At 65.5% G+C, this 55,167-nt stretch carries 54 protein-coding genes, 1 tRNA gene and 1 pseudogene (2 of these 56 cut by a window edge); 27 read left to right on the top strand and 29 right to left on the bottom strand.

Annotation, left to right across the window (positions count from 1 at the left end; translation table 11 throughout):
- Positions 1–1,594, top strand: partial view of an alpha/beta hydrolase family protein gene (locus EKL94_RS02800; protein ID WP_126927894.1) — the 3' portion only. The gene continues 485 nt to the left of window position 1, outside the view; the window shows 1,594 of its 2,079 coding nt (coding positions 486–2,079); its start codon lies off the left edge, out of view; it ends in the stop codon at positions 1,592–1,594.
- Positions 1,595–1,735: 141 nt separating this feature from the next.
- Positions 1,736–2,965, top strand: a complete 1,230-nt coding sequence (locus tag EKL94_RS02805) for a DUF819 family protein (RefSeq protein ID WP_126927895.1) — start codon at positions 1,736–1,738, stop codon at positions 2,963–2,965.
- A 70-nt stretch (positions 2,966–3,035) separates the two neighbouring features.
- Here EKL94_RS02805 and EKL94_RS02810 read toward each other — a convergent pair whose 3' ends face one another.
- From EKL94_RS02810 to EKL94_RS02830, 5 genes are read right to left on the bottom strand one after another with little or no spacing between them, the layout of a single operon-like run.
- Complete coding sequence (locus tag EKL94_RS02810) at positions 3,036–3,515, bottom strand: hypothetical protein (RefSeq protein ID WP_049422782.1); 480 nt, start codon at positions 3,513–3,515, stop codon at positions 3,036–3,038.
- A 46-nt stretch (positions 3,516–3,561) separates the two neighbouring features.
- Positions 3,562–3,822, bottom strand: coding sequence for a cell division topological specificity factor MinE (gene minE / locus EKL94_RS02815; protein ID WP_004148073.1), 261 nt, complete (start codon positions 3,820–3,822; stop codon positions 3,562–3,564).
- A gap of 2 nt (positions 3,823–3,824) precedes the next feature.
- Complete coding sequence (gene minD, locus EKL94_RS02820; protein ID WP_010483375.1) at positions 3,825–4,634, bottom strand: septum site-determining protein MinD; 810 nt, start codon at positions 4,632–4,634, stop codon at positions 3,825–3,827.
- 35 nt (positions 4,635–4,669) lie between these two features.
- On the bottom strand, positions 4,670–5,515 hold the full coding sequence (gene minC / locus EKL94_RS02825; protein WP_126927896.1) for a septum site-determining protein MinC: 846 nt from the start codon (positions 5,513–5,515) through the stop codon (positions 4,670–4,672).
- Complete coding sequence (locus tag EKL94_RS02830; RefSeq protein ID WP_126927897.1) at positions 5,461–6,057, bottom strand: GNAT family N-acetyltransferase; 597 nt, start codon at positions 6,055–6,057, stop codon at positions 5,461–5,463. Before EKL94_RS02830 ends, minC begins: the two co-directional genes overlap by 55 nt.
- Positions 6,058–6,210: 153 nt before the next feature.
- Here EKL94_RS02830 and EKL94_RS02835 point away from each other — a divergent pair, with 153 nt between their 5' ends.
- From EKL94_RS02835 to EKL94_RS02850, 4 genes are all read left to right on the top strand, one after another.
- The gene (locus EKL94_RS02835; protein ID WP_126927898.1) at positions 6,211–7,413 is read left to right on the top strand and encodes a sensor histidine kinase; all 1,203 of its coding nucleotides are present in this window, start codon (positions 6,211–6,213) and stop codon (positions 7,411–7,413) included.
- On the top strand, positions 7,413–8,054 hold the full coding sequence (locus EKL94_RS02840) for a response regulator (RefSeq protein WP_006424175.1): 642 nt from the start codon (positions 7,413–7,415) through the stop codon (positions 8,052–8,054). The genes EKL94_RS02835 and EKL94_RS02840 overlap by 1 nt, the downstream gene beginning before the upstream one ends.
- Before the next feature lie 234 nt (positions 8,055–8,288).
- On the top strand, positions 8,289–9,362 hold the full coding sequence (locus EKL94_RS02845) for a polyketide cyclase (RefSeq protein WP_126927899.1): 1,074 nt from the start codon (positions 8,289–8,291) through the stop codon (positions 9,360–9,362).
- A 103-nt stretch (positions 9,363–9,465) separates the two neighbouring features.
- Positions 9,466–9,837, top strand: a complete 372-nt coding sequence (locus EKL94_RS02850; protein ID WP_019659313.1) for a DUF423 domain-containing protein — start codon at positions 9,466–9,468, stop codon at positions 9,835–9,837.
- 368 nt (positions 9,838–10,205) lie between these two features.
- On the opposite strand, the gene EKL94_RS02855 is transcribed toward EKL94_RS02850, so the two are convergent.
- The 5 genes from EKL94_RS02855 to EKL94_RS02875 are packed head-to-tail and all read right to left on the bottom strand — an operon-like array spanning position 10,206 to position 12,904.
- Positions 10,206–11,015: a M15 family metallopeptidase gene (locus EKL94_RS02855; RefSeq protein ID WP_126927900.1), complete on the bottom strand. Its 810-nt coding sequence runs from the start codon at positions 11,013–11,015 to the stop codon at positions 10,206–10,208.
- 9 nt (positions 11,016–11,024) lie between these two features.
- Positions 11,025–11,618, bottom strand: a complete 594-nt coding sequence (locus tag EKL94_RS02860) for a PH domain-containing protein (RefSeq protein WP_126927901.1) — start codon at positions 11,616–11,618, stop codon at positions 11,025–11,027.
- A gap of 3 nt (positions 11,619–11,621) precedes the next feature.
- On the bottom strand, positions 11,622–11,801 hold the full coding sequence (locus EKL94_RS02865; protein ID WP_126927902.1) for a DUF4177 domain-containing protein: 180 nt from the start codon (positions 11,799–11,801) through the stop codon (positions 11,622–11,624).
- Positions 11,798–11,977, bottom strand: a complete 180-nt coding sequence (locus tag EKL94_RS02870) for a type II toxin-antitoxin system antitoxin (RefSeq protein WP_005415691.1) — start codon at positions 11,975–11,977, stop codon at positions 11,798–11,800. The genes EKL94_RS02865 and EKL94_RS02870 overlap by 4 nt, the downstream gene beginning before the upstream one ends.
- Before the next feature lie 45 nt (positions 11,978–12,022).
- A complete protein-coding gene (locus EKL94_RS02875) occupies positions 12,023–12,904 on the bottom strand; it encodes an SPFH domain-containing protein (RefSeq protein ID WP_024956284.1) in 882 nt (293 codons plus the stop codon).
- 137 nt (positions 12,905–13,041) lie between these two features.
- Here EKL94_RS02875 and purT point away from each other — a divergent pair, with 137 nt between their 5' ends.
- Positions 13,042–14,229: a formate-dependent phosphoribosylglycinamide formyltransferase gene (gene purT / locus EKL94_RS02880; protein ID WP_126927903.1), complete on the top strand. Its 1,188-nt coding sequence runs from the start codon at positions 13,042–13,044 to the stop codon at positions 14,227–14,229.
- 71 nt (positions 14,230–14,300) lie between these two features.
- Here purT and EKL94_RS02885 read toward each other — a convergent pair whose 3' ends face one another.
- Positions 14,301–15,515, bottom strand: coding sequence for an endonuclease/exonuclease/phosphatase family protein (locus tag EKL94_RS02885; RefSeq protein WP_126927904.1), 1,215 nt, complete (start codon positions 15,513–15,515; stop codon positions 14,301–14,303).
- 38 nt (positions 15,516–15,553) lie between these two features.
- A complete protein-coding gene (locus EKL94_RS02890) occupies positions 15,554–16,309 on the bottom strand; it encodes an arginyltransferase (RefSeq protein ID WP_111150364.1) in 756 nt (251 codons plus the stop codon).
- 156 nt (positions 16,310–16,465) lie between these two features.
- Between EKL94_RS02890 and EKL94_RS02895 the strand changes: the two genes are divergently transcribed.
- Entirely contained in the window at positions 16,466–17,026 is a 561-nt protein-coding gene (locus EKL94_RS02895) for an EF-hand domain-containing protein (protein WP_126927905.1), read from the top strand.
- 51 nt (positions 17,027–17,077) lie between these two features.
- Here EKL94_RS02895 and EKL94_RS02900 read toward each other — a convergent pair whose 3' ends face one another.
- From EKL94_RS02900 to EKL94_RS02915, 4 genes are all read right to left on the bottom strand, one after another.
- On the bottom strand, positions 17,078–18,295 hold the full coding sequence (locus tag EKL94_RS02900) for an RNA polymerase sigma factor (protein WP_126927906.1): 1,218 nt from the start codon (positions 18,293–18,295) through the stop codon (positions 17,078–17,080).
- Positions 18,296–18,401: 106 nt separating this feature from the next.
- Positions 18,402–18,911 (bottom strand): pathogenicity-like protein, encoded by a 510-nt coding sequence (locus EKL94_RS02905; RefSeq protein WP_126927907.1) that lies wholly within the window; start codon positions 18,909–18,911, stop codon positions 18,402–18,404.
- 4 nt (positions 18,912–18,915) lie between these two features.
- Complete coding sequence (gene tesB / locus EKL94_RS02910; protein ID WP_004148214.1) at positions 18,916–19,836, bottom strand: acyl-CoA thioesterase II; 921 nt, start codon at positions 19,834–19,836, stop codon at positions 18,916–18,918.
- 127 nt (positions 19,837–19,963) lie between these two features.
- Positions 19,964–20,740, bottom strand: a complete 777-nt coding sequence (locus EKL94_RS02915; RefSeq protein WP_049462328.1) for an enoyl-CoA hydratase/isomerase family protein — start codon at positions 20,738–20,740, stop codon at positions 19,964–19,966.
- A gap of 34 nt (positions 20,741–20,774) precedes the next feature.
- On the opposite strand from EKL94_RS02915, the gene EKL94_RS02920 reads away from it, so the two are divergent.
- Complete coding sequence (locus EKL94_RS02920; RefSeq protein WP_126927908.1) at positions 20,775–21,221, top strand: copper chaperone PCu(A)C; 447 nt, start codon at positions 20,775–20,777, stop codon at positions 21,219–21,221.
- Positions 21,222–21,263: 42 nt separating this feature from the next.
- Here EKL94_RS02920 and EKL94_RS02925 read toward each other — a convergent pair whose 3' ends face one another.
- The 4 genes from EKL94_RS02925 to uvrA form a co-directional block, all read right to left on the bottom strand.
- Positions 21,264–22,001 (bottom strand): enolase, encoded by a 738-nt coding sequence (locus EKL94_RS02925; protein ID WP_126927909.1) that lies wholly within the window; start codon positions 21,999–22,001, stop codon positions 21,264–21,266.
- Positions 22,002–22,011: 10 nt separating this feature from the next.
- Entirely contained in the window at positions 22,012–22,737 is a 726-nt protein-coding gene (locus tag EKL94_RS02930) for an enolase (RefSeq protein WP_126927910.1), read from the bottom strand.
- 97 nt (positions 22,738–22,834) lie between these two features.
- Entirely contained in the window at positions 22,835–23,242 is a 408-nt protein-coding gene (locus EKL94_RS02935) for an acyl-CoA thioesterase (protein WP_126927911.1), read from the bottom strand.
- Positions 23,242–26,244 carry an excinuclease ABC subunit UvrA gene (gene uvrA, locus EKL94_RS02940; RefSeq protein ID WP_126927912.1) on the bottom strand — a complete coding sequence of 1,001 codons (3,003 nt, stop codon included), beginning with the start codon at positions 26,242–26,244 and terminating at the stop codon, positions 23,242–23,244. Before uvrA ends, EKL94_RS02935 begins: the two co-directional genes overlap by 1 nt.
- Positions 26,245–26,583: 339 nt before the next feature.
- On the opposite strand from uvrA, the gene rplU reads away from it, so the two are divergent.
- The 3 genes from rplU to cgtA all read left to right on the top strand — a co-directional run bounded on the left by rplU (position 26,584) and on the right by cgtA (position 28,404).
- Positions 26,584–26,892, top strand: coding sequence for a 50S ribosomal protein L21 (gene rplU / locus EKL94_RS02945; RefSeq protein WP_005408557.1), 309 nt, complete (start codon positions 26,584–26,586; stop codon positions 26,890–26,892).
- A gap of 18 nt (positions 26,893–26,910) precedes the next feature.
- On the top strand, positions 26,911–27,174 hold the full coding sequence (rpmA, locus tag EKL94_RS02950; protein WP_005415704.1) for a 50S ribosomal protein L27: 264 nt from the start codon (positions 26,911–26,913) through the stop codon (positions 27,172–27,174).
- Positions 27,175–27,351: 177 nt separating this feature from the next.
- On the top strand, positions 27,352–28,404 hold the full coding sequence (gene cgtA / locus EKL94_RS02955) for an Obg family GTPase CgtA (protein WP_049434686.1): 1,053 nt from the start codon (positions 27,352–27,354) through the stop codon (positions 28,402–28,404).
- A 198-nt stretch (positions 28,405–28,602) separates the two neighbouring features.
- Here the strand turns inward: cgtA and rpsT are convergent, their stop codons facing one another.
- Positions 28,603–28,872 carry a 30S ribosomal protein S20 gene (gene rpsT / locus EKL94_RS02960; RefSeq protein ID WP_005408560.1) on the bottom strand — a complete coding sequence of 90 codons (270 nt, stop codon included), beginning with the start codon at positions 28,870–28,872 and terminating at the stop codon, positions 28,603–28,605.
- Positions 28,873–28,989: 117 nt separating this feature from the next.
- Here rpsT and murJ point away from each other — a divergent pair, with 117 nt between their 5' ends.
- The 7 genes from murJ (at position 28,990) to EKL94_RS02995 (ending at position 38,866) form a co-directional block, all read left to right on the top strand.
- A complete protein-coding gene (gene murJ, locus EKL94_RS02965; RefSeq protein WP_126927936.1) occupies positions 28,990–30,594 on the top strand; it encodes a murein biosynthesis integral membrane protein MurJ in 1,605 nt (534 codons plus the stop codon).
- Positions 30,595–30,669: 75 nt separating this feature from the next.
- Positions 30,670–31,617 carry a bifunctional riboflavin kinase/FAD synthetase gene (locus EKL94_RS02970; RefSeq protein WP_126927913.1) on the top strand — a complete coding sequence of 316 codons (948 nt, stop codon included), beginning with the start codon at positions 30,670–30,672 and terminating at the stop codon, positions 31,615–31,617.
- A complete protein-coding gene (ileS, locus tag EKL94_RS02975; RefSeq protein ID WP_126927914.1) occupies positions 31,614–34,445 on the top strand; it encodes an isoleucine--tRNA ligase in 2,832 nt (943 codons plus the stop codon). The genes EKL94_RS02970 and ileS overlap by 4 nt, the downstream gene beginning before the upstream one ends.
- The gene (lspA, locus tag EKL94_RS02980; RefSeq protein ID WP_010483311.1) at positions 34,445–34,969 is read left to right on the top strand and encodes a signal peptidase II; all 525 of its coding nucleotides are present in this window, start codon (positions 34,445–34,447) and stop codon (positions 34,967–34,969) included. Before ileS ends, lspA begins: the two co-directional genes overlap by 1 nt.
- Before the next feature lie 27 nt (positions 34,970–34,996).
- Complete coding sequence (ispH, locus tag EKL94_RS02985) at positions 34,997–35,947, top strand: 4-hydroxy-3-methylbut-2-enyl diphosphate reductase (protein ID WP_049428543.1); 951 nt, start codon at positions 34,997–34,999, stop codon at positions 35,945–35,947.
- A 364-nt stretch (positions 35,948–36,311) separates the two neighbouring features.
- Complete coding sequence (locus EKL94_RS02990; protein ID WP_126927915.1) at positions 36,312–38,204, top strand: M61 family metallopeptidase; 1,893 nt, start codon at positions 36,312–36,314, stop codon at positions 38,202–38,204.
- Positions 38,201–38,866 (top strand): lysoplasmalogenase, encoded by a 666-nt coding sequence (locus tag EKL94_RS02995; RefSeq protein WP_126927916.1) that lies wholly within the window; start codon positions 38,201–38,203, stop codon positions 38,864–38,866. Before EKL94_RS02990 ends, EKL94_RS02995 begins: the two co-directional genes overlap by 4 nt.
- An 82-nt stretch (positions 38,867–38,948) precedes the next feature.
- On the opposite strand, the gene EKL94_RS03000 is transcribed toward EKL94_RS02995, so the two are convergent.
- The 5 genes from EKL94_RS03000 to EKL94_RS03020 are packed head-to-tail and all read right to left on the bottom strand — an operon-like array spanning position 38,949 to position 44,952.
- Positions 38,949–39,668 carry a hypothetical protein gene (locus EKL94_RS03000; protein ID WP_126927917.1) on the bottom strand — a complete coding sequence of 240 codons (720 nt, stop codon included), beginning with the start codon at positions 39,666–39,668 and terminating at the stop codon, positions 38,949–38,951.
- A complete protein-coding gene (locus tag EKL94_RS03005) occupies positions 39,665–40,621 on the bottom strand; it encodes a hypothetical protein (protein WP_126927918.1) in 957 nt (318 codons plus the stop codon). Before EKL94_RS03005 ends, EKL94_RS03000 begins: the two co-directional genes overlap by 4 nt.
- 46 nt (positions 40,622–40,667) lie before the next feature.
- Entirely contained in the window at positions 40,668–43,466 is a 2,799-nt protein-coding gene (locus tag EKL94_RS03010; protein WP_126927919.1) for a TonB-dependent receptor plug domain-containing protein, read from the bottom strand.
- Positions 43,467–43,477: 11 nt separating this feature from the next.
- Positions 43,478–44,446, bottom strand: a complete 969-nt coding sequence (locus tag EKL94_RS03015; RefSeq protein WP_126927920.1) for a FecR family protein — start codon at positions 44,444–44,446, stop codon at positions 43,478–43,480.
- Positions 44,443–44,952, bottom strand: a complete 510-nt coding sequence (locus EKL94_RS03020) for an RNA polymerase sigma factor (protein WP_029379863.1) — start codon at positions 44,950–44,952, stop codon at positions 44,443–44,445. Before EKL94_RS03020 ends, EKL94_RS03015 begins: the two co-directional genes overlap by 4 nt.
- 256 nt (positions 44,953–45,208) lie before the next feature.
- Between EKL94_RS03020 and EKL94_RS03025 the strand changes: the two genes are divergently transcribed.
- From EKL94_RS03025 to EKL94_RS22600, 4 genes are all read left to right on the top strand, one after another.
- Complete coding sequence (locus EKL94_RS03025) at positions 45,209–48,082, top strand: autotransporter domain-containing protein (protein WP_126927921.1); 2,874 nt, start codon at positions 45,209–45,211, stop codon at positions 48,080–48,082.
- A gap of 98 nt (positions 48,083–48,180) precedes the next feature.
- A complete protein-coding gene (locus tag EKL94_RS03030; protein ID WP_126927922.1) occupies positions 48,181–49,185 on the top strand; it encodes a 2-hydroxyacid dehydrogenase in 1,005 nt (334 codons plus the stop codon).
- Between the two features lie 50 nt (positions 49,186–49,235).
- Positions 49,236–49,311, top strand: a tRNA-Thr gene (locus EKL94_RS03035).
- Positions 49,312–49,591: 280 nt separating this feature from the next.
- The gene (locus tag EKL94_RS22600; RefSeq protein WP_260473365.1) at positions 49,592–50,557 is read left to right on the top strand and encodes an RHS repeat-associated core domain-containing protein; all 966 of its coding nucleotides are present in this window, start codon (positions 49,592–49,594) and stop codon (positions 50,555–50,557) included.
- A gap of 208 nt (positions 50,558–50,765) precedes the next feature.
- Here EKL94_RS22600 and EKL94_RS03045 read toward each other — a convergent pair whose 3' ends face one another.
- Positions 50,766–51,050: a hypothetical protein gene (locus tag EKL94_RS03045; protein WP_126927923.1), complete on the bottom strand. Its 285-nt coding sequence runs from the start codon at positions 51,048–51,050 to the stop codon at positions 50,766–50,768.
- 91 nt (positions 51,051–51,141) lie between these two features.
- Between EKL94_RS03045 and EKL94_RS22805 the strand changes: the two are divergent.
- A pseudogene (locus EKL94_RS22805) lies at positions 51,142–51,363 on the top strand (Arm DNA-binding domain-containing protein); the annotation flags it as partial.
- A gap of 18 nt (positions 51,364–51,381) precedes the next feature.
- Positions 51,382–52,344, top strand: a complete 963-nt coding sequence (locus tag EKL94_RS03050; RefSeq protein ID WP_260473366.1) for a tyrosine-type recombinase/integrase — start codon at positions 51,382–51,384, stop codon at positions 52,342–52,344.
- A gap of 5 nt (positions 52,345–52,349) precedes the next feature.
- On the opposite strand, the gene EKL94_RS03055 is transcribed toward EKL94_RS03050, so the two are convergent.
- Entirely contained in the window at positions 52,350–52,691 is a 342-nt protein-coding gene (locus tag EKL94_RS03055; RefSeq protein WP_126927925.1) for a helix-turn-helix domain-containing protein, read from the bottom strand.
- A gap of 149 nt (positions 52,692–52,840) precedes the next feature.
- On the opposite strand from EKL94_RS03055, the gene EKL94_RS03060 reads away from it, so the two are divergent.
- Positions 52,841–53,374, top strand: a complete 534-nt coding sequence (locus tag EKL94_RS03060) for a hypothetical protein (protein ID WP_126927926.1) — start codon at positions 52,841–52,843, stop codon at positions 53,372–53,374.
- A 737-nt stretch (positions 53,375–54,111) separates the two neighbouring features.
- Here EKL94_RS03060 and EKL94_RS03065 read toward each other — a convergent pair.
- Positions 54,112–54,672, bottom strand: coding sequence for a MarR family winged helix-turn-helix transcriptional regulator (locus EKL94_RS03065; protein WP_126927927.1), 561 nt, complete (start codon positions 54,670–54,672; stop codon positions 54,112–54,114).
- Between the two features lie 115 nt (positions 54,673–54,787).
- Between EKL94_RS03065 and EKL94_RS03070 the strand changes: the two genes are divergently transcribed.
- Positions 54,788–55,167: the 5' portion of a hypothetical protein gene (locus EKL94_RS03070; RefSeq protein ID WP_126927928.1), read on the top strand. It continues 73 nt past the right edge of the window; 380 of the gene's 453 nt are visible here — the first part of the coding sequence; the start codon lies at positions 54,788–54,790; its stop codon lies beyond the right edge, outside the window.

Raw genomic sequence — 55,167 nt, forward strand, 5'->3', positions numbered from 1 at the left:
AAAGAAGCTCAAGGACGTGGCCGGCGCCAAGGCCAGCGGCAAGGTCTTCGATTCGCTGTTCGTGCGTCACTGGGATACCTGGAACGACGGCCGCCGCAACACCCTGTTCGTCGCTCCGCTGCCGGCAGCCAAGGCCGGCGCGGTCAAGGGCGCCTCGGCGCTGAGCGCGACCATCGATGGCGATGCACCGTCCAAGCCGTTCGGTGGCAATGACGATTTCGCGTGGTCGCCGGATGGCGCCAGCGTGGTGGCCAGCATCCGCGTGGCCGGCAAGCAGGAGCCGTGGTCGACCAACTTCGACCTGTACCGCTTCGACGCTGCGGGCAAGCAGGCGCCGGTCAACCTGACCGCCTCCAACCCGGCCTGGGATGCCGGCCCGGTGTTCAGTGCCGACGGCAAGACCCTGTTCTACCGTGCGATGAAGCGCCCGGGCTTCGAAGCCGATCGCTTCGGCCTGATGGCGATGGACCTCGCCAGCGGCAAGACCCGCGAGATTGCCCCGCAGTGGGATCGCTCGGCTGGCGGCATCACCCTGTCCGCCGACGGCGCCAGCATCTACACCACCGCCGATGACCTCGGCGAACATCCGCTGTTCCAGATCGACGTGGCCAGCGGCAAGGCCACCAAGCTGATCGGCGACGGCAGCGTGACCTCGGTGGATGTGGCCGGCACCAGCGTGGCGATCACCCGCAACAGCCTGAAGAGCAACGACCAGGTGCTGGTCGGCCTGCTGCCGGCCGCGGGCGAAGCCATCGGCGAACTGCGCGCGCTGACCCCGGCCGCCGGTGACGTGCTGAAGGACGTCAGTTTCGGCGACTACGAGCAGTTCGAATTCAAGGGTTGGAACAACGACACCGTGCATGGCTATGTGGTCAAGCCGCACAACTACCAGGAAGGCAAGTCCTACCCGGTCGCGTTCCTGATCCACGGTGGCCCGCAGGGCAGCTTCGGCAATGGCTGGAGCTACCGCTGGAATCCGCAGACCTACGCGGGCCAGGGCTACGCCGTGGTGATGATCGACTTCCACGGTTCCACCGGCTACGGCCAGGCCTTCACCGATGCGATCAGCCAGCACTGGGGCGACCGCCCGCTGGAAGACCTGCAGAAGGGCTGGGACGCGGCGCTGAAGAAGTATTCCTTCCTCAACGGTGACAAGGCCTGTGCGCTGGGCGCCAGCTACGGCGGCTTCATGGTCAACTGGATCGCCGGCAACTGGAACAGCCCGTTCAAGTGCCTGGTCAACCACGATGGCGTGTTCGACCAGCGCATGATGGGCTACGCCACCGAAGAACTGTGGTTCACCGAGTGGGAGCAGGGCGGTACGCCGTACCAGAAGGCCGCGAACTACGAGAAGTTCAACCCGGTCAACCACGTGGCGGACTGGAAGAAGCCGATCCTGGTCATCCACGGCCAGCAGGACTTCCGCATTCCGGTCGAGCAGGGCCTGGCCGCGTTCACCGCTGCCCAGCGCCAGGGCATCGAATCGAAGTTCCTGTACTTCCCGGATGAAAACCACTGGGTGCTGAAGCCGAACAACAGCATCCTGTGGCATGACACCGTCAATGCCTGGCTGAAGCAGCACATCGGCAACTGATGACTGCAGCGCCGCCCTTCGGGGCGGCGCTTTTGTTTCGCCATCTGCTTTACCGGTGGGTGCCGACCGTTGGTCGGCACACCTTCATGATCCGCCGCCAACAGCAGCCGGCCAGCGGCCGGCACTACCCAGAGCATCTGCATGATCCAGAACGACATCGTCGTCTTCGGTTTGATCGCCGCCACCCTGGGCGCCGTGTTCTGGACCGCCTCGCGCGAGCAGGGCCTGTGGAAGCGCTTCTACACCTTCGTGCCAGCGCTGCTGCTGTGCTACCTGATTCCCGGCATCTACAACACCGTCGGCCTGATCGATGGCCAGAACACCAAGCTCTACAACCCGATCGCACGCGACATCCTGCTGCCGGCAGCGCTGATCCTGCTGACCCTGGCGGTGGACATCAAGGGCATCCTGCGGCTGGGCCCGAAGCTGGTGCTGATGTACCTGGGTGCCTCGGCCAGCATCATGCTCGGTGCGGTGGTGGCGTTCCTGGTGATGCGCGCGCTGCATCCGGAAACCGTGGCCGGTGACACCTGGGCCGGCATGGCCGCGTTGGCGGGCAGCTGGATCGGCGGCGGTGCCAACATGCTGGCGATGCGCGAAGTATTCGACGTCAACGCCACCACGTTCGGCCAGTTCGCGGTGGTCGATGTCGGCGTGGGTTATGTATGGATGGCGGCACTGATCTTCCTGGCCGGGCGCGCAGCGAAGATCGATGCACGCAGCGGCGCTGACACTTCGGCCATCGATGAACTGAAGGAGCGCATCGCGCGCTTCCAGGCCGAGCACGAGCGCATTCCCAGCCTCACCGACCTGATGCTGATCGTGGCGGTGGCCTTCGGCGGCGTGGGCCTGTCGCACGCGATCGGTGCGCCGCTGGCGGCATGGTTCAAGGCCAATGTCAGCTGGGCCTCGCAGTTCAGCCTGGACGCGCCGTTCGTGTGGGTAGTGGTGTTGTCGACCACGCTGGGCCTAAGCCTGAGCTTCACCCGTGCACGCACGCTGGAAGGCGCGGGCGCCTCGCGGCTGGGCTCGCTGCTGCTGTACTTCCTGATTGCCTGCATCGGCATGCAGATGGATCTGCTGGCGCTGCTGGACCGCCCGTGGCTGTTCCTGCTCGGCCTGATCTGGATTGCCGTGCACATCGTGCTGTTGTGGTGCCTGGGCAAGCTGCTGAAGGTGCCGTTCTTCTATTTCGCGATCGGTTCGCAGTCGAACATCGGCGGCCCGGCCTCGGCGCCGGTGGTGGCGGCCGCGTTCCATCCGGCGTTGGCGCCGGTGGGCGTGCTGCTGGGTACGATGGGCTATGCCACCGGCACCTACCTGGCCTACATCGTTGGCATCACCCTGCGCGCGTTGGCCGGGCAGGGGTGATGGGGTAGTGCCGGCCGCTGGCCGGCAACCACGACAATCGTTTGCCGGCCAGCGGCCGGCACTACCGGCTTCACGCCACCGGCAATCCGCGTTCGATCAACCACGCCTTCGCGTCTTCGGCGTCCTGCTCGAACCACGCCTGTGTCGACCCCAGCCGATACGTATACCCCCAGGCATCCATGTCGGCCATCAACCGCGCACTGCCAACACCAGGCAGCTGCCCGGCCAGCACGATCTGCAGGTAGCAGGTGGCATCTTCCTCGGCCACCGAGTCGGTGGCGTCGGTATGCACCTGCGCACGCCGCTCCGGCGGCAGCACGATCAGGTGGCAGGCTTCGTGCAGCATCGAATGCACGGGGGTGTCATCGCGCACGTACACGTTGCTGGCGATGATGCCGGCCTCGGGCTCGCCCCAGTAGCTGCCGGGAATCGGTTCACCGGCCGCGACGTGGTGCAGTTGCAGGCCATGCGCGGCGAGCAGGCACTGCGCATCGGCGAAGGCGATGTCGCCCACGCAGGTGATGTCCACGGCGGTTGTCGTATCGGTCATGCGGGTCAGGCAGCCCCGCCCATGCAGGCACGGGCGGGGCAGGAGATCAGGGTTTGTCCGGGCCTTCAGGTAGCGCCACGGAGATGTCCAGCACGTCGTGCTGGCCATCCTTCACCAGGTCGACCTTCACCGCGTCGACGTCGATGTTCACGTACTTCTTGATCACTTCCAGCAGCTCGCGCTGCAACAGCGGCAGGTAGTCCGGGCCGCCGCGGTTGCTGCGTTCCTGCGCGATGATGATCTGCAGGCGGTTCTTGGCGGTTTCGGCGGTGGTCTTCTTCGCTTTGAGGAAATCAAACAGGCCCATGCTTACCCTCCGAACAGCTTGCTGAAGAAGCCCTTCTTCTCGACGTTGGTGAAGCGCATCGGGCGTTCTTCGCCGAGGATGCGCGCGACGGCGTCGTCGTAGGCCTGGCCGGCAGCGGACTCGACATCCAGGATGACCGGCTCGCCCTTGTTGGAGGCGTTGAGCACGTCACCCGACTCGGGGATCACGCCGATCGCCTTCAGGCCGAGCACCTCCTCGACGTCGGCGATGCTGAGCATCTCTCCACTTTCCACGCGCAGCGGGGTGTAGCGGGTCAGCAGCAGGAAGGCCGGCACGTCCTGGCCGGACTCGGCCTTGTGGGTCTTCGAATCGAGCAGGCCGATGATGCGGTCCGAGTCGCGCACCGACGACACTTCCGGGTTCACCACCACCACGGCGCGGTCGGCGAAGTACATCGCCAGGAAGGCGCCCTTCTCGATGCCGGCCGGGGAGTCGCAGATGATGTAATCGAAGCCGTCGGCGGCCAGGTCCTTCAGGACCTTGCCCACGCCTTCCTGGGTCAGTGCGTCCTTGTCGCGGGTCTGCGAGGCGGCCAGCACGTACAGGTTCTCGAAGCGCTTGTCCTTGATCAGGGCCTGCTTGAGGGTCGCTTCGCCGTGCACGACGTTGACGAAGTCGTACACCACGCGGCGTTCGCAGCCCATGATCAGGTCGAGGTTGCGCAGGCCGACGTCGAAGTCGATCACCGCCACCTTCTTGCCGCGCCGTGCCAGGCCGCAGGCCAGGCTCGCGCTGGAAGTGGTCTTGCCGACGCCGCCCTTGCCGGAGGTGACTACGATGATTTCAGCCAAAGGACTTCTCCTGATGATTCTGTTTGGGTGCTGCATCAGTCCAGCGCAGCGATCTTGATCTGGTCCTGTTCCAGCCACACCTGCACGGCCTTGCCGCGGAGGTTGTCCGGGACATCGTCCAGTACCTTGTAGTGGCCTGCAATGGCCACCAGTTCCGCATGGAAATCACGGCAGAAAATGCGTGCCGCGGTGTTGCCCTGGGCCCCTGCCAGCGCGCGGCCGCGCAGGGTGCCGTAGATATGGATGCTGCCGTCGGCGATGACTTCGGCGCCGGCGCCGACGGTGGCCATCACGGTCAGGTCGCAGTTTTCAGCGTACAGCTGCTGGCCCGAACGCACGTTGCCCAGCTGCATGCGGCCCGGCTGCGGTGCGGCAGCGTCGGCGACCTTGGCCACCGGCGTGGCTGGTGCCGGCTTCGGTTCGGCCCGGGCCGCGCGACGCGGTTCCGGCGCGGGCGGCGGCGGGGCCGGTTCGGCCTCGGCACGCTCGTACTGGGCGCGGAATTTGGCCAGCAGCGGGAGCCCGAGCTGCTGCGAGAGCAGGTCGACCGCGCTGGTGCCATAGGCCAGCGCCACCGGCAGCACGCCGGCGCTGCGCAGGCCATCGACCAGCGCCTGCGCGGTGGTCACGTCCGGCACCTGGGTCAGGCCGCCGAAGTCGAGGATCACCGCGGCGCGGCCGAACAGCTTCGGCGCACGGGTGACGCGTTCGCGCATTTCCTGCACGAGGCGTTCGACATCAAGGGTACGGATGCGCAGGTTGGCGATGCCCACCTGGCCGATCTTCAGTTCACCGGCCTGTTCGTAATCGAAATTCACCGCCACGCTCAGGTCCCCGTCGGCCGCTGTGCCTGCGCCGGCAGATGCCGGGCACGTGTCCATGCCACATCCGGCAGCTTGCCGCCGTAGGTCTCCAGGACCCACGGGTAGCTGCACAGTTCCTTGGCCAGCATGCTGGCGCGTACATCGACCTGCGGCATGGTGTTCTGGCCCAGCTCGCGGAAGCCGAAACTGCCGTGGAAGAGCAGGGCGGCATCGGCGCCATGGTCGAGGAAGACTTCGCAGGTCATCTGCGGGTAGCGCAGCTCGGCGAAGCTCTGCGCGTCGGCATAGAACGCACGGCCGACGCCACCGCCACGACGGCGGCTGGCGACCACGATGCGGTCGATATAGAAGAACGGGGTGTCCAGCTGCTGCTTGAACCAGGCGAAGTTGCTGCTGTCGTGCTGGCTGTCGCTGCCGAAGCCGATCAGGAAGCCGGCCAGGTTGCCGTCGCGCTCGGCGACGCGGAAATACTCAGCGGTTTCGTAGAACAGGCGCAGGCGGGCCGCATCCAGGGGAAGGATGGCCAGGCCAGCGTTGTTGTTCAAAGCCAGGACGGAATCGAGCTCGTGCTCGCGCACGTCGCGGATGACAATCGACATTGTGACTCCGTGGGGTAACGCGGTTGGTCCGTCAAATTGGACCCTGCGCACGATTATTGCATGCCCGGGGTGGGCTGCGGCATGAACAGGGGACCGCAGATGCATGACTTCCGTGGGAGTGCGCGACGCAGGCCGGGCCCGTAGAGTGCTGGCATGTTGGGAGTCCTCAGCCATACCCGCGTCCTCCGTCTGGCCGGCCTGTTTACCTGGGTCATGGTCGGGCTGCCACTGGCGTACTCGCAGTTCGAGAACCTGCACAGCCGCAGCGATATGGGCAGCTGGGCGATCCTGCTGTTCGTCGCCTACCTGTCCTTCGGCGCCGCGTACTACTGGCTGACCCGCCTGCTGCGCAGCGACAGCGACAGTCACACCACCTGGCTGGACCGCGGCCTGCTGCTGCTGCTGACGGTTTCGGCGCTGGGCGTCAGCTACCTCAGTGGTTCCGGCCTTGGCAGCATCCTGATGATGGTGGCTGCCGGCGTCATTCCGTGGATGCTGTCGGCGCGCCTGTGCGTGCTGTGGCTGCTGGTCAGCCAGTTGGCGGTGGCCCCGGTCTATTACATGCTGCTGAACTTCCCGCTGTTCGAAGCGGTGATGCAATCGCTGCTGTATGGCGGCTTTTCCATGTTCATCTTCGTGACCAGCCTTGTCGCGCGGCAGCAGACCCAGGCCCGCGACGAGCAGCGCAGGCTCAATTCGGAGCTGCGCGCCACCCGCGCCCTGCTGGCCGAAAGCGCCCGGGTCAATGAGCGAACCCGCATTTCGCGTGAACTGCATGATCTTCTGGGGCATCAGTTGACCGCGCTGACCCTGAACCTGGAAGTGGCCGGCCACCTGGCCGAGGGCCAGGCGCTGGACCATGTGAAGCGCTCGCACGCCTTGGCCAAGCTGCTGCTGGGCAACGTGCGCGAGGTGGTCAGCCAGTTGCGTGAGACCGGCGCCATCGATCTGGCCGCGGCGCTGCGCCCACTGACCGAGAATGTGCCTTCGCTGGACATCCAGCTGGACATCGAGGATCCGCTGAACGTGGAGGACCCGCAGCGGGCCCACGTGCTGCTGCGCTGTACCCAGGAGATCATCACCAACGCGGTGCGCCACGCCGGTGCCCGCCACCTGTGGATCAAGGTGTACCGTGAAGCCCCCGACCGGGTGGTGGTGGAGGCCCGCGACGACGGTGTCGGCGCGGATATGGTCAATGTGGGCAATGGCTTGCGCGGCATGCGCGAGCGCCTGCAACAATGTGGTGGCCAGCTGCAGGTCGAAACCCGTCCCGGTGAAGGCTTCCGGCTGCGGGCGACGGTGCCGGCAACGGTGCTGGTGGCCGCCCTTACCAAGGTTCCTGAAGGAGTGCGTTGATGATTCGCGTCTGCCTGGTCGACGACCAAACCCTGGTGCGGCAGGGAATCCGCTCCCTGCTGGCGCTCGACGACGGTATCGAGGTGGTGGCCGAGGCCGGCGATGGCCGGCAGGCGGTCGAGCTGATACCGCAGGTGCGCCCCGACGTGGTGCTGATGGACATGCGCATGCCGGTGATGTCCGGGCTGGAGGCGTTGCAGGTGCTGTCGCGCCAGGAGCAGCTGCCGCCGACCATCATCCTCACCACCTTTGATGACGACCAGCTGGTGCTGGCCGGGCTCAAGGCCGGAGCCAAGGGCTACCTGCTCAAGGACGTGACCCTGGCGCAGCTCGTCGGAGCCATCCGCACCGTGGCCGACGGCGGTTCGCTGGTGCAGCCGGCCGTGACCCAGCGCCTGCTGTCCGGCCTGGAGCACATGCGCAACGAGTTCGTCAGCCTGGACCGCCCGGACCCGTTGACCGACCGCGAGACCGAGATCCTGCGCCTGATGGCCAGTGGCTTCTCCAACAAGGAGATCGCCAATTCGCTGGGTGTGGCCGAAGGCACCATCAAGAACCACGTGTCCAACATCCTGTCCAAGCTGGGCGTGCGCGACCGTACGCGTGCCGTACTGAAGGCGTTCGAACTCCAGCTGGTCTGAGGAAAACCTATTCAGGACAATGACTTGAGGTCCAGTCTTGGTCCTCGGGTGGGGTTGCCCCCTACTTCACGGGTATCGGTATGCGGTACCCTTCGAATTCTTTGTCCATACAAATACGCAGCCGGCAGGGAAACCGGTGCGCCAATCCCGATAAACAATGCCCGCGAAGCCTGCTAGGATTGGCGCTTCGCTTCAATCAACCCGGCCGTGGGATCGGCCCCGGAGACTCTCTGAATGACCCGTATTATCGAGTTCCTGATCGCCTTGGGGATCGTGGCTGGCCTGTTCGTCATCATTGGCGTATGTCTGCCGGGCGAGCGTCACATCACCGAAAGCATCGAGACCAACCGCAAGATGACGATCGTGTACGACACGGTCAGCAGCCTGCGCCGCTTCAAGGACTGGAACCCGCTGGTACTGCGCGATCCCGCCGTTGAACTGAAGCTGTCCGGCCCGGCCTCCGGCGTCGGTGCCACTCTCGACTTCACCTCCAAGGACCTGGGCACCGGTTCCTGGAAGATCACCGAAGCCGAAGAGAACAAGCGTGTTGCGATCGCCATCGATGACGCCACCAAGGGTCACGACAAGATCACCACCTTCACGCTGGAGCCGACCGGCAAGGGTGGCCGCAACGTCAAGATCACCCAGGACTACTCGGTGAAGTACGGCTTCGACCTGTTCGGTCGTTATGCAGGCCTGTATGTCAGCCGCCAGATCGGCGACGACATCAAGATGGGTCTGTCGCGTATGGCCAACATGCTGGCCAGCGTCCCGAACGTGGACTACCGCACCCCGGAAGCCCCGCTGACCGATCTGGCCATCGTCAATGTGCCGGCTGAAGACCTGCTGGTCGTCAACGCCGGTAACGTGGACCGCGGTCAGGACACGATCACCAAGTCCATCAAGGACAACCAGGAGTGGATCAAGCGCGTGATGGAGGCCAATGGCCTTGAAGCCGCCGGTCCGTTCCGCATCATCACCACTGACTTCGGTCAGGAAAAGTACGCCTTCGACATCGCCCAGCCGGTGAAGAAGAAGGGTGCTGAAGGTGCCACCGCTGAAGAGCTGACCGTCAAGATCGACGGCGGCGCTCCGGTCAAGTACGTTCACGTGGCTCCGCACCGTTCGGCGCATGCCGCCTACACCGGCCACATGGCGGGTCTGGACGTGGCCCGCAACGGCCTGCGTGCCTGGGCTGTGACCAACGGTTCGGAAGTGATCGATCGCCCGTACGAAACCTGGAAGGACGGTCTGGACAAGTCGTTCACCCCGGAAGCGACCTACGACATCTACTGGGCCGTCAAGTAAGCCTCGGCTGACCCATGTAGTGTTGGACACGAAAACGCGCCGCTCATTGCGGCGCGTTTTTTTTCATCTGGCGCCCGGCAAGGGCGCTGCGCAAGGAGCCCACATGTTCAATCTCGAACGTCGCGCACGTAAGCCTTCGCTGCTGGCCTGCCTGGGTGCGCTGCTGGCCGCTGCCTCGATCGGCCTGTCGGCCTATGCCTCGCACGGCGTGGCCGACCCGCTGGCGCAGCAGCATCTGAACATGGCGGCGCTGTATGCGTTCGCGCATGGCGCGGTACTGGTGGCGCTTGGCCCGCGCGCGCAGGGAGCGATCGCGCACCTGGCGCTGTACGTGCTGCTGCTGGGGGTGCTGCTGTTTTCCGGCAGCCTGGTGGGCGGTGCGTTGTGGCAGTGGCCGACGCGGATGGCGCCGATCGGTGGCACCAGCATGATGGCCGGATGGGTGTTGCTGGCGATCAATGCGTTGAGGCGGTGACTGAGTCGACGTTGTTGCTTCGATCCATGCTGATGCGATCTGCACCGTTCATGGGCGTTACTTTTCTTTTCGCGCGAAAAGAAAAGTAACCAAAAGAAACGCGCCGCCGGCCGCGAGCCGGTGCTGCGCACCGGTCCCCTGCGCTCCTCCGCCCGTCGAGGGACGGTGCGGGAACTCGCTGCGCTCAGACACCCGCACCTCTTCGCCCTCGCCGGACCTGCGGTGCTCGGCTCGCTTGAAGGCGGACCCAACAGCCGCGCGCTGATCCGTTATAGAGGCTTCGAGCGAAGCGACCCGCTTTTGTCTTTGCTCTCTTGTTCCATCCCGCGGCCATGCGCTGACCGCTCCAGGATTTCGCCACGAGGGGCTCAGCCGTTGGCCGGTCTCCAGCACCAGTGCCACGGTTCGTAGACGATGCCGTGCGGGTTGTCGCGCGGGTAACTCAGATGGAAGCCGTGCCCGCCGGCATGCGCCTGCAGCCACGCGAACGCGTCGGTGGTTTCGAACGATTCTTCGGCCGGCGCGTCGCCCGGTGTGCCGATGTCCAGCGCGTGGCCGCTGTGGTGTTCGCTGAAACCCGGTGCGGCATTCACCTTCAGGATCTCTGCCACGCTCAAGCCGCGCGCCAGCTTCCGTTCGAAGATGCCCAGCTGGTAGGCATGGCTGCGGAAGCCGGAGATGGCGTCCAGCGCAATTCCATCCTGTGCCGCGTGCAGTCGCATCCGCCGCCAGCCCTGCGCGGCGCCACGGCGCAGCCACAACGGGCGGGCGAAGCGGTCGCGACCGGCGAAGTGCAGCAGGCACGGCTCGGATTCCAGCGGCAGGCCGCTGTCGTCGGCATAGCGCTGTGCATCCAGGCCAAGCTGCTGCAGGCGTTGCTGCAACCCGGCCAGCGGCAGCCACTGGTCTTCCAGTCCGGCGCCGAAGGGCCGTGCAGCCGCGGCATCCAGCAGCGCCAATGCTTCCTCGACCCCGGGTTCGCGCGGCAGGTGCGGCACCATGGCGTGCACACCCTGCGCCAGTACCGCCGCCAGATAACGGCCATCGCGCTTGCGCCGCAGCACCCAGTGCGCCTGCGACAGCAGGCGTGCATCCAGGTTGCTGCGTGCACGCAACAGGTGGGCGGGCCACAGCTCGATGGCCTCGGTATTGATCAGCAGGGGCGCGCGTCGTTGCATCGCCGCAGCTTACTGCCGTGGCGCCGACGCGGCCACCTTGCGCAGCGCATCGAGCAGCGCCTGCGGCCGGTCCACGCTGAGCAGCAGCGTGCTGCCATCACTGACCGGCAGGGCGAGCACACGCGCACGGTCGGTGACCAGGGCGAAGCCCTTGCCGCCTCCCTGCAGGCGGAAGTGGCCCGAGTAGAAGCCCGGCATTGAATAGCCATTGGTTTTGACACGGATGCCATAGCGGCGGTCACGCTGCAGGTCGACCACCTCGGCCTGGTCCAGCCGCAGCTGCGCCACCGGCACGCGCCGCCGATACATCGTCGAGCACACGTCCAGTACGTTGCCGGCCAGCTCCACGCGGCGGCGGAAGAATGCGGCTCCCAGCCCGACAGCGAGTACAGCGATGACGATCAGGCTCCATGCCGCACTGCCGCCCATCCGGAACCAGGGCGGCGACAGCGTTACTTCGATCCAGGGTGCGCTCGCCGGTGCCTTGTACAGCTGTGCATACAGGCAGGCCACGAAGGCAGCCAGCAGCGGCAGCACGATCCAGAGCACGCGCAGCGGCGAGCTCTCGGCCACGTCAAAGGGTTTCGGGTCGCTGCCGCCCATGGTTCAGGCCTCCTTCTTGAACACCAGCATCGCCGGGCGCATCGGTGCCGGGATGATGATGTTGACCAGTTCCCAGCCCAGTTGGCCCTGGCGGCTGAGTTCGGCCTGGATGTCCTCGGCTTTGTGCAGGCCCATCAGGGACGTCTTGACCTCGATGGTCTGGTAGCTCCAGCGCTTGCTCATTCCTTGTCCTCCGACGATGGCGTGGGTTTCGGCAGGCGTCCTGCCTTGCGCAGGGCGTCGCGCAGCACGTATTCGATCTGCGCGTTGAGGCTGCGCAGCTCGTCATCAGCCCAGCGCTGTGCCGCAGCCAGGACGTCGGCGTTGATGCGCAGCGGGTAGGCTTTTTTCTCACTCATGGGGGCTCCTGGCGGGGCGGTGGGGCACCCCGTTGCGAGTGTGGCTCAATACAGCGAGCCGGCATTGACGATCGGCTGGGTGCCGCGGTCCGAGCACAGCACGGTCAGCAGGTTGCTGACCATGTGCGCCTTGCGTTCCTCGTCCAGCTGCACCACGCCGTTCTTCTGCAGTTCGGCCAGGGCCATCTCGACCATGCCGACCGCACCGGCCACGATGCGCGTGCGTGCGGCGATCACCGCGTTGGCCTGCTGCCGCTGCAGCATCGCCTGGGCGATTTCGGCGGCGTAGGCCAGGTGGCTGATACGCGCGTCGATCACCTGCACGCCGGCGTCGGCCAGGCGCTCGGCCAGTTCGTTCTTCAGGTGCTGGGAAATCTCGCTGGCGTGGCTGCGCAGAGCCAGCTGGCCGTCCTCGTGCTGGTCGTAGGGGTAGCTGGTGGCCATCGCGCGCAGCGCCGATTCGGACTGGATGTGCACGAAGCTCTCGTAGTCGTCCACGTTGTAGACCGCCTCGGAGGCATCGACCACCTGCCAGACGATCACCGCGGCAATCTCGATCGGGCTGCCGTCCAGCTCGTTGACCTTCAGCTTGCCGCTCTCGAAGTTGCGCACGCGCTGGCTGACCCGGCGCTTGGCAAAGAAGGGGTTGTTCCAGCGCAGGCCGTTGTCCTTCACGGTACCCACGTACTTGCCGAACAGGCTCAGCACCGCCGCCTGGTTGGGCTGGATGGTGTACAGGCCGGCCAGGATGAACACGCCCAGCGCCACCAGCAGGGCGCCCAGCAGCATCAGCAGCAGGTTGGGCGAGCCGGCGCTGGCCTTGGCTGCCACACCCAGTACGAACAGGGCGGCGCCAGCGAGGGCGACGAGCAGGGCGCCGGCCAGCGTGCCGAGGCCGTTGAGGGAAGACAGCGACTTCTCTTTCATGGCGGTACGTCCTTGAGGGTTCGGAATGAAGATATCAAAGTGATATCACTTGTCGACTACCGTTCGTCGGATGCCGTGGCCGGGGCGGTCGGCCAGCTAGAATGCCCACCCGCCTTCACATCGCTGCTGGAACCGCCATGGCCAAGCTTGGAACTCCGTTGTCTCCCTCCGCTACCCGCGTGCTGCTGCTGGGCTCGGGCGAACTCGGCAAGGAGGTGGCGATCGAGCTGCAGCGGCTGGGCGTGGAAGTGATCGCCGCTGACCGTTATGCCGATGCGCCGGCCATGCAGGTCGCGCACCGCTCGCATGTGATCGACATGCTCGATGCAATGGCGCTGCGCGCGCTGATCGCCCAGGAGCAGCCGCACCTGGTGGTGCCGGAGATCGAGGCCATCCATACCGAAACCCTGGTCCAGCTGGAACAGGAGCAGGGCCTGCGGGTGATCCCGACCGCGCGTGCCGCGCGCCTGACCATGGACCGCGAAGGCATCCGCCGCCTGGCTGTCGAGACCCTGGGCCTGCCGACCTCGCCGTACCGCTTCGTTGATACCGAAGCCGAATACCGTGCTGCCGTGGCCGCCATCGGCCTGCCGTGCGTGGTCAAGCCGGTGATGTCGTCCTCGGGCAAGGGCCAGAGCACCCTGCGCAGCGAGGCGGACATCGCACCCGCCTGGGACTATGCGCAGACCGGTGGCCGTGCCGGTGCCGGCCGCTGCATCGTCGAAGGCTTCATCGATTTCGATTACGAGATCACCCTGCTGACCGTGCGCCATGCCGGCGGCACCTCGTTCTGTGCGCCGATCGGGCATCTGCAGAAGGATGGCGACTACCGCGAAAGCTGGCAGCCGCAGCCAATGTCGAGCGCGGCACTGGCGCGTGCCGAAGAGATTTCGCGCGCGATCACCGACGACCTCGGCGGCTGGGGCCTGTTTGGTGTCGAGCTGTTCGTGAAGGGCGACGAGGTGTGGTTCAGCGAAGTGTCGCCGCGCCCGCACGACACCGGCCTGGTGACGCTGGTATCGCAGGAACTGAGCGAGTTCGCGCTGCACGCGCGCGCCATCCTCGGCCTGCCGATTCCGGTGATCCGCCAGAGCGGCCCGTCGGCGTCGTGCGCATTGTTGGCACACGGCGAGGGCGTGCCGTACTTCAACAACGTCGCCGCCGCACTGCAGGTGCCGGACACCGCCGTGCGCCTGTTCGGCAAGCCGAGCGTGCATGGTCATCGCCGCGTGGGCGTGACCCTGGCGCGCGCGGAAAGCATCGACGAAGCGCGAGCCATCGCGCGTGATGCCGCCGAGGCCATCGGCGTCGAACTGCGCCCGTAAAGCAAAAAGGGGACGGAGGGGATTAAGTCGTTTGTGGCACAAACGACTTAATCCCCTCCGTCCCCTTTTTATTACTTCACGTCCACCCACACCAGGTGGTGGTCGCTGCCGTCGGCGATCTTCGCTTCCGGGCTTTCATTGGCCGGCCAGAAGATGCCGCTGCCCACGTATTCGAAACCGGTCGAGGGCAGCACGTAGTCCAGGCGCATCGTGCCGGACTTCGGGCCGAAGTCGCCGGTGGCGTGGAACGGTGCGCCCTTGCGCTCGATGCCCTTGGCCGCATAGGCCAGGCTGGTCTGCTCGCCGCCGACGCTGCGCGGGGTGGGGTAGCGCAGCACGCGGGCGTTCTCGATCAGTTCGACGATCGCCTCATGGCGGCCATCGCCATCGACCGGGTCGTTGTTGAGGTCGCCGAGGATCACGAAGCGCGCGTCCTGCGCCAGGCCGCCGCACTGGCCCTTGTCGTCGCACAGCCACGGCTTGTCACCCTTGGACAGGTATTCCTGCCACAGGCGCAGTTCGTCGTGGTTGCGTGCCGCGTTGCGCTTCTCCGGGCCGTCGAATACCGGCGGGGTCGGGTGCGAAACCAGCGCGTGGACCACGCCGGCCGGGGTCTTCACCGGCACGTCCCAATGCGACTTCGACGACAGGCGCAGCTGCGACCACACGTGGTCGTTGTAGAAGCTCTGGCCGGTACGCGGATCGACCGGGCGGATGGCGCCGGGCATCGCGCTCCACTTCAGCAGCTGGAAGCTGCGCACCTTGGCTTCATCGATCGGGTAGCGCGACAGCACCAGCATGCCGTACTGGCCCGGGTGCAGGCCGTAGCCCCATGCATCGTTGCCGCGGCTGCGGCCTTCGCCGCCGACCACGCCATTGTTGTCCAGGTCCAGGCCACTGGGCACGCCGGTGTTGACCGGGGCCAGGTAGCGGTAGGCGAAGTGCAGCGGCTTGCCGCCGCCGGGCTGGGCCACTTCCAGGTAGCGCTTCTGGAACAGGTCGGCGGCGCGATGGGCGTCGTCGAAATCGAATTCGTTCAGCAGCACCAGATCCGGGCGCACCTGCTGCAGCACCGCGGCGATCTTGCGTGCGTGCTCGCTGTCGCCTTCCAGTTCCTTGATCAGGCCACCGGCGTCATCGGAGTACAGCGAGGTGTTGTAGGTGGCCAGGCGCAGCGCAGTGGACGGCTTTTCGGTCATCGCGGGGGACGTGGCGAAGGCAGGGGCGGTGGCGCCGCAGAGCAGGGCCAGGGCGAGGATCAGGGGATGGCGGCGGGTCATGTTCATGGGCCGTATTGTGCACCCGGCCCGGTGTCAGCGGTTTGTCAGCGCCCGTCCAGATCATTGTCGAAATCGTGCCAGCGGCGGCCGTCGTAGGCCTCCAGCGGATGGAAGCGACGCTTGTAGTCCATCTTCTGGTGGCCGCGGATCCAGTAGCCCAGATACACGTGTGGCAGGCCCTCGCGACGCGCCCACTCGATCTGCTGCAGGATCGCAAAGGTGCCCAGCCCACGCGCGGCGTGGTCCGGGTCGAAGAAGGTGTAGACCGCCGACAGGCCGTGCTCGGTGACGTCGGTCACCGCCACCCCCAGCAGTTGGCTGGGCTGGCCGTCGTGGCCGGGCAGGCGCATTTCCATGAAGCGGGTGTGCGACCAGCTGCCGATCAGGAACTGCTCGAATTCGTGCGGGCCATGGTCGTCCATGCCGCCGTTGGCGTGGCGGTGGGTGAGATAACGGTGATACAGCGCGAACAGGTCGTCGCGGGCGGTGGCGGCAGTGATCCGCACCTCCAGGTCGTCATTGCGGGCAGCACAGCGGCGCTGGCTGCGGTCCGGGGCGAAGCGCGCCACCGGGATGCGCACCGCCACGCAGGCCTGGCAGTGCGCGCAGTGCGGCCGGTAGACCAGGTCGCCGCTGCGGCGGAAGCCCCAGCTCAGCGCCAGTGGATAGAGCGCACCGAGGCGGCGGTCGTTCGGGTCCAGCACCAGGTCGCGTGCCACCCGGTCCGACCAGTACCCGCAGGGGTGCTCGCCGGTCTGGAAAAGCCGCAGTTCGTCGTCTCTGTCGCCGTGTATTGCCATGGACACAGCATAGCCCCAGCCCGTCGCAGTGGCGGCGACTGTCCGCCGGATGAATGGAACCGGCAGCGGCGTCAACCGATGTCGCGCCCGGGCGTTGTTGTCCCCCGAGGGTGAAGTGATCACCCCGACGCTGTTCCCATCCCCAGGAGTGACCTCATGATCCGTACCCCCCTGCTGCTGGCCCTGCTGCTCGGCACCTCCGCTTCCGGTATCGCGCTCGCGGCCGACACCACGACCACGCCCGCGCAGCGCCCGGCCAGGCTGGACGCCAACGGCGACGGCGTCATCGACCGCAGCGAGGCCGCTGCCAACCCGCGCCTGGCCGCGAAGTTCGACGAGCTGGACAAGAACAAGGACGGCAAGCTCTCGCGCGATGAGCTGCCGCGCTGGAAGCATGGTCGACGTGGCCACGGCGGTGAGCGCTGGGCCAAGCTGGACGTCAACAAGGACGGCCGCATCAGCCGCGAGGAAGCCAAGGCCGATCCGCGCCTGGCCGCGCGCTTCGACCAGCTTGATCTGAACAAGGACGGCTACCTGGACAAGGCCGACCGCGAGCTGCGCATGAAGCAGCATCGTGATGCCTGGTTCGCTGCCGCCGACACCAACAAGGACGGCCAGCTGAGCAAGGCCGAGTTCGACGCAGCCAAGGGCCCGATGCACGGCGGCCCGCGCCATGGCGGTCCGCGCGACGGCGGTGCACCGAAGCCGCAGCGCTGAGGTTCAACGCAGTGATTGATGACAACGCCGGCGCACTGCCGGCGTTGTCCGTTACAGGGGCCCGTTGCGCATCAGTGTGTACGCCACCAGGCCGATCACGAACAGGTTCGCCCCGATGATGCCGGTGCGGCCGTACATCGATTCGAACTTCCAGTTGATGCCGGTTCGCCCTCGGCGGGCAGAATCGCGCGCGATCATCGGTGCCATCACCCGCTGCAGCGGCACCAGGCACTGGTAGTTGACCACGCCCAGGCCTAGTGCCAACAGCAGCAACTGGCTCCAGACCGGGGCCTGCAGTAGCGCCGCCACCAGCATCGCCAGGCACCAGACCAGGCCCGTACCGGTGTTGAGGCGCACAAAGCCTCGCACCTGCGTGCGTTCTTGCTCGGTTTCGGCATATGACATCAGGAAGCGGGCACCGAGATAGCTGCCGACTGCGCCGCCCACCACGCCGCCGGCGATGGCCCCCCAGCTTTCGGCCGGCAGCACATGCAGCTGGCCCAGCGTCGCGGTCAACGAGCCCATCGCGGTACCGCCCGCTGCACTGGCACCGCCGAGGCCGAGCTTGCTGCCGCCGATGCCGACACCGGTGCCGAGCAGGACTGCTGCGCTGGCAGTGCCGGGCGCGGCCACCAGCACCATCGAAACCACCGCCGTAGCGAACGCGGCACTGGGTGCGCTGCTGCGCGCGAACTCACCGAAGCGCTGCAGCAGGCCGTCGCGCACCAGGGCGCGGGCACGCGACAGGCGCTTGCGCACGGCCGCGTCGCTGAGCCCGAGCAGATCGGCGACCTGCTGCGAGCGCTGGCCTTCGCGGTAGTACAGCAACAGCACTTCGCGGCTGTCGGCGGGCAACGCGGAAATGATGTCCTCGGCGGCGATCTCTTCCTCCACCCGCTGCAGGCGGTCGGCCGCGCCCGGCGACGGGTCGGCGGCCATGCCCATCGCCACCTCGGCTGCCTCGCCGGTCAGTGGTCGCCCACGTTGTGCACGCAGCCAGTCGCGGGCCAGGTTGCGGGTGATCTGCCGCAGCCAGGGCAGGAAGCTGGTCGAACTGCGCAGCTGGTGCAGCTGCTGCCAGCCCTTCACGAAGGCCTCCTGGGCGATGTCCTCGCTGGCCTGGCGGTCGCGGGTGATGGCCAGCGCGATGGCGGTAACCGTGTTCTGGCAGGCCAGCACGATGCGGCCATAGGCGTGCTGGCAACCACTGGCGGCGGCCGGCAGTTCGCGTTCCAGGGTCTGGTCGATCGATGCGGCGAACGTCGTCATGGCGGCGGCTCTCCTGCTGGGATTGTGTCCCATGACGGAGCCGCACGCGAAGTGTGACCGGCCTTCTGCACGGTAGTGCCGGCCAGCGGCCGGCACTACCCGTGCGTTACTTCGACGGCTGGATACGGACCCGGATTTCTTCCTCTTCCGGTGCCGCCTGCGGGGCCGGCTGTGCCTGCTGCGGCTGTGCCTGCGGGGCAGGGGCCGGTGCGGTCGGCGCCGGGGTGCCGCGATGGCGCAGGCCGATCACCAGCGCGACGCCGGCGATCACCACCAGCAGGGCGATGCGGATGCGCCAGGCCCAGCCGCGGCCGCTGCCGGTCGTTTCGGCGGTGTCGCGGAAGGCGAATTCGGCGGTCGGATGGTCGCGGCGGGTGGTGTCGAGCAGGCGCGCCTCGCGCAGGATTTCACGCGCGCGTGGCTGGTCGTCGGCGCGCACGATCCACACCGCCGGGTAGGCGTTGGCGTTGCCCAGGTCGGTATAACTGAACTGGCCGCGGCGACGGGTCTTGTACGAGCGCCCATTGGTCACCTTGACGTCGATGCCATGCCCGCGCAGGAGCTCGGCCACGCCTTCGACGGTTTCCACGCGCTGGCTGCTGAAGATCTGGCGCATCGGATCAGTCCTTGGCCGGCACGGCGGCGGCCGCGGCCTGGTCGGGAACCACGCGGATCAGGCCTTCCTGCGCAGTGCTGGCCACCAGTACGCCATTGCGGGTGAAGAACTGGCCGCGGGCCAGGCCGCGTGAATCCTGCGCGCTGGGGCTGTCCAGCGAGTACAGCAGCCAGTCGTCGGCACGGAACGGGCGGTGGAACCAGATCGCGTGGTCGAGCGAGGCCATCTGCACGTGCGGGTGGTAGTAGCTGATGCCGTGCGGGAACGTCGCCGTGCCCAGCAGGTGGAAGTCGGAGGCGTAGGCCAGCAGCGCCTGGTGCAGTTCCGGGGCGTCGCCGACCGGCTCGCTCAGGCGCAGCCACACCTGGTGGTAGGGCGGGCGCTTGGGCGGGTTCAGTTCGTCGCGCGGGTAGACGTGGCGGAACTCGAATGGGCCGCCGCGCGACAGCCAGCGCTGCACCTTGATCGGCAGCCGCTCCAGCACTTCGGCCGGCAGCGGACGGTTCGGTTCGATGTCTTCCGGCTGCGGCACTTCGGGCATCTTGTGCTGGTGCTCGGCGCCGGTCTCGGCCTGCTGGAACGAGGCCGCGCAGAAGAAGATCACCTTGCCGTGCTGGATCGCAGTCACCCGGCGCACCGAGAAACTGCCGCCATCGCGGGTGCGGTCCACGTCGTAGACGATGGGGTGGTCGATGTTGCCGGCACGCAGGAAGTAGGCGTGCAGTGAGTGCACGTGGCGGCCGTTGTCGACCGTGGCCTGGGCCGCGGCCAGCGCCTGGCCCAGCACCTGCCCGCCGAACACGTACTTGGTGCCGATGTCGCGGCTCTGCCCGCGGAACAGGTTGTCCTCCAGCCGCTCCAGCGTGAGCAGGTCGATCAGCTCGGAGACGACGGGTTCGGGCGTGTCGTTCAAGGGGGCGGCCACAGCAATGAAGAGGCCCCGATTATACCGGTGCAGGCCGGCCCATCATCGGTAGTGCCGGCCGCTGGCCGGCAACCTCATGATCCTCCTGGGGCGCCTGCGGTTGCCGGCCAGCAACCGGCACGATCGTTTATTTGCCCAGTCGGGCGACCAGCGCCTGCAGGGCATTCTGCGCATCCGGGGCGAACCAGGCCTCGACGAAGCGGTCGAGCTGGATCAGGTCCGGCTGCAGCGCCACGTGCAGGTCGGCGCGGGCGATGGCGCGGGTCAGCAGCATCGGCTGGCGCGGCTGCTTGAGCAGGTTCTGCAGCCAGGCGATGGCGCGCGCCACCACCAGGTCGCCTTCGGCCAGTTCGTCGACCAGGCCGATCTGCAGCGCCTGTTCGGCCGGCACCAGCGAACCGGTGGTCAGCAGGACGCCGGCGCGGTGTACGCCCACCGCGCGGCGCAGCAGGCGCTGGATGCCCTCCGGCGCGATCAGGCCGACCTGCACTTCGTTCAGGCCGATGGCATAAGGCCGCGACGGATCGGCGCTGCGTGCCATCACCCGGTAGTCGCAGCACAGCGCCAGCACGCAGCCACCTGCCGGGGCGTGGCCGGTGATCGCCGCGACCACCGGAATGCGGCTCTCGGCCAGCGTGCGCACGGCGCCAAAGAAGGCGTTCCAGGTGTCCAACAACTTGTGCTTGTCATCGCCATGCGAGAGCAGGTGCGGCACGTCCATGCCGCCGGTGAAGATACGCTCGCTGCCCGACAGCACGATGCCATGCGCGTCTTCGGCCATGGCCAGCTCGATGGCATGGATCAACTGCCGGCACAGTTCGGTGTCCAGTGCGTTGACCGGCGGTCGCGCCAGGCGCAGTTCGCGGATGGGGCCATGGTTGATCACCTCGATGAGCGTCGTCATGCTGCGGTCTCGTTGCGAAGAAGGAACCTGGACGATGATAACCAAACCATTCGTTGGCGTACTGTTGGTTCTGTGTGCGGCCGCAGCATCGGCCTCGGCCGCAGAACCGGCCTGCGTCACGGTGGAGCAGGGCTGGGCGCGGTTGCCGCCGAATCCGGCGATGCCGATGACCGCGGGCTACGGCGTCATCCACAACGGCTGCAGCAAGGCGGTGGTGATCACCGGCGCGGCCAGCAGCAGTTTCGGAGATGTGTCGCTGCACGAGACCACGATCGTCGATGGCGTCAGCCGGATGCGGGCCATTGAACGCCTGCCATTGGCACCCGGCGCGCGTGCCGAGCTCAAGCCCGGTGGCCTGCACCTGATGCTGATGCAGGGCAAGGGCGCGCTGAAGGAAGGCCAGACGCTGCCGCTGCGGCTGCAGCTGGAAGGCGGTGGCGAAGCGAGTACGACGTTGACCGTGCGCAAGGCCGCGCCGTAGCGTGATGGTAGTGTCGGCCAACGGCGGGCACTACCCTGAGGCTTACGACCAGTCGAAAGTGAACAGTACCGTGCGGCTATGGGGTTCGTAGAACATCAGGATCGCATCGGCGCCAGCGGCGCACCAGTCATACGCCGGCACGCTGGCGACCGGGAAAAAGTCCCGTCCGTCACGCTGGATTCGGATCTTCGCGTCTTCGCCCAAGGTGCTGCCTTGGCTGTACTGCAGGTCCAAGGCCTCGGGGATGCGCTCATAATCCGGCCAGTTGCCATCTTGAAAAGGGCCGCCCAGATGGGCGAGGAATGCCTGGCCGGCAACGGACGCATCGTCGGAATCCATCGCGTTGGGCAGCCGCCCGTGCTGCATGAAGAAGGCGCGGGTACGAGCATGGCTGCGATGCATATCCTCGGCGTGCAGGCGCAATGCTTCGTCTGCGAGCGGCGAGTCGGCATGCTGTGGCGCGCGCCGGAAATATCCTTCCTGGCCGAGCAGCCGCATGCGGTTATCTGCCTGCAACTGGAAACCAAGCCAATTGGGGCTGGTGAAGGGTGTGTGCCAAGCCTGCGTGTCGTCGCCGATACAGCCTTCATATGGCTCGATCGGGCAAAGCAGCGTCACTACGGTACCGGCCAGCTCCGGGCGCAGCACGCCCAGGTCGACTGCCAGCAGCGGCAGCAGGTGATCAGCCAGCCACGGCTGATCATCACTGAAGGCCGCTGCAGGTTCCGGGAACGCAGTCATGCCCGGAAGCAGTTCGCGCACATCGGTGTAATGCTGCATGGCGACGGTTCTAAGACCAGTCGTACGAGAACAGCACCGTGCGGCTTTCCGGCTCGTACAGCATCACGATCGCATCGGCGCCGGTGGCGCACCAGTTGTAACCGGCTACGTCGGCCACGGCGAAGAATTTGTTGCCATTGCGGGTGATGATCACCGTTTCGGCATCGTCCGCAGCGTTGGGGTCATCGGCAGCCTCGGTGAAGCCCAGTTCGAAGGCCGCGGGAATCTCCGCGGTCTCGGTCCAGTTGCCGAAACCAATCGGGCCACCCAGCGTATCCAGATAATCGCGCTCGCTGGCCTCACCCTTGCCGTAGCGCGAGTAGCAGGCGAGGCGGCCATGCGTGGCATGGTAGTCGCGCGCCTTGGCGTAGCTCTCGCGCATCTGCGCGATGTGTTCCTGCGCGTGCTTGTCCTGCACCGCGTCGCCGATGAAATAGCCATCGTTGCCGAGGAAACGCATTTCGTTGCCGGCGGTCAGTTCGAAGGCGATCCAGTTGGTGCTGGTGAAATCGTTGTGGTGTTCTTCGGTGGTCTCGCCGATGCAGCCGTCGTACGGCTCGATCGGGCAGAGCATCGTTGCCACCTGGCCGGCCAGTTCCGGACGCAGCACACCCAGGTCGATCCTCAGCAGCGGCAGCAGGTGCTGGCCGAGCCAGGCCTGGTCGGCGGGGAAGACATCGGTGGGGAAGGGGGCCATGCCAGGCAGCAGGTCGCTCAGTCCAGTCTGGTGGATCATGTCAGTCCTTTGAACAGTGTTGGTGGTGCCGGCCGCTGGCCGGCAACCTCATTGCCGTCGAAGCGTGCCGACCAAGGTCGGCACCTACCAGGGCATTTCAGGTAGAGGCGTTGCGGATCGCGTCCGGCAACGGCGCGCTCTTGCCGGTCTGCGTATCCATCCAGACCACCACCACGTTGCCGTCGGAATACAGCTTCGAATCGTCCTGCTGGTCGACGATGCGATGGCCGATGGTCACGCTGCTGTTGCCCAGGCGCTCGACGAACAGTTCGACCAGGATGTCGTTGGGCCACACGATCGGCAGCCGGTAGTTGACGTTGGTCGCGGCCACCACCGGTGCGATGCGGTCGGTCATCGACACGCCTTCCACGCCCAGCATCCAACGCACGCGCGCTTCTTCCAGGTAGGAAATGTACTTGGCGTTGTTGACGTGGCCCATGCTGTCCATGTCACGCCAGCGCACGCTGATCGGGATGCGGGCCAGGATCTTGTGTTCGCTGCTCATCAGGCGTCCTTTTTCTTCTTGCTGGCAGTTGCAGTCTTGCTGATCTTGCCGGTGCTCCTGGCAGCCACGGCCTTCTTCGCCGGCTTCTCGGCCTTCTCTGGCTTTACCTTGCGCGGCGGGCGGGCGTCAGGCTTGTTGGCCACGGCGGCCGGCTGCTCAGGGCGTGCGCTGGTGGACGGCAGCATGCGGGCCAGGAACTGGCCGGTATACGACTGCGGGCAGGCCGCCACGTCTTCCGGCGTGCCGGTGACCAGGATGGTGCCACCGCGGTGGCCGCCTTCCGGACCCAGATCGACGATCCAGTCGGCGGTCTTGATCACATCGAGGTTGTGCTCGATCACCACCACCGTGTTGCCTTCGTCGCGCAGCTTGTGCAGCACACCCAGCAGCGCTTCGATGTCGTGGAAGTGCAGGCCGGTGGTCGGCTCGTCGAGGATGTACAGGGTGCGGCCGGTATCGCGGCGCGACAGTTCCTTGGACAGCTTCACGCGCTGCGCTTCACCACCGGAGAGCGTGGTCGCGCTCTGGCCCAGCTTGATGTAGCTCAGGCCGACGTCGACCAGCGTTTCCAGCTTGCGTGCGATCGACGGCACCGGCTCGAACAACTTCAGTGCATCTTCGACGGTCATTTCGAGCACGTCGTTGATGTTGAAGCCCTTGTACAGGATCTCCAGCGTCTCGCGGTTGTAGCGCTTGCCATGGCAGACGTCGCAGGGCACGTACACGTCCGGCAGGAAGTGCATCTCGACCTTGATCAGGCCGTCACCCTGGCAGGCTTCGCAGCGGCCGCCGCGCACGTTGAAGCTGAAGCGGCCCGGCGAATAGCCACGCGCACGCGCTTCAGGCACCTGTGCGAACAGTTCGCGCAGTGGAGTGAACAGGCCGGTGTAAGTGGCCGGGTTCGAACGCGGCGTGCGGCCGATCGGTGACTGGTCGATGTCCACCACCTTGTCGAACAGGTCCAGGCCATCGATCTCCTTGTACGGGGCGATCGGGTGCGAGGCGCCGTTGATCTCGTTGGCGGCCAGCGAGAACAGGGTGTCGTTGATCAGGGTCGACTTGCCCGAGCCGGACACACCGGTCACGCAGGTCAGCAGGCCCGACGGAATCGCCAGGTCCACGCCCTTCAGGTTGTTGCCGGTCGCCCCCCGCAGGTGCAGGGTCATCTTCGGGTTCGGCGTGTGCCGGCGCGCCGGAATCTCGATCGCGCGCTTGCCCGACAGGTACTGGCCGGTCAGCGAGCGCGGGGCTTCCAGGATGTCCTGCAGGGTGCCCTGGCCGACGATCTCGCCGCCGTGCACGCCCGCGCCCGGGCCGATGTCCAGCACGTAGTCGGCCAGGCGGATCGCATCCTCGTCATGTTCGACCACGATCACCGTGTTGCCCAGGTCGCGCAGGCGGGTGAGGGTGCCGAGCAGGCGTTCGTTGTCGCGCTGGTGCAGGCCGATCGACGGCTCGTCGAGCACGTACATCACGCCGACCAGGCCGGCACCGATCTGGCTGGCCAGGCGGATGCGCTGCGCCTCGCCACCGGACAGGGTGTCGGCCTTGCGCTCCAGGGTCAGGTAATCCAGGCCCACATCGACCAGGAAGCCGAGGCGTTCGCCGATCTCCTTGACGATCTTCGAGGCGATCTCGCCGCGCCAGCCCGGCAGGCTCAGTTCACTGAAGAACTTCAGCGCCTCGTCGATCGGCAGCACCACCAGGTCCGGCAGCGGACGGTCGGCCACGAACACGTTGCGTGCTGCCTTGTTCAGGCGCGCGCCGTTGCATTCCGGGCACGGCTGTTCGCTGATGTACTTGGACAGCTCCTCGCGCACCGCCGGCGATTCGGTTTCCTTGTAGCGGCGTTCGAGGTTGGGAATGATGCCCTCGAAGCGGTGCTTGCGCTGGGTGCGGCCACCGGCTTCGGTGAAGTAGGTGAAGGTGATCGTTTCGTCGCCGCTGCCGTACAGCACGGCCTGCTGCACCTTGGTCGACAGCGAGTTCCACGCGGCATCCACGTCGAACTTGTAGTGCTTGGCCAGCGAGGCGATCAGCTGGAAGTAGTAGGCGTTGCGACGGTCCCAGCCGCGCACCGCACCAGCGGCCAGCGACAGCTCCGGGTGCACCACCACGCGTGAAGGATCGAAGAACTCGGCGATGCCCAGGCCATCGCAGCCGGGGCAGGCGCCCATCGGTGCGTTGAACGAGAACAGGCGCGGTTCCAGCTCCGGTAGCGAGTAGTCGCACACCGGGCAGGAGTACTTGGAGGAGAACAGCGCCGGTGTGGCGTCGGCCGTGTCCAGGCTCTGCACCGAGGCCATGCCATCGCCCAGCTTCAGCGCGGTCTCGAAGCTCTCGGCCAGGCGCTGCTTGATGTCCTCGCGTGGGCGGAAGCGGTCGATCACCGCCTCGATGGTGTGCTTCTGGCGCAGCGCCAGCGGCGGCACCGCATCGATTTCATACAGCTCGCCGTCCACGCGCACACGCACGAAACCCTGCGCGCGCAGCTGGTCGAAGACCTGCGCGTGCTCGCCCTTGCGGTCGCGGATGACCGGCGCCAGCAGCATGTAGCGCTGCTCCGGGTCCAGCGTCAGCACCTGATCGACCATCTGGCTGACCGTCTGTGCTTCCAGCGGATAGCCGTGGTCCGGGCAGCGCGGCGTGCCGACGCGGGCGTACAGCAGGCGCAGGTAGTCGTAGATCTCGGTGATGGTGCCGACCGTCGAGCGCGGGTTGTGCGAGGTCGACTTCTGCTCGATCGAGATGGCCGGGGACAGGCCTTCGATGTGGTCCAGGTCCGGCTTTTCCATCACGCTCAGGAACTGGCGCGCATAGGCCGACAGCGACTCGACGTAGCGGCGCTGGCCTTCTGCATAGATGGTGTCGAACGCCAGCGAGGACTTGCCCGAACCGGACAGGCCGGTGATCACGATCAGTTTGTCGCGGGGCAGGTCGAGGTCGAGGTTCTTCAGGTTGTGCGTCCGCGCGCCGCGGATGCGGATGAAATCCATCGCCATGGGGAATCCGGTTGTGGGGGCGTTGGCTGGGTGCCGGGCCAGCAGGGAACGGCAATCGGTCAGCCTACCGAGGTGACCAGATGGGGGCAATGGGCGACAATGCCAGCCCGATGTCTCACCTGATGAGACAGGCCGACAGCTTTGTGTAGAGCCGAGCCATGCTCGGCTGGCCGGACCCCGAACCATTCAGCCGAGCATGGCCCGGCCCTACAGGACCCGGCCTCCAGGCCGTTCAGGGGTTGACTTGACCCGCGGTCGCTGATCTGCGTACAATCCCGCTCCTGTCCGCCCTCGATGGCGGCAGCTCAGACCACAATAACTACAGAGGAAGGCCTGGTCATGTACGCAGTACTGGTCACCGGCGGTAAGCAATACCGCGTGGCGCAGGGCGAAAAGCTCCGCATTGAAAAGCTCGAAGTCGAAGTCGGCAGCGAGATCAAGTTTGACAACATCCTGATGCTGGGTGACAGCGACGGCGTGAAGCTGGGCGATGCGCTGAAGGGCGCTGCCGTCACCGCCAAGGTCCTGTCCCAGGGTCGTGCTGACAAGGTCCGGATCATCAAGTTCCGTCGCCGCAAGCACCACATGAAGCGTCAGGGTCACCGTCAGTACTACACCGAAATCGAGATCACCGGCATCGCCGGCTAAGCATCAGGAGAAGCAGTCATGGCACATAAAAAGGGCGTAGGCTCCTCGCGCAACGGTCGCGACTCCAACCCGAAGTACCTGGGCGTCAAGATCTTCGGCGGCCAGGCCATCGAAGCCGGCAACATCATCGTGCGTCAGCGCGGCACCCAGTTCCACCCGGGTTCGGGCGTTGGCCTGGGCCGTGACCACACCCTGTTCGCCCTCGTGGACGGCAAGGTGGAGTTCTCGGTCAAGGGCGCCAAGAAGCGTCGCACCGTCAGCATCGTCTCGGCCGACGCCTGATCCAGGCATCGCCGGCACCCGTGCCCCGGCATGGGGGTGCTGCATGAAGAGCCCCGCTTCGGCGGGGCTTTTCGTTAGAGTGAACGCAAGACCGGCCATGCCGGGTTGCCGGCCCGCGGCTGGCATGACATTCAAGGCGACGGCCAGCAGGCCGCGCCCATCGCAGGCATCGAAACAATGAAACTGGTAGACGAAGCAGAAATCGAAGTGTTCGCCGGCAACGGCGGCAACGGCTGCATTGGCTTCCGTCGCGAGAAGTTCATTCCGCTCGGCGGCCCGGACGGCGGCGACGGCGGTGCGGGCGGCAGCGTGTACATCCGCGCCGACGAAAACCTGAACACCCTGGTCGACTTCCGCCATGACCGCATCTTCAAGGCGCAGCGCGGCGAGAACGGCATGGGTCGCCAGGCCTATGGCAAGGGCGGCGAAGACCTGACCATCACCGTGCCGGTCGGCACCGTGGTGATCAACGTCGCCACCGACGAAGTCATCGGCGACCTGACCCAGCACAACGACCGTCTGCTGGTGGCCCAGGGTGGCCGCGGCGGCCTCGGCAACATGCACTTCAAGAGCTCGACCAACCGCTCGCCGCGCCAGGCGTTGCCGGGCGAGCCGGGCGAAGAGCGCACGCTGAAGCTGGAGCTGAAGCTGCTGGCCGACGTCGGCCTGCTGGGCTTCCCCAACGCCGGCAAGAGCACCCTGATCCGCGCTGTTTCGGCGGCGACGCCGAAGGTGGCCGATTACCCGTTCACCACGCTGTACCCGAACCTGGGTGTGGTGAAGGTGGAGAATTACCGCAGCTTCGTGATCGCCGACATTCCCGGCCTGATCGAAGGTGCCGCGGATGGCGCCGGCCTCGGCGCGCAGTTCCTGCGCCACCTGCAGCGCACCCGCCTGCTGCTGCACCTGGTGGACATCTCGCCGATGGAAGGTGGGGTGGAAGGCATTTCCCCGGTCGAGCAGGTGCGTGCGATCGAGCGCGAGTTGGAAAAGCATGATCCGGAACTGCTGCAGAAGCCGCGCTGGCTGGTGCTGAACAAGGCCGACCTGATGTTCGAAGATGAAGCGAAGGCTGCGGCCGAGCAGATCGTCGCCGAGCTTGGCTGGAAGGAGCCATGGTTCCTGGTCTCCGCGCTGGGTCGTGAAGGCACCTTCCCGATCATGAGCCGGATCATGGCGTTCTTCGATCGCCAGAAGGAAGACGAGCTGGAAGCTCGCAACGCGCAGTAATGCTGTTGTGGTTCCATGCGAAAAACCCGGCTTCGGCCGGGTTTTTTGTTTCCCGGTAGTGCCGACCGCTGGCCGGCAATCCGCCGAGGTAGCCGGCCAGCGGCCGGCGCTACCGGATCGCAGGCAACAAAAAACCCGGCCGGGGCCGGGTTCTTGTCTGCTGCCCGGCCCCGAAGGGCGCAGGGCGGCAACGCCGGATCAGGCGGCCTTGAGGGCCTTGATGCGGTCGTTCAGGCGGCTCTTGTGGCGAGCAGCCTTGTTCTTGTGGATCAGGCCACGCGCGCTGAAGCGATCCAGGATCGGCTGGGCAACGGCGAAGGCGGCTTCGGCGCCGGCGGCATCGTTGGCGTCCAGCGCCTTGATCACTTTCTTGACAGCGGTGCGCAGCATCGAGCGCTGAGCCACGTTGCGCGCGTTGCGCACGACGGTCTGCTTGGCGCGCTTCTTGGCGGACTTGATATTGGCCACGGTGGTGGTTTCCTGAAAAAATCGGTGTTATGGGAACAGCAAGCTAGCTAGTATGATGGCCCGAGAAATGCACGTCAAGTCGATTGTCAAGAGGGACGCTGAGTGAGTTCACCGAAGATGTTGCGAGGCCTGCTGTCGTTCAGCAGCATGACCATGGTCTCGCGGGTGCTCGGACTTGTCCGGGACCAGGTGATCACCACCACGTTCGGCACCAATGCGGTCACCGATGCGTTCTGGGTTGCCTTCAGGGTACCCAATTTCCTGCGCCGGTTGTTCGCCGAAGGCTCTTTCGCCACCGCGTTCGTGCCGGTGTTCACGGAAGTGAAGGAAACCCGCAGCCACGCCGAACTGCGTGAGCTGATGGCCCGCACCGCCGGCACCCTGGGTGGGGTGCTGATGCTGGTCACCGCGCTGGCGCTGATCTTCGCGCCGCAGCTGGCCTCGGTCTTCTCAAGTGGTGTTGATACCGATCCGGTGAAGCAGGGCCTGCTGGTCGACCTGTTCCGCCTGACCTTCCCGTTCCTGCTGTTCGTCTCGCTCACCGCCCTGGCCGGCGGCGCGCTGAACAGCTTCCAGCGCTTCGCGATGCCGGCGCTGACCCCGGTCATCCTCAACCTGTGCATGATCGCCGGCGCGCTGTGGCTGGCGCCGCGGCTCGGTGGTACCCCGGAAAAGCAGATCCTGGCGCTGGGCTGGGCGGTACTGGCCGCCGGCATCCTGCAGCTGCTGTTCCAGCTGCCCTCGCTGAAGGGCATCAACCTGCTGACCCTGCCGCGCTGGGGCTGGAGCCACCCGGGCGTGCGCAAGGTGATGACGCTGATGGTGCCGACCCTGTTCGGCTCCTCGGTGGCGCAGATCAACCTGCTGCTGGACACGGTCATCGCGGCCAAGCTGACCGACGGCTCGCAGTCCTGGCTGTCGCTGGCCGACCGCTTCCTTGAGCTGCCGCTGGGTGTGTTCGGCGTGGCGCTGGGCACGGTGATCCTGCCGGCGCTGGCCCGCCATCACGTGAGTACCGACCGCGAGGGCTTCTCGCGCTCGCTGGACTGGGGCCTGCGCATGACCCTGCTGATTTCGGTGCCGGCCATGCTGGGCCTGCTGCTGCTTGCCGAACCGCTGATCGCGACCATCTTCCAGCACGGCCAGTTCAGCGCCTTCGATACCCGCATGACCGCGCTGTCGGTGTACGGCCTGAGCTTCGGCCTGCCGGCATTCGCCCTGCTGAAGGTGGTGCTGCCGGCCTTCTACGCCCGCCAGGACACCAAGACCCCGGTGCGTGCCGGTGTGGCCGCGCTGGTGGCCAACATGGTGTTCAACTTCGCGCTGCTGGCCGTGCTGTACCAGGTGATGGTGCCGGACGAGCTGAAGGCCCTGGGCGTGATGGCCGCCATCGGCAAGCAGCCGGGCCTGCACCTGGCGCTGGGCATTGCCAGCGCACTGTCCAGTTATCTGAACCTGGGCCTGCTCTGGTACTGGCTGGGCAAGACCGATGTCTACCAGCGCCGGCCGGGCTGGGGCGGCTATCTGGTGCGCCTGCTGCTGGCCTGCGCGGCCATGGTCGGTGTGCTGCTGGCCCTGCTGTACTGGCTGCCGGGCTTCTCGGCCATGAGCGTGTGGGAGCGGATCGGTGCCCTGGCACTGCTGGTCGGTGGCGGTGGCGCAACCTACGCAGTGGCCATGGTGGCGATGGGCTTCCGCCCGCGCGACCTGCGTGGGCATTGATCGCGGCCCGTGGCGGCTATACTTCAGGGTTACACCATTGAAACGGCGGCCCCGGTCGGGCCGGAACGAGAGTTGATGAGCAGGCTGTTCAGAAGCGTCGAGGGCGGGGAGCTGTTCCCCAACGGAAGCGTGGTCTGTATCGGTGCATTCGACGGCCTCCACCTGGGTCATCGTGCGCTGGTCCGCCACGCGGTTGCCCGCGCGCGCGCCTTGGGCGTGGCCGCGGTGGCCGTGGCGTTCGAGCCGCTGCCGCGTGAATTCTTCGCCCAGGGCACGCCGCCGCCGCGGCTGACCCTGGCGCGCAGCAAGGTCGAGATCCTGCGCGAGCTCGGTGTCGATGCGATCGGCCTGCTGCGTTTCGACGCGGCAATGGCGGCGATGCCGGCCGAGACCTTCGTGCGTCAGCTGCTGGTCAATCGCCTGAGTGCGCGTGAGGTCTGGATCGGGCCGGAGTTCTGCTTCGGCAACCGTCGTCGCGGCGACCTGGCCCTGTTGCAGCAGCTCGGTGCCGAGCTCGGCTTCAGCGCCGACGAGATCGAAGCGGTCGACCTGCATGGCGAGCGCATTTCCAGTACCCGTATTCGCCAGCTGCTGCAGGAGGGCGACTTCGCCCGCGCCGGTGACCTGCTCGGGCGTCCGTACGCGATCAGCGGGCGGGTGGTGCGCGGGCGCCAGCTCGGCCGTACGCTGGGCTTCCCCACCGCCAACCTGCGTTTCCCCAAGACCCCGGCGCTGTCGGGCATCTACGCGACCTGGGTGCACGGCGTGTTCGACCAGCCGTGGCCGTCGGTGTCCAGCTTCGGCACCCGGCCGACCGTGGAGGGCGTGGAGCCGCTGCTGGAAGCCCACCTGTTTGATTTCCAGGGCGACCTGTACGGGCGCCACATCGAAGTGGAATTCGTCGCCAAGCTGCGCGATGAAGAGAAATTCAATGATCTGGCGGCCCTGACCGACCAGATGCACCGCGACGCCGAACAGGCGCGCGCCATCCTTTCCGAACATAGATTGCGAGCCACTGCGTGAGCCAGGACTACAAGACCACCCTGAACCTGCCAGCCACCGAATTCCCGATGCGCGGCGATCTGCCCAAGCGCGAGCCGGGCATTCTGGCGCGGTGGGAAGAGCAGGGGCTCTACCAGCAGCTGCGCGACAACGCCGCCGGCCGTCCGCTGTTCGTGCTGCACGACGGCCCGCCGTACGCCAACGGCCGCATCCACCTGGGCCACGCGGTCAACAAGATCCTGAAGGACATCATCGTCAAGTCGCGCTACCTGGCCGGCTTCGATGCGCCCTACGTGCCGGGCTGGGACTGCCACGGCCTGCCGATCGAGATCGCGGTCGAAAAGAAGTGGGGCAAGGTCGGCACCAAGCTCGACGCCGTTGAATTCCGCCAGAAGTGCCGCGAGTTCGCCGAAGAGCAGATCAACATCCAGCGCGTGGACTTCAAGCGCCTGGGCGTGACCGGTGACTGGGACAACCCGTACAAGACCCTGAGCTTCGATTTCGAAGCCAACGAGATCCGTGCGCTGGCCAAGGTCGTGGCCAACGGCCACCTGGTGCGTGGTGCCAAGCCGGTGTACTGGTGCTTCGACTGTGGCTCGGCGCTGGCCGAGGCAGAGATCGAATACCAGGAAAAGGAATCGCCGGCGATCGACGTGGCCTACGCCGCGCGCGATGCGCAGGCCATCGGCCAGGCCTTCGGCGTGAGCGTGCCGGCAGACGTTGAAGTGGCCGTGCCGATCTGGACCACCACCCCGTGGACGCTGCCGGCCTCGCTGGCGGTGTCGCTGGGCGCGGAGATCCGCTACGTGCTGGCCGAGGGCCCGGCCCACAACGGCAAGCGCCGTTGGCTGGTGCTGGCTGCCGCGCTGGCCGAGCGCGCGCTGCAGCGCTATGGCGTCGAAAACGTGGTGCTGCACGGTGAAACCACCGGTGCCGCGCTGGAAAACCAGCTGCTGGCGCACCCGTTCTACCCGGAGCGCGAGATTCTGGTGCTCAACGGCGACCACGTGTCCGACGAGGACGGTACCGGTGCGGTGCACACCGCGCCCGGCCACGGCCAGGAAGACTTCGTGGTCAGCCAGAAGTACGGCCTGCTGGACAAGTACAACGCCGGCCAGGTGACCCCGATCGACGGCCGTGGCGTGTACCTGGAATCGACCCCGCCGGCCGGTGACGTGGTGCTGGCTGGCCAGCACCTGTGGAAGGCGCAGGAAGCCATCGTCGGCGTGCTGCGCGACAACGGCGCGCTGCTGGCCTTCCACCCGATCCGCCACAGCTACCCGCACTGCTGGCGCCACAAGACGCCGGTGGTGTTCCGCGCCACCCCGCAGTGGTTCATCTCGATGGACAAGGCCAACCTGCGCAACGATGCGCTGGCCGCCATCGACACCGTGGGCTGGTTCCCGAGCTGGGGCAAGGCGCGCATCCAGAGCATGGTCGACGGTCGCCCGGACTGGACCATCTCGCGCCAGCGCACCTGGGGCGTGCCGATCGCACTGTTCACCCATCGCCAGACCGGTGAGATCCATCCGCGCTCGGTGGAGCTGATGCAGCAGGTCGCCGACCGCGTCGAAGCCGAGGGCATCGACGTGTGGTACTCGCTGGATGCCGCCGAACTGCTGGGTGCTGAAGCGGCCGACTACGAGAAGGTCACCGACATCCTCGACGTCTGGTTCGATTCGGGCGTGACCCATGAAGGCGTGCTCGCCGCGCGTGGCTTCGGCAAGCCGGCCGACCTGTACCTGGAAGGTTCCGACCAGCACCGCGGCTGGTTCCAGTCCTCGCTGCTGACCGGCGTGGCCATCGACAAGCGTGCCCCGTACAAGCAGTGCCTGACCCACGGCTTCACCGTGGACGAGCACGGCCGCAAGATGTCCAAGTCGCTGGGCAACGGCATCGAGCCGCAGGACATCATGAACAAGCTGGGCGCGGACATCCTGCGCCTGTGGATCGCCTCGGCCGACTACAGCAACGAGATGTCGCTGTCGCAGGAGATCCTCAAGCGCAACGCCGACGCCTACCGTCGCCTGCGCAACACCGCACGCTTCCTGCTCGGCAACCTGGACGGTTTCGATCCGGCCCAGCACCTGCAGCCGCTCGACCAGATGGTCGCGCTGGACCGCTGGATCGTGCACCGCGCGTGGGAGCTGCAGGAGAAGATCAAGGCAGCCTACGACGGCTACAACATGGCCGAGATCGTGCAGCTGCTGCTGAACTTCTGCAGCGTGGACCTGGGTTCGCTGTACCTGGACGTGACCAAGGACCGCCTGTACACGATGCCGACCGATTCGCACGGTCGCCGTTCGGCCCAGAGCGCGATGTACCACATCGCCGAAGCGTTCACCCGCTGGGTTGCGCCGATCCTGACCTTCACAGCCGACGAGCTGTGGGGCTACCTGCCGGGCGAGCATGCCGGCCACGTACTGTTCACAACCTGGTACGACGGCCTGGCACCGCTGCCGGCCGATGCCCAGCTCAACGCCGCCGACTTCGACCAGCTGCTGGCCGTACGCGAGCAGGTGGCCAAGGTGCTCGAGCCGATGCGTGCCAACGGTGCGATCGGAGCCGCACTGGAAGCGGAGATCACCATCGCCGCCAGCGAAGAGCAGGCCGCGCGCTGGCAGCCGCTGGCCGATGAACTGCGTTTCCTGTTCATCAGTGGTGACGTGCAGGTGCGCCCGGCGACCACCGACGAGGTGTTCGTCAGCGCCCAGCCGACCACCAAGGCCAAGTGCGTGCGCTGCTGGCACCACCGCGCCGACGTCGGCAGCAATGCCGATCATCCGGAGCTGTGCGGCCGCTGCGTGAGCAACATCACCGGTGCCGGTGAAGTGCGGAGCTGGTTCTGATGGCCGCGCCCCGTCCGCATCCGAACGCCCTGGTCTGGCTGCTGCTGTCGGCCGCCATCATCGGCCTGGACCAGTGGTCCAAGGCCTGGGTCCTGTCGAGCCTGCCAGAGTTCCAACCGGTGGTGGTCATCGACGGCTTCTGGAACTGGTACCGCACCTATAACACCGGTGCGGCGTTCAGTTTCCTGAGCGACGCTGGTGGCTGGCAGAAGCACTTCTTCACCGTGCTGGCGATCGTCATCAGCGGCCTGATGGCCTGGTGGCTGCGCGGCACCGCCCGTGGCAACTGGAAGGCCGCGGTGCCCTATGCGCTGATCATCGGCGGCGCCATCGGCAACGTGATCGACCGCCAGGTGCATGGTCATGTGGTCGATTTCATCCAGTGGTACGTGGGCAGCTACACCTGGCCCTCGTTCAACATCGCCGATTCGGCCATCGTGGTGGGTGCCATCGGCATCGCCCTGTTTGGCCTGTTCGACGGCAAGTCCGCCAAAAAGGCGGATAATGCCAATCCGAAACCGTAAGCCGGCCGCTGCCGGGAGATTGAACTGATGGATGTGCTGCTCGCCAACCCGCGTGGTTTCTGTGCCGGTGTCGATCGTGCGATCGAGATCGTCAAGCGCGCGATCGAAACGCTGGGCGCGCCCATCTACGTCCGCCATGAAGTGGTGCACAACCGCTTCGTGGTCGACGACCTGAAGCAGCGCGGCGCGATCTTCGTCGAGGAACTCGATGAAGTGCCGGACAACAACACGGTCATTTTCAGCGCCCACGGCGTGTCCCAGGCCGTGCGCCAGGAGGCCGAGCGCCGTGGCCTGAAGGTGTTCGACGCCACCTGCCCGCTGGTGACCAAGGTGCACTTCGAAGTGGCCCGCCACTGCCGTGCCGGCCGTGACGTGGTGCTGATCGGCCACGCCGGTCACCCGGAAGTGGAAGGCACCATGGGCCAGTGGAACCGCGAAGCGGGCACCGGCCAGATCTATCTGGTCGAGGACGTGGAGCAGGTTGCAACACTGCACATCAACCAGCCGGAAAACTTCGCCTACACCACCCAGACCACGCTGTCGGTGGATGACACGCGCGGCATCATCGATGCGCTGCGCGAGCGTTTCCCGGCCATGCAGGGCCCGAAGAACGACGACATCTGCTACGCCACGCAGAACCGCCAGGATGCCGTGCGCGATCTGGCCAAGCGCTGTGACCTGGTGTTGGTGGTCGGTTCGCCGAACAGCTCGAACTCCAATCGTTTGAGCGAGCTGGCCCGTCGTGAAGGCGTGGAGTCGTACCTGATCGACGGCGCGCATGAAATCGACCCGGCATGGGTGGTGGGCAAGCAGCATATCGGCGTGACCGCAGGTGCCTCGGCGCCGCAGGTGCTGGTCGATGGCGTGCTGGCGCGCCTGGCCGAGCTGGGCGCCAGCGGCGTGGGCGAGCTGGATGGCGAGCCGGAATCGATGGTGTTCGCGCTGCCGAAGGAGCTGCGCCTGCGGTTGGTCGACTGACCGCGGGCTGATTCGGGTGGGTGCGAACCTTGGTTCGCACCGCTTCTGTATCCATCCTATCCACGCATGGCGTGGATCTACTGAAACTGTTGTGGTGGGTGCGAACCTAGATTCGCACGGCTTCGGCATGCATCCCATCCACGCATGGCGTGGATCTACTGAAACCGCTCTGGTGGGTGCGAATCTTGGTTCGCACGGCTTCTGGATCCATCCCATCCACGCATGGCGTGGATCTACTGCTCACGGTCTTGTTGCCGGGTTTGCCGCTTCTGGTGGGGTTCGCGCGGGCCATGACCTTTGGCCATGGGGCAGCGCACTCTACAGGCCTAGCATCGGAAGATTCTCCGTTGTTGGAACCTGCCCGATGAAGACCCGAGCCCTGGTGATGTCCGTGCTGTTCGCGCTGGCGGCCACGCCTGCACTGGCACAGACCTCGCCACCGGCGAACGCGGCGAACGCGGCGGCCGCCGGCCTGCTGCGCATCGATGTCGATGCGCGCGATCTGGCCCGTCGAATCTTCAAGGTGACCGCTACGGTGCCGGCCAAGCCCGGCCCGATGACCCTCCTGTACCCGCAGTGGATTCCCGGCAACCATTCACCCACCGGCCCGATCGACAAGCTGGCCGGCCTGCGCGTGACCGCCAACGGCAAACCGCTGGCCTGGCAGCGTGACCAGTTCAACGTCTATGCGTTCAAGGTGAACGTGCCAGAGGGCGTGAGCGAGATCGTCGCCCACTTCGATTTCCTGTCCTCGCAGGGCGGCAGCCAGGGCCGGGTGGTGATGACCCCGGAAATGCTCAACCTGCAGTGGAACGCCAATTCGCTGTATCCGGCCGGCGTCGATGCGCGCAACCTGCAGGCGCAGGCCAGCGTGACCCTGCCCAAGGGCTGGTCGTTCGCCACTGCCCTGGAAACCGCGCGACGCGACGGTGACACCGTGGTGTTCAAGCCGATCTCGTATGACCATCTGGTCGATTCGCCGTTGTTCGCCGGCGAGCACTACCAGCGCATCGATCTCGATCCAGGCGCGAAGGTGCCAGTGCACCTCAACGTGTTTGCCGACGAAGCCAAGTCGCTGAAGCCGAGCGAGGCACAGATCGCGATGCACCGCGCGCTGGTGCAGCAGGCCGACAAGCTCTACGGTGCGCGCCACTACAACCACTATGAGTTCCTGCTGGCGTTGACCGACCGTCTCGGCGGCATCGGCCTGGAGCATCACCGCTCCAGCGAGAACAGCGCCGATCCGGGCTACTTCACCGAATGGGACAGCAACGCGTGGATGCGCGACCTGCTGCCGCACGAGTACACCCATTCCTGGAACGGCAAGTACCGCCGCGGCGCCGATCTGGCTACTGCCAATTTCAACGTGCCGATGGGCGACAGCCTGCTGTGGGTGTACGAAGGCCAGACCCAGTTCTGGGGCCAGGTGCTGGCCGCACGCTCGGGGCTGTGGTCGGTCGCGCAGGCGCGCGACATGCTGGCCAACGTGGCCGCGACCTATGATCGTGGCCGCCCGGGCCTGGCCTGGCGCCCGCTGCAGGACACCACCAACGACCCGACCATCGCCCAGCGCCGTACGTTGCCCTACCGCAACTACCAGATGAGCGAGGACTACTACTCCGGCGGCCAGATGCTGTGGCTGGAAGTGGAGGGCAAGCTGCGCGAGCTGAGTGGCAACCGTCGCAGTCTGGACGACTTCGCGCGTGCGTTCTTCGGCTTCGGCAATGGCGACTGGGACGTCAACCCGTACACCTTCGATGATGTGGTCGCGACCTTGAACGGCATCGCGCCGTACGACTGGGCGACGTTCCTGCGCGGGCGCCTGGACGGCCACGGTTCGTTGACCGGCGGCCTGGAGCTGGCGGGCTGGAAGCTGGTCTACCGCGATACGCCGAACGACGCCTACAAGGCACAGGAAAAACGCGCCAAGGCGGCACTGCTGGCCTATTCGCTGGGCGCGACCGTACTCGATAGCGGTGCGGTGGGTGACGTGATCTGGGACAGCCCGGCCTTCAATGCCGGCCTGGCGCCGGGCATGAAGCTGATCGCGGTTGGCGGCCGCGAGTACAGCAGCCAGCGCTTGAAGGACGCAGTGGCTGCGGCAGCGAAGGACAAGGCGCCGATCGTGTTGCTGGTGAAGCAGTTCGACCGCATTGAAACGATGAGCATCGCCTACCACGGTGGCCTGCAGTACCCGGTGCTGGAGCGCATCGCCGGCAAGCCTGATCGCCTGGCGGACCTGTGGAAGGCGCGATGAAACCGCGCGCCCGCGATGCTGTGATCCTGTTGATGGTGATCCTCGCCATCGTAGGTGCATTCCTGCATGGCGATGGGCGTTGGCTGCACTGGCTGGCCAAGCCGACGACCACGCTGCTGATCGCTGCCATCGCCTGGCGCGTGCACGATCCCGCGCAGCCGTTCTATCGGCGTGCGGTGCTGGCCGGCATGTTGCTGTCGTGCGTGGGCGACATCGCGCTGATGCTGCCGATGGATGCGTTCGTACCGGGGCTGATCGCGTTCCTGCTGGCGCACCTCTGCTACATCGTCGCCTTCCGCGATGGCCTGCGTGCCGGGCGTGGGCTGGTCGGCGCCAGCGTGCTGCTGGGTGCCTTCGCCGTGCTCAACGTGCTTGGCCTGTGGCCGCACCTGCCGGTGCCGATGCGCGTGCCGGTGCTGGCGTACGTGGTGGTGCTGGCATCGATGGCGGTGCTGGCCCTGGCACGGCAGTGGCGCAGCCCGCAGCCCGATGCCGTGGAAGCCAGCAGTGCGCGCTGGGCTGCCGCCGGTGCGTTGCTGTTCGTCGCCAGCGATTCACTGCTGGCCTGGGACCGCTTCGCCGGCGGCCTGCCGCTGGCCAGCCTGCTGGTGCTGTCCACCTACTACGGCGCGCAGTACGCCATCGCCCGCTCGGTGAAATAGAAAAAGGGGACGGAGGGGATTAAGTCGCAAACCGCACCAAGCCACATACAACTTAATCCCCTCCGTCCCCTTTTTGTGTGGCCTATCGGCGGTTCACGCCGCGCAGGGTGCCCTGTGCATCGAACTGCAGCCGCACGGATTCGCGGTCACCGGCCACTTCGTCCGGCAGCCACACCAGCTTGCCGCCTTTGCGCACGATCACGTACACGTGGCCGACTTCGGATGCGGGGTTCTGCAGGGCATTGCGTTGTTCCTGCAGTGCCTGTGCCACGCGCGGCACGGCCTCGAAATCGATGCTGGCCAGGGATGTGCTGCTGCGCTGCAGGCTGATGGTCGGCGCAAACTGCTGCGGGTTCACCGGATTGCCCTTGCGCCACTGGCCACGTTCAAAGTGATAGCTGTCGACGTGGCCCGGCTGTTGCGGATCGACCAGATCGAGGTTGATGCGGCCATCGTCGTAGAAGTGGATGCTGTGGAAGACCGTCAGCCGCTGGCCGGCCAGTGCTGGCAGCTGCTCCAGTGCCTGACGGGCAGCCAGCAGGTAGTCCGCATCGAACAGGCGATTGTTGCGCTCGGGCGCCGCAGCGGTACTCGCCGCAGGGAAGGGCGCCGGGGATGGCACAAGCGATACGGGTTGTTCGCGCGGCGACTGAGACGAGACAGAGGGTGGCAACCGGTCCGGCGGTACCGAATGCCCCAGCGTTTCGCTGATGGTCTGCACTGCGCCGCCGGCAACGGCCACGCCCGCCAGAACCAGCAGCAGTACCAGGAACACGGCGCGGGTGGAGGGCGGCTGTTTCATGCTCCCTCCAGGCGCACGTTGCTGCGGTCGTCCGGGTCGTACAGCAGCGTCACGTGCTCGCGCGGGATGTTGGCCAGTTCAATCAGCGGGATGAAGCGGCGCACGCGGGCCTGCTGCACGTTGCCTTCGCGGTCGATGTATTCCAGCTGGAACTCCACCTGCGGCTGTTCGTTGAGGTAGGTGCCGGTCTGACGCACCTTCAACACCCTGGCCTCCACGCCGATGCCGCGATACTTCAGCGCATCGCCGCGGGCATCGGCGTGCAGCAGGCGGCCGAGCAGGCGCAGGCCCAGCGCATAGCCACACAGCACCAGCGGGCACACCAGCAGCGGGTGACCGAACGACAGGAAGGTCCAGCCCAGCCCCTCGCTCTGCAGCTGGTAGGCCCACACATAGGCAGCGGCAACGGTGGCGATGCCGAGTGCTGCACCGATGCCGCGCCGCCACAGGCTGGCGACATTCAGTTCGGGCTGGGCACCGTCCAGCACGATGTTGGGGAACGCCCCGGGCGTCCGGCCCAGGCGCGCATCGATGTGCCTGCCCACCTCGAAGCGATGCAGCTGGGGTTTGCTGTCGATCACCAGCATCTGTTCGCGGATCGGCGTGCCGGACAGGTTCTTGAAGAACAACTGCAGTTTCCATTGCGCGAAGTCACGCACCTGCACGCCGGTCTGTTCGGCCTGTTCGATCAGCGCACTGCGCGGTTCACCGTCGGCCAGGATCGACTGCACCCGGTGCAGTGCGCGCGGCGGCCCCAGCAACAGGTAGTGCAGGAAGGCGAACAGCAGCGTCAGCCACAGGGCCATCGACAGTACGAGCAGCACCAGTGCCAGCCACGGTGCACTGCGGTCGACCAGGGCCACCGGCCACGAGGTGCCGAAATAGAGAATGCAGGGAAAAGGCAACGCGAAGAACAGCAGGAACGCGCCCCAGAACCAGAGATAGGCTTTCATGGGGGAAGGGGACCGCGGTGGAACGGGGCGCGTAGATTACTACGCTTCAGCGGAACTGCAGGGTAAGCAGGTAGTAGCGGCCGAGCGGATCGTCCAACCCCGGCATCTGCCCGCCATTGCCGACCAGATAGTTCACCGGTTGCGTGTCGAGCACGTTGTGCACGTCCAGCGCGGCAACGATGCGCGGCCCCAGCCGACGTGCGAGGTGCAGGTTCCAGCGCAGCTGCCGTGGGTTCATGCAGTGGTTCCGGTCGACCTGCTTCTGCGGGCATTCCGCCCCCGGCAGCCAGGCACGCGTGTGCCCGATCTGGTTGCCGCGCAGCGCGATGTCCCAGTTGTTGTTCTGCCATTGCACGTTCAACACCGCAGCCAGCTCGGGTGTCACATGGCCACGCAGGTCCACGGCGGCCTCATGGTCACGGCGGCGACGCAGTTCCTGCTGCTTCAGCGCATCGAGCGAGAACAACCATTGGCCGTTGCTACCGCTGTCGATGCGGTACTCGCCACGCAGCACCCAGTTGCGGGAGGTGGTGCGGCCGATGTTGTCGAACGACAGGCGCAGGCTGCTCAGGTGGCCGTCTTCATCCAGTTCCCAGGTGCTGCGATTCCACACCGCATCGCTCGGCTGCAGGGCGAGGATCTCGTTGCGCAGTTCCACGATGTTGTGGGTCAGCGACAGCGAGAAAGCGTCGTTGGGTGTCCACGTGGCTGCCAGCGAATGGCTGCGCGATCGCTCGGCCCTCAGTGCATCGTTTTCAACCACGTTGGCCGTGACGCTGCAGCCGCCACCACGCGTGGCGATCGCACATTCCGGAAGGGCACTGGACACCGGAAGCGTGATCGAGCCGAAGTAGCCGGGAGGCCGCCGTTGCTCGAACAGGCTCGGTGCACGATAGCCGCGCCCGCTGGCCAGCAGGAACGACCAGTGCGGCGTCGGGCTCCAGCGCAGCCCGGCACGTGGCGAGAACGCCATGAAGCCGCCATCGCGGTCCCAGCGTGCAGCCAGGTCCGCGCGCAGCGTGGGTGCCAGCGGCAAGCCCAGCTCGGCGTAGACGCCACTGCTTTGTCGCGACAGGCGGCGTCGCTGCTGCGGCAGGCCCAGCGCAAGGTCGCCCTGGCTCAGCAGCGCGTCCGGACGCGAGACCCAGCGTTCATGGCGCAGGTCGATGCCCGTGGCCAGCTGCGCATTGCCCCCGGGCATTGCCATCAGCTCGCGCTGCACGCCCCACCAGCCCTGCCATTGTGCGGTGCTGCCACGGTTGCGGATGGACGGAAACAGTGTGTCCGCCTCGGCCGCCGGCGGCGCGTCGAAACCGGGAGTGAACCTGCGCGCCTGCGTTGCTTCAAGCAGGCGTGTCGTGCGCACGGCACCTGCAGTGGACAAGGTGACGTCGCTGCGCTGCGCGCTGATGCCCGCCTCCCAGCTGCGCCGGCCCTGGTCACGGCCGATGCCGAGGGTGATGTCCGCATCGGTGGCGCGGACGCTGGGGCGCACGTTGCCGGCCTCGCGCAGCACGCTGTTGAAGGTGATTCCGCGCGAGACCACCGCAACGGCGGTCGGGCCCAGGTCGAAGCGCTGGCGGTTGTGACTGGCCCGTGCCTCGACATAGGCATAGCGTCCCTCACCACGTTCATGCCGGTAGTGCAGGTAGGCCGACGCGGTATCCGAGGCGGGCTGCAGCGAACGCGGCCGCGCGCTGTCAAACCAGCAGCCATCCTCGCGCCGCTTCAGGGGCGGCTCGCAGCGCCGGGCGGGCACGTACCAGTTGCCGAAGATCGCGCCGATTGGATACAGCGAGGTTTCCGCATGCCAGTCACGCTGGTCACCGGCGACATGCTCGACACGGTGCAGATCGAGGCCGGCAAACCAGCGGTCCCCGTTGCCACGCGCGCCGCCCGTAGCGGCCTGCAGGCGGTACTGGCCCGCATCGCCGCGGCTGCTGAGTCCGGTCTGCAGCATGGCTTCGGGCCCATCGGCCTGGTCGCGCAGGATGATGTTGACCACGCCGGACATGGCATCGGCCCCATAGATGGCCGAGGCACCGCCGCGTACCAGTTCGATGCGGTCGACGAAGCTCAGCGGAATGCCGCCGAGGTCGGTGAGCCCACCCTGTTCCAGCGACACCATCGGATAGCGCGGCAGGCGCCGGCCGTTGACCAGGAACAGCGTCGCCCGCGGGCCCATGCCGTCGAGGCTGGTGGTGGCCGCTGCACCCACCGGCAGGTACTGCGAATCGCCGCCGCGCGAGGTGCTCATGGCGGGATGGCCGTTCATGCCGGGCAGGTGCCGCAGCAGGTCGAACAGATTGCCGTAGCCACTGCGCAGGATGTCGTCGCGATCGATGGTGGTGACCGGCAGTGTGGTCTGCACCGAAGAGCGCGGCAGCCGGCTGCCGGTGACGTGGATGGGTGCCAGTTCCACCTGGTGTGGCGTGTCGGTGGTCTTGGGAGCCGGGCGCGGCAGGCGCGGGGTTGCGTCCGCCTTCGGCGGCTTGGCAGGTGGCTCGGGATGGATACGCCGCACGACAAAGGCACCCGAGGACGTACGCAGGATGTTCACCGGCAGGCCGGCGACCAGCTGCTTCAGCGAGGCCCCGGTATCGCGTTGGCCACGGCTGCCATCGGTGCGCAGATCGTCCAGTTCACGTGCGTCGAACAGCAGGGCGGTGCCACTCTGCCGGGCCCATTGCTGCAGTGCCGGCACCAGTGGGCCGGCGCCCACGTCGATCTCCAGCGTGCCGGCGGGCTCGCCGGCATCAGCCATCGGTAGTGCGGCAACACCCAGTGCAAGGCATAGCAGGGCGCGGAGCAGCCCCCACTGCAGCGCACCCGGACCTGCCTTCACTGCCGGTCTCCTCAGTAGGTGCGGCGCAGTTCCAGCGCGCCATCCGGACGCGTCTGGCCAGCCACGGACCAACCCAATTCCAGCGCCGACAGCAGTTCCTGTGCATCACCGGCGCGGAAGGTACCGCTTACAGCCAGGTCGGTGATCTCCGGATCGACGATCACCAGCGGCGTGCGGCCATAACGGTTCATGCGCTCGACCACGATCGACAGTGGCGTGGCATCGAATACCAGTTGCCCGCGCAGCCAGCCTTCAGCGGCTGCGTTGGATGAGAGGGCAGGGCCCGGCTGGATACGGCCGGAGGGCAATACCTGCAGCTGTTGGCCGGGCGCCAGCGTGTGCTGCGCTGCGCCGTTGCTGACTTCCACGGCACCTTCCAGCAGCGCGACCTCGACCAGGCCGTCGTGCAGGCGTTCCACCTGGAAGGTCGTGCCGATGTCGCGGATCGTACTGTCGCCGGCGTGCAGCTGCAGCGCCTTGTTCGACGGTGCGACCTGCAGTTGCAGCCGGCCCCGCTCCAGCACCAGATCACGATGGCGCCAGCCGAAGCGGGCGCGGAGGGTGGTGCCGGCATCCAGCATGGCGACGCTGCCATCGGCCAGCGTCTGCTGGAGTGGCTGGTGCGAATCATTGGCGTAGACCTGCGGCGTCGGGTTGCCGTCGACGGCAACCATCCAGCCGATGCCGATCGCCATGCAGACACCGGCGGCAGCGGCCACGCCCGGCAGCCAGCGCCGGCGCGGCGGACGCGCCGCCCGTGCCGCGGCGGTGCGCAGCCAAGGGTCAGCCGCAAGCTCCGCGCCCTGCTGGAACAGGGTTTCGGCCTGCACCCAGGCTTTGACGTGGGCCGGATCTTCGGCCAGCCAGTCCTCGAACGTTTCGCGTTCGGCCGACGTGCAGTCCGGGGCTTCCAGGCGGGCTACCCAGGCGCTGGCGCGTTCAAACAGCTGTGCATCATCCCTGTGCGGGGTGCCACTCATTGGCCGTCCCTGTCGTTGTGCAGCGGATCCGATCCCAACTCCTGACGCAGGCCCTGCAGGGCCCGGGCGATATGTTTTTCCACGGTCTTGGCAGTAATTCCACAATGCCGCGCGATCTGCGTGTAGCTCATGCCGGTGATGCGGTTGAGCAGATAGACCTCGCGTGCGCGTTCGGGCAGCTTGAACAGGGCCTGCCGCAGCAGGGACAGCATCTGCCCTGACTCGGCCTGGCGCAATGGATCGGGCGAGGAACTGGACGGTTCGTCGCTGCCATCGTGTTCGGCCAGCGGCAGATGCGGCCGCGACTGCGGCGAGCGTCCGCGGTCTGCCAGGCGGTTGCGGGCGATACGATACAGCAGCAGGCGCAGTTCGTCCGGGCCCTGTGCGCGATAGCGGATCAGCCGCTCCATGCAGTCCTGCGCGATATCCTCCGCATCCTCAGGCCCGACCCCCCGCGTGCGCAGGAACGCGCACAGCGGTGCGCGCTCTTCGCGTACGAACGCGATGAAGGCATCCGCAGGTGCGGGCGGCTCCGGCGCGCGATGGATCAGGGGAGACGGGGTGGACAGGGCTGGCCTCGACTGTCGGTGGCGAATGCGTCATCGAGTTTTACGCGACGATGACCGGATGGGGAAGAGTGTGCATCGATCGGATTCTCATTGTGAATGTATTCATTTTTCAGGATCCGTTCCACTGGGGGAGATCGCCCCGCTGCAGCGTTGATCGTTCTACCCGCGTGTTGCGGGTGGAGAGAGAGAACGCATGAAGTATTCGAAGTTGAGCCTGGCCCTGGCCGGGCTGATGGGCGTTGGCGCCATCGCGGCAGCTGATGACGTCATGGCAATGAGTTATCACGTGCAGGACGATCGCGTCTTCCTCAGCGGCGGCGTCACCGTCGCCGATGTGGTGGCGCTGCCCGCACTGCTGGCCAAGGCGCAGGCTGAAGGCCGTCCGATCCGCGAAGTCGTGCTGCGCACGTCCAACGGTGGCGCGCTGATCGCCGGCGAGTGGCTGCAGGCGGTGATCCGTACCCAGGGCCTGGACACCATCGTGTCCGGCCACTGCATTTCGTCCTGCTCGATCATGCAGTCCGGTGGCGTCAACCGTTACCTCGGCGGCGATCTGCCGCTGGTCGACTCGGTGCAGATCCACGCGGCCAGCAGCGGCGGCAAGGTGATCTACACACCGTCGCCGCGCATGACCCAGATCTATACCGGCAACTACGGTGGTGGCATGGATGCGGGCCTGTTGCACAAGGCCATGTATGAAGTGGTGCAGCCCAATGGCCTGCTGGTATTCCGCGACCCGGCGCGTACCACGGGTACGTCGGTCACCTTCGATCCGGATGGCAGTGGGAGCAAGCTGGAGTCATTCCCGGGCCAGGACATCCGCAGCAACAGCATCATCAACACGGCGGGCTATCGCGATCCGGGCGACACCCTTCGTGTCACCAGCAACGTCAGCGGCGACATCAACCCGGGCTACCTGCGCACCGCGCGCCAGCTGCAGGCCTTCGTCGACGACGATTTCGCGCGCTGGAGCACCGATTGGGCCAGCACCTACATCAACTATGCGGTGAGCCTGTACAACTTCTCCACGCGTGGGCCGGACGGTATCGGCGCGCAGTCGTTGCAGCAGCTGCTCGCCGACCCCGACCTCCAGGATGAACTGCGCGGCCAGCTGCGGCTGGCTGATCTGGATGCCTCGACCCTGGCCAACTCCGCCGGCGTAATCCGTGTCAGCAATGGCGCCACCTGGCGCACCGCTGAAACCACCGGCGCCGATTTCATGCTGGTCGACAACGGCACCATCGCACTGGAGGGCGGCGCGCTGCGTACCCCAGAGCTGCGGGTGATGCCGGGCAGCATCGTGGTTGGCCATGGCGATATCGCATCGGTCGGCACCGACAGCGATGCGCTGCTGGGTGGCACCGGCCCGTCCTACCGCGAAGATGGCTTCAACCGCCTGCGCGTGTTCGGCACGCTGATGCCGCGCGGTGGGGATCTGGTGACCCACGGCTACGTCAACATCATGCCCGGCGGGCAGGTGCTGTTCGATGTTACCGAAACCGGTGGTACTGGCAATGGCCGCCTGCGCGTCGGCAGCTTCTACGATGGCGGCACCGAGGAGGGCGCGCTGGTGATCGCGCAGGGCGCACACCTGGCGTTGAACGTCGCCCAGGGCTTCTATGCCGGTGCCTACCGCCGCGATCTGGTGGAAGGGCCGATCTACCAGGGGGGCTTCCAGGATGTCGTGCGGCTGGGGGACGCCGGCTACAGTGCCAGCATCACTGCCGGTGAAGTGTTCCGCCCGCGCCACAATTCGCTGCTCAGCTTCAACGTCAACCAGACGGCCGATGGCCTGTGGCTGACCGCCAACCCCGGCTTTGACCAGCTGGGCCTGTTCGCCAACGGTACGTCCGGCGATGGCCTGGGCCGCGCGCTGGCCGCTGCATCGGACCGCCAGGACAGCGGCCTGAAGTCGCTGCTGGGTGCGCTGCAGTTCGCTGACCGTGATGTGATCGCACAGCAGGCCGGTGCTCTGCGCGGTGATGCGCACGCCAGCCTGCGACTGGCCGACACTGCACTGGTAGGCAGCATCGGCAACGTCGTGCAGCAGCACCAGTCGGCCATGCGCAGCGGCGGTGATGCCGATGGCCTGGCCTCGCAGGTGGCGCAGTCGGTCTCCTCCCAGCCGGGCATGCGCCATGGCAGCCTGTTCAACCAGCTGGCGATGCACCTGGTCGAGCCGGCCTCGGGCAGTGTTGCGGGCAGCGGTGATGCTGGACGCAGCCATGGCATCTGGGCACGTGGTTTCGCCAGTCATGGCCGCATCGATGCTGACGGCGGCGTGGCCGGCCTGAGCCACAGCATTGGTGGCATCGTGGTCGGTGCCGACACCCGCGTGGCCGATGACCGCGTCACCCTGGGCGTCAGCGTGGCAGCGGCCGACATGTCGACCAAGGCCAGTGATGGCTCCGGGTTCACCGGTGATGTGCGCGCGCTGGACGTCGGCGGCTACCTGGATGCGACGTACTCGCGGGGCTACCTGTCGGCGGCGGTGCGCTACACCGATCTGCGCCACGATACCCGTCGCAGCATCGGCGGTATCGATGGCCTGCAGCAGCCGCTGCGTGCCAAGTACAGCAACGATGCGATCTCCGCACGAGTGGAGCACGCGTTCTCGTTCACCACCGGCAAGGGCGTGGTGATCCAGCCGTTGCTGCCGGTGGTGGACTACGCGCGTACTTCGGCCACCCGCTTCAACGAAGGGCAGGGTGCCGGTGCGCTGGTTGGCCGCAGCGGCAGCCTGGAGAGCATCCGCGTGGGTGCGGGCCTGCAGCTGTTCAAGACCTTCGAGGGCAACAATGGCGAGCGCATCACCCCGCGCGCCCGGGTGGTCTGGCAGAAGGAACTGGGCGATTCGCAGGCCCGCTACAGCACCGGCTTCGCGGCTGCGCCGGATCTGGTGTTTGGCGCCAGCAGCCAGAGCGTGGGCGAGCAGGTGCTGGCCTGGAACCTGGGTGTGACCAGCCGCGCCAGCGAGCGCCTGTCGATCATGGCCGACTACGTGGGCGAGCGCCGCGACGGGCAGATCCAGAACGGCGTGATGCTGGGTCTGGGCTACAGGTTCTAAGCGGCACGTGGCACCGGCGATGCCTGCATCGCCGGTGCCATCCCCAGAGGGCGCGTTGCTGCGGTATGGTCGGCGTGGCATTCCACCCAGGCCCGTCCATGCAGATCGCCGTCTTCAGCGCCCGCCCTTATGATCGTCGTTTCCTTGAGGAAGCCAACCAGCGCGATGCCGCTGGAAAGGGCTTTGCGTTCGTCTATTTCGATGCCGCGCTGGATGTGCATACGGCTGCACTGGCGCAGGATTGCGCTGCGGTCTGCGTGTTCGTCAACGATCGACTTGATGCGCAGGTGCTGCGCGCGCTGCACACGTTGGGTGTGCGGGCCGTGCTGCTGCGCTGTGCGGGCTTCAACAATGTGGATCTGGGGGAGGCGAAAGCACTGGACCTGTTCGTCGCGCGTGTGCCGGCCTATTCCCCCGAAGCGGTGGCCGAGCATGCACTGGCGCTGGTGATGACCCTCAACCGCCAGACCCATCGCGCCTACAACCGCGTGCGCGAGGGCAACTTCATGCTCGATGGCCTGCTCGGGCGCACCCTGCATGGGCGCACGGTCGGCATCGTCGGTACCGGCAAGATCGGCCTGGCTACCGCACGCATCTTCAAGGGCATGGGCTGCACGGTGCTGGGGCATGACCCGTATCCGTCGCCGGCCTTTGCCGGCGTGGGCGACATGGTTGGACTGGATGAACTGCTGGCGCGCGCCGACATCGTGTCGTTGCATTGCCCAGTGACGCCCGATACCCAGCACCTGATCAATGATGCGTCGCTGGCGCGGATGAAGCCAGGCGCGATGTTGGTCAACACCTCGCGCGGCGGGTTGGTCGATACCCATGCGGTGATCCGTGCGCTGAAGTCGCGGCGGCTCGGCCATCTGGCCATCGATGTCTACGAGCAGGAAAGCGCGCTGTTCTTCCAGGACCTGTCTGGCGAGATCATCGACGACGAGGCCTTCCAGCGCCTGATGACCTTCCCCAACGTGCTGGTGACCGGCCACCAGGGCTTCTTCACCGTCGAGGCGCTGCAGGAGATCTCGGCGATCACGCTGGGGAATCTGCAGGATTTCGCGACCGGGCGGGTGTGCGCCAACCGGGTAGAGGCGAGCTGAGCCGGATGGATTGACCGCCGGGGCGCCCAGCCCGTAAAATCGCGGGCTCCGCCGGAATAGCTCAGTTGGTAGAGCGGCGCATTCGTAATGCGTAGGTCGCAGGTTCGACTCCTGTTTCCGGCACCAGTTGCAATGAAAAGCCCCGGCCTTGGTCGGGGCTTTTTGTGCTTTGGTAGCGCCGGGCCATGCCCGGCGGAATGCCGGCCCCAGTAGTGCCAGCCCATGGCTGGCAGCCCCTAATTTCCGAATCTCGCGGCCAGCCCGGCTTCCCAGGCGCTTAGCGCCGCGCCCTGTTCCCGATCTGGAAACCGCACCCGGCCATTCCTGTGTTATGAATACACGGCCTTGCTTCAAGGCACTTTCAGGGATTGGAAGGATGCGCAGGTTCGGGGGAACTGCAGGCGGTGTGTCGACCCGCTTCAGGAGGATTGAACGAGTTCGGAAGCTGGGGGCATTGGGCGCCTGGCTGTGCTGCGTGCTGCTCGTTGGCCTTGGCGTGTCGCCAGCCGCAATCGCCCAGACGACGGTCACTTATATCCACACCGATGCGTTGGGCTCGGTCGTAGCCGAGAGCGATGCCAACGGCAAAGTGATCAAGCGCTATGACTACGAGCCGTACGGTGCCGTGGTGGGTGGTCAGGTCACGGACGGACCTGGGTATACCGGGCATGTGAGCGATGCGGCCACCGGGCTGAGCTACATGCAGCAGCGGTACATGGATCCGCAGCTGGGTGTGTTCCTATCGGTGGATCCTGTGACGGCGTATGAGCAGCCGGTTGGGCAGTTCAATCGGTATCGGTATGCGAACGGGAATCCGTACACCTACGTAGATTCTGATGGAGAAGCCGGAAAAGTTGCATGGCTCGTCAGGCTCACCGCAAACCAGGTCCATAAGATTGCACGACTGACTCAGGAGCAGGCCGTCAGTGCGCGCCGGGCGCAGCAGAACGTGATAGCGGACAGAAGACAAGTAGCGAGGCAGATTGAGACATCCGCACACGGGGCGGAGGGCCAGCTCAAACATGTGGGCCATGAACTAGAGGGGGGCGGCAAAGGACTTCCGCATTACCAGACAGAGAGCGTAAGGGGACACTCCTTCTGGGGTAAGGTCAGCGTCGGCGCACTAGCTCTGGCCGGTACGCTTGAGCAAGTTGCTGATTCGGCAGAGTACATCCCTGACCCGGTTCCTAGACCTGCTGAGCAGTCTGATATTGCAAGATGGAATGGCACTATGAGTGCGATCAGCGAGAAGACTGGCCTGCCTATGCCGGGCGTAAAGATGGGCGAGGATGGTGGATTTCAGGGTTATTTTCGAGTTGACGGAAGGCTTGATTCTAAAAGGCTGGATCAAGAGCTGAGCAAGGGGAGATAGGCTTGTGAGATTCTATGAGTTCATGGTTGAAGGGATCTTTGTTCGAGCGTCTGGCCTCGGGGCTGATGTTGGCGGATTCCAAGCGACGTTTTTCATCAAGTCATCGAATGTTGCGACTGCAGTTGATCGCATGCGGTGGGTACTTTTGGATCGTATGGGTTCACATTTCGTATCGACTATTGAGATGGGATTATTCAGAACATATTTTTCAATACGTGACGTTTGGGAAATTTCTGAAGGGAGGATGTTTGAATTCGAAGGGCGTGACCTGGGTTTTACTTTTTTTAGGATAGGCAAGGTTGAGCGCATGTGTCTTGCGTTCCGGCGTATGCTGCTTAGGATCTTTCGGCCGCAGCGGGTGTTTTTCCCGCGCCGGAACGCTTAGATGTGGGCTGTGATGCACTGATTTGGGCTGGATGTATCCAGCAAGAATGTGGCGGCGTTCGAAGGATTTGCCTTGATTTGCATTTTCCCGCGACGATTGAGAGCGCACGAATTTCTTGGTCGCGGACGATCCTCATCCAAACACCGCCTCGCATCCTGTCCTAAGTTGGACTTATCGCCACTTACGGACGCTCCGCCCAATGTCATCCGCCCTCACCAAACGAATCGTTCTTACTGCTGCGCCCAGGGATCGTCCCTATGAGCTCAGAGACGCTCAGGTTCGTGGTCTGATACTTCGCGTGCAGCCCTCAGGGCACAAGGCTTGGATCGTTACCTGGGCGCACGGTAAGCGTCGTACCTTAGGGTCGGTAGAGCACCTGACTCTCGACCAAGCTCGAGACCAAGCTCGGCAAGCAGTCGCTGAGTACGTTCAGTCCGGGTTGCCCGCGCTTGCGAAGACCAAGCCCACCAGTTGCACGCTGGAAACGTTGCTCAATGATCACTTCGAGCCTTGGGCGGTGGCTGAGCTCAAGGGTGGTCGTCAGTACCCAGACCGCATCCGATCGGTGTTCCCGTGGCTGCTGCGTCGTCAGATCATCGAAATTGACGTGTCCACAATGGAGCGCTGGTGGCGCGGACGTGTCACTGGCCCTGATGCCGTCACCAAGGCTACCGCAGCGCGCGACTTTGCTTGCCTGCGTTCTGCCTTGTCGCGGGCGGTTGAGTGGAAGCTGATCGAGACTAACCCCTTGATGGGCATGCGTCAGCGATCAGCAGCGAGCCGTAAGGTCGTGCGGTTCCTGTCCCCGGATGAAGAGGCGATGCTCCGGGCCGCGCTGGCAGCGCGCGATCTAGCTGGGGTCGAGGGCAGGGCGAACGCCAATGCTGCTCGTCGCCGGTATCGGCAGGTGGTTCTGCCTGATTTGCCGATGGACGGGTACGTCGATCACCTGACCCCGGTGGTTCTTACAGCCATTAATACCGGTATGAGACGTGGTGAGCTGTTGTCGATGAGCTGGGCTGACATCAACTGGGAAGCAAAGATGCTGACGATCCAGGCGGAGAACGCCAAGTCCGGTAGGCAACGTCATATCCCGCTAAACGTCGAAGCCATGGAAGTCCTGCAGCGTTGGGCAGGGCAAGTAGGCGAGCGACGTGCGGGCAAGGTTTTCGACGTAACCGACATCAAGAAGGGGTGGGGCAAACTCATAGCCGATGCCCGCATTGAAGAGTTCCGCTTCCATGATCTGCGCCATCATTTCGCATCACGCTTGGTGCGGGCAGGGGTGGACCTGAACACCGTGCGGGAGCTCTTGGGACACGCAGACATCACCATGACTCTTCGCTACGCCCACCTGGCCCCGGACACCCTGGCGGCGGCAGTTGCCAAGCTGGCGGCGTGAGAGCGCTAGCCCCTCTGCGTTCCAGCCAAACGCTCGAGCTCTTCCCGCATCCTTTGGCGCTCCGCAGAGGGAAGCTTGGCGAACGCCAAGATCGCCGCAGCTAGGTCATCGTCCTCGGCGAACAGGTAGGCGACCGGTACATCCAAGGCCTTGGCCAACTCTGCAGCCTTGGTCATGTCGGCTTGGTTTCGTTCGCGCTCGTACCTGTTGATCAGCACGGCACCCCGGTTCTTGTCCTGATCCTTATCCACCAGCGCCCCCAGCGCGCGCTGGGACAGCCCGCGCAGTGCTCGAGCTTCGGAGAGCCGCTTGGAAAACGTTGCAGTAATGACAGTGGGCGAGGGCACGCGGAGGTAACGGTCTGTGAACCTGCAGCAGCATGGGCCATATACCTGATCAGTAGAAGTCATTACCATATCAGTATATGGCGTTGTGCGAGGTATGACTGGCCGCAAGGGGTGGCCGGGCCCGTCAGCGCTCAGTCGGGGACGTTGGGATGAAGAACCGGATTACGCATGTTGCCGTCATGTCGTTGGTGCTGACGGCTGTTGTTCCCGGGCAGGTAGTGGCTCAACAACAGCGGTCATACGACCGTTTCAAGGATCGAACTTCCTACGAGGCCAAAGTGGAGCTATCGGAGCTGTCCAAGACCAGCAGGGGCGTTTCTGTCAGCGTACGAAGCGTGGTAGACGGAGATCGCGCTGTAACGAAGTCGGACTCTTTCACCGTCTCGGCCATCCTCACCTTCAACATGTCCTATGACGTTCGCTGTGCCGGTACGAGCTTTGACATGCTCGTGGATGGAAAGGCTGTTTCGCTTCCCAGCGACATGCCCGCATTCAATCGATACGAGTACGCCATCCTTTCATTCGGCAAGAAGATGACCTTGGCAGAAGTAGGGGCCTTCACCGGTGCCAAGAGGATCGAGGTCCGGGTCTGCGATACCGAATACAGCCTGGACGATGAGCAACGCGCTGCATTGCGTGATCTGGTCAAGGGCGCTCAGGTGGGTAGTCCAACGGGTGGCTGACGTCGGAAACCCCAGTGCATCCAATCATGGAGGAGAGAACATGCAAACCAGCGATCCAGCAACTAACCTTTATCAATGCCCGGCTTGCCGTGCTGCCATCCCCTCGGGTAGATCATCCGCGAAGTGTCCTAAGTGCTATGCGGACCTACCCAAGGCAATTATTGAATCGAATCGTGCGAGCGCGAACGCCCGGGAAGAGCGTGGCTCGACAGCGGCGTGTGTGGCATTGGGGCTAGTTGCACTCGCAATTGGGCTCTACTTCCTGATCAACCCCTCAGCAAGCGGTTACGGCAACATTGCCAACATGCATGCGCTAGCAGTAGGGCAAGCACTGACCATCGCTGGGGCTGTGCTGCTGGGCTTGGGCATTCGCCCTCGCTGAGCAACTAGATTTGCCGCAACCAGGCCCGCTGATGGCAACGTCAGTGGGCCTTTTTATGCTAGCTGAGGTGTCACCTGGCTAATGTCTCAGCCACCAGGCTAGCTACCCAGAACAGACGCTCTAGGATCGCTCTGTCGGCCGATCTGGGGCTGCCGGAGGGCTGTCGATGCAGGGGTGTAGCGACCCTGCCAGGCTAGCGTTGTGCGGCGATTGGTGCGCATTGGCGAACAACGGATTCTAATTGTGTGCGTGGATGATCCGTATCCAAAGCACGAAGTCCTAGATGGTTCGCGAAGGACTCGTTACCTAGCTGCCGTAGTGGGGTACCGGAATCGATCACTCCATACAGCCGTGATCATTCGAGCTCAGCCCTCCTTCGGGACTCAGCAACTCTGGACTGTTGATGGTTCTTTGCAACTGCATTCTTGGTTGACTGCTTTGAGAGGGTGCGCATGTAGGCCGCTCGATGCTCCTCTTTTCGCTCGTGTTCACGCGTCAAGTTCAGCTTATCAATGGCCTTCAGAAGCTGGCTTTTGCCGCTAGGCGATAGCGCCTCGCTAAGATTTTCAAAGGTGTCCTCCCAGGCTACCTTTCCTCCAGCGAGCTTAGAGTGCCCGAATGATGTGATCGCAAGTCTCTTGGCTAGGGCATCAATAGACGTTTCTGACACCATCTTTTTGCGTATCAGACGCCCAACAAGTACAGACATTGATGCTGGAGTGGTGCCAATCAGTCGAGCGAGGCTCGCCCGCGTCATCGGATAAGCGTTGGCACCTTGTGCCCGCTCGATAGCCTCTAGCGCCAGGAATCCAGAGAGGGATAGGTCGTATTCCTTGAGGCGGACTTCAAGATCACTAGTCAGCCCGCTGGCAAGTATCAATAGTGCCTTGAACTCAGGATGGGGTAGTTGGCTCATGCCACATCCTAAGGTGGTGGACTGGTTGAATTCAATGGGTCCGCCACTTACTTGCTTGGCAACCTTGTTTCCAGCGACGGCAATTTCGCGGTCGCTAGCAACTAGGACAACTACCATGCATAAGCACAACAATATTGATCGCTCCATCTGCCTCTTCGCTGCGCAGCGTGAGGGCAGGGACGCGCTGCACGCCGCGCAGAGCGCAATTTCTGAAACGATCATGGGCGGTGAGCAGCTTGTCGTGGATAAGGTGTGCGAAATCCATCGCGCCTCCACCTACAGCGAGATGACTGCATTCGAGGCCACTGCCGAGTTTGCCAGCAGGCTGCAGCTCAACACGGGTGCCACTGACCGTCGCTACGACCTGCGCGTATGCGATGCCTCGATGTTCCGTGCGATTTGGAAGGCTCGCCAGATGGTTGACATGACCGGTATCAACTACCGCGACTACATTCAGCGTGCTGTGACCTACCTGCGCCACTGCGGCAAGAAGCG

The organism is Stenotrophomonas maltophilia, assembly GCF_003970865.1.
In the GTDB taxonomy this organism is placed as follows: domain Bacteria; phylum Pseudomonadota; class Gammaproteobacteria; order Xanthomonadales; family Xanthomonadaceae; genus Stenotrophomonas; species Stenotrophomonas maltophilia_AR.

What these genes read in the sequence shown, in the direction of transcription:
- rpmA (WP_005415704.1), top strand. Translation starts at nt 26,911, where the DNA reads ATGGCACATAAAAAGGGCGTAGGCTCCTCGCGCAACGGTCGCGACTCC.
- EKL94_RS03030 (WP_126927922.1), top strand. Translation starts at nt 48,181, where the DNA reads ATGCAGATCGCCGTCTTCAGCGCCCGCCCTTATGATCGTCGTTTCCTT.
- EKL94_RS02870 (WP_005415691.1), bottom strand. Translation starts at nt 11,977, where the DNA reads ATGAGTGAGAAAAAAGCCTACCCGCTGCGCATCAACGCCGACGTCCTG.
- EKL94_RS03005 (WP_126927918.1), bottom strand. Translation starts at nt 40,621, where the DNA reads ATGAAAGCCTATCTCTGGTTCTGGGGCGCGTTCCTGCTGTTCTTCGCG.
- EKL94_RS02930 (WP_126927910.1), bottom strand. Translation starts at nt 22,737, where the DNA reads ATGATCCACCAGACTGGACTGAGCGACCTGCTGCCTGGCATGGCCCCC.
- murJ (WP_126927936.1), top strand. Translation starts at nt 28,990, where the DNA reads ATGTTGCGAGGCCTGCTGTCGTTCAGCAGCATGACCATGGTCTCGCGG.
- uvrA (WP_126927912.1), bottom strand. Translation starts at nt 26,244, where the DNA reads ATGGCGATGGATTTCATCCGCATCCGCGGCGCGCGGACGCACAACCTG.
- EKL94_RS03060 (WP_126927926.1), top strand. Translation starts at nt 52,841, where the DNA reads ATGAAGAACCGGATTACGCATGTTGCCGTCATGTCGTTGGTGCTGACG.
- EKL94_RS02840 (WP_006424175.1), top strand. Translation starts at nt 7,413, where the DNA reads ATGATTCGCGTCTGCCTGGTCGACGACCAAACCCTGGTGCGGCAGGGA.
- EKL94_RS02925 (WP_126927909.1), bottom strand. Translation starts at nt 22,001, where the DNA reads ATGCAGCATTACACCGATGTGCGCGAACTGCTTCCGGGCATGACTGCG.
- minE (WP_004148073.1), bottom strand. Translation starts at nt 3,822, where the DNA reads ATGGGCCTGTTTGATTTCCTCAAAGCGAAGAAGACCACCGCCGAAACC.
- EKL94_RS02905 (WP_126927907.1), bottom strand. Translation starts at nt 18,911, where the DNA reads ATGCGCCAGATCTTCAGCAGCCAGCGCGTGGAAACCGTCGAAGGCGTG.
- EKL94_RS02885 (WP_126927904.1), bottom strand. Translation starts at nt 15,515, where the DNA reads ATGAACATGACCCGCCGCCATCCCCTGATCCTCGCCCTGGCCCTGCTC.
- cgtA (WP_049434686.1), top strand. Translation starts at nt 27,352, where the DNA reads ATGAAACTGGTAGACGAAGCAGAAATCGAAGTGTTCGCCGGCAACGGC.
- EKL94_RS02850 (WP_019659313.1), top strand. Translation starts at nt 9,466, where the DNA reads ATGTTCAATCTCGAACGTCGCGCACGTAAGCCTTCGCTGCTGGCCTGC.
- EKL94_RS03025 (WP_126927921.1), top strand. Translation starts at nt 45,209, where the DNA reads ATGAAGTATTCGAAGTTGAGCCTGGCCCTGGCCGGGCTGATGGGCGTT.
- EKL94_RS03065 (WP_126927927.1), bottom strand. Translation starts at nt 54,672, where the DNA reads ATGAGCCAACTACCCCATCCTGAGTTCAAGGCACTATTGATACTTGCC.
- EKL94_RS02995 (WP_126927916.1), top strand. Translation starts at nt 38,201, where the DNA reads ATGAAACCGCGCGCCCGCGATGCTGTGATCCTGTTGATGGTGATCCTC.
- EKL94_RS02805 (WP_126927895.1), top strand. Translation starts at nt 1,736, where the DNA reads ATGATCCAGAACGACATCGTCGTCTTCGGTTTGATCGCCGCCACCCTG.
- EKL94_RS02860 (WP_126927901.1), bottom strand. Translation starts at nt 11,618, where the DNA reads ATGGGCGGCAGCGACCCGAAACCCTTTGACGTGGCCGAGAGCTCGCCG.
- EKL94_RS02920 (WP_126927908.1), top strand. Translation starts at nt 20,775, where the DNA reads ATGATAACCAAACCATTCGTTGGCGTACTGTTGGTTCTGTGTGCGGCC.
- EKL94_RS02935 (WP_126927911.1), bottom strand. Translation starts at nt 23,242, where the DNA reads ATGAGCAGCGAACACAAGATCCTGGCCCGCATCCCGATCAGCGTGCGC.
- ispH (WP_049428543.1), top strand. Translation starts at nt 34,997, where the DNA reads ATGGATGTGCTGCTCGCCAACCCGCGTGGTTTCTGTGCCGGTGTCGAT.
- rplU (WP_005408557.1), top strand. Translation starts at nt 26,584, where the DNA reads ATGTACGCAGTACTGGTCACCGGCGGTAAGCAATACCGCGTGGCGCAG.
- EKL94_RS02835 (WP_126927898.1), top strand. Translation starts at nt 6,211, where the DNA reads ATGTTGGGAGTCCTCAGCCATACCCGCGTCCTCCGTCTGGCCGGCCTG.
- lspA (WP_010483311.1), top strand. Translation starts at nt 34,445, where the DNA reads ATGGCCGCGCCCCGTCCGCATCCGAACGCCCTGGTCTGGCTGCTGCTG.
- EKL94_RS02890 (WP_111150364.1), bottom strand. Translation starts at nt 16,309, where the DNA reads ATGGCAATACACGGCGACAGAGACGACGAACTGCGGCTTTTCCAGACC.
- EKL94_RS02855 (WP_126927900.1), bottom strand. Translation starts at nt 11,015, where the DNA reads ATGCAACGACGCGCGCCCCTGCTGATCAATACCGAGGCCATCGAGCTG.
- EKL94_RS02915 (WP_049462328.1), bottom strand. Translation starts at nt 20,740, where the DNA reads ATGACGACGCTCATCGAGGTGATCAACCATGGCCCCATCCGCGAACTG.
- EKL94_RS03000 (WP_126927917.1), bottom strand. Translation starts at nt 39,668, where the DNA reads ATGAAACAGCCGCCCTCCACCCGCGCCGTGTTCCTGGTACTGCTGCTG.
- EKL94_RS02990 (WP_126927915.1), top strand. Translation starts at nt 36,312, where the DNA reads ATGAAGACCCGAGCCCTGGTGATGTCCGTGCTGTTCGCGCTGGCGGCC.
- EKL94_RS02875 (WP_024956284.1), bottom strand. Translation starts at nt 12,904, where the DNA reads ATGAAAGAGAAGTCGCTGTCTTCCCTCAACGGCCTCGGCACGCTGGCC.
- minC (WP_126927896.1), bottom strand. Translation starts at nt 5,515, where the DNA reads ATGGACACGTGCCCGGCATCTGCCGGCGCAGGCACAGCGGCCGACGGG.
- EKL94_RS02900 (WP_126927906.1), bottom strand. Translation starts at nt 18,295, where the DNA reads ATGACGACGTTCGCCGCATCGATCGACCAGACCCTGGAACGCGAACTG.
- EKL94_RS03015 (WP_126927920.1), bottom strand. Translation starts at nt 44,446, where the DNA reads ATGAGTGGCACCCCGCACAGGGATGATGCACAGCTGTTTGAACGCGCC.
- EKL94_RS02810 (WP_049422782.1), bottom strand. Translation starts at nt 3,515, where the DNA reads ATGACCGATACGACAACCGCCGTGGACATCACCTGCGTGGGCGACATC.
- EKL94_RS02895 (WP_126927905.1), top strand. Translation starts at nt 16,466, where the DNA reads ATGATCCGTACCCCCCTGCTGCTGGCCCTGCTGCTCGGCACCTCCGCT.
- EKL94_RS02865 (WP_126927902.1), bottom strand. Translation starts at nt 11,801, where the DNA reads ATGAGCAAGCGCTGGAGCTACCAGACCATCGAGGTCAAGACGTCCCTG.
- purT (WP_126927903.1), top strand. Translation starts at nt 13,042, where the DNA reads ATGGCCAAGCTTGGAACTCCGTTGTCTCCCTCCGCTACCCGCGTGCTG.
- EKL94_RS02830 (WP_126927897.1), bottom strand. Translation starts at nt 6,057, where the DNA reads ATGTCGATTGTCATCCGCGACGTGCGCGAGCACGAGCTCGATTCCGTC.
- EKL94_RS02970 (WP_126927913.1), top strand. Translation starts at nt 30,670, where the DNA reads ATGAGCAGGCTGTTCAGAAGCGTCGAGGGCGGGGAGCTGTTCCCCAAC.
- EKL94_RS02845 (WP_126927899.1), top strand. Translation starts at nt 8,289, where the DNA reads ATGACCCGTATTATCGAGTTCCTGATCGCCTTGGGGATCGTGGCTGGC.